Source organism: Salimicrobium flavidum (assembly GCF_900156645.1).
Classification (GTDB): domain Bacteria; phylum Bacillota; class Bacilli; order Bacillales; family Halobacillaceae; genus Salimicrobium; species Salimicrobium flavidum.
This window is the reverse complement of sequence record NZ_FTOC01000002.1, coordinates 344,942-396,905: the sequence shown is the minus strand read 5'-3', so window position 1 is coordinate 396,905 and position 51,964 is coordinate 344,942. Positions and strand designations below refer to the sequence as shown.

The following is a 51,964-nucleotide window of genomic DNA, read 5'->3' as shown; positions in this document are numbered from 1 at the left end:
TTTCAACCATCAAATCAGAAGTTAAACTTACGAATCAGTAAGTCCAAGTGTTTTCGCCTTCTTTCAGGCTTCCTCACTTAACAGGTCGCACACCCCTTTTCTTTCAAGGAGATGAAGGTGGTTCTCCCGAGAATGACATGGTCGAGCAGTTCGATGCCTAAGACCCTTCCGGCTTTGGCTAACCGTTCCGTTACCTTGATGTCTTCCTTGCTTGGGTCCGGATCGCCACTCGGGTGGTTATGAGCGACGACGATGGAAGCAGCATTCGAGAGAATGGCTGGCTTCATCACTTCTCTTGGATGTACGATGCTGGAATTCAGGCAACCGACGTGGACGGTGTTGATGGAGATCGGTTGGTTCTTCGTGTCTAAGGCTGCCACGACAAAATGTTCCCGATCGGCTTCCTCCAAGTGTTCCTTGAACAATTCGTACCCATCTTCCGGAGAACGAACGTAGCGATTGGCGTAAAGAAAACTCGCTTCCTTCACGATCTTCACATTCACTACCTGGACTCGTTTCGCAGGATTCTTCTTCTGGTTCTTTTCCTGTGTGATTGCTGTTTCTGTTACGTTACTATTATTCATGATAATCCCTCCCATTAAAATAAGCCCTGACACCTCGGAAGGCATCAGAGCTTTATATGATTCATCATGAATATAATATATATTTAACCTTTCATTCATTACGGTAGGATTAAAAAGAGACAGAATCAGCCGATGTTCGACTAATTCTATCTCGATTAATTTCAGGCTAATTCTTTATTATTCCCATAAGAATACCCTCTCTAAAGCTAGAGAGGGTATCTTTGTACCAAGTTCAGATAGTCATTTCAGTATTGAATAACTGAATTCTATCTACTGAGTTTTAATTCAAATTATGAACCTAGAATATTTCCATCATCATCATAAGTGACTGTCGGAGATACTGTATAGTCTCCTACAGCACGACTGGAGTCAGTATTGAAAGTGTTATTATCAAAGAGATAATCCACAATGCTATCATCAGCATCTTCAATGCTAACACCTGTACCTAAATCAATTCCTGCAGAAGAGGTTGTGAACGTATTATTTTCAATTTGAGTGAACCCAGTACCTTCAGTTTGTGCGATACCATAGCTACCATCAAATGTACTATTCACTACAGTCAATTCACTTGGAGTTCCATATTGCTGACCTTTGATACCATATTCAGCATTTTGGAAAGTAACTCCATCAAATGTAACTTTATCGGAATACCCAATAACTACGTTAGTAACATCAGAACTACCATCGGAATTCCCATCAAGAGTAAGGTTGTTTAGATTAATGTTCTCTACGCCAGCTTCGGTATTTCCACTGTTAGTAGTACCAAGAGTCAAAACACCTGTAAGGACTGAATCGTTACCGTTAATAGTTACTCCATCGTTGCTTACTGTGAAGTCACCAGTAATGTCGTTCTCAAGATTAACAGTATCTACGTTATCGTTAGCAAGAGCAGCTGTTAGCTCAGAGTTGTCAGAAACTGTAGCTTCGCCATCAATAACAACATTTACTAGCTCGTTGACATCAACTTGTGTAGCTTCGAAGTCATCTGCTGTTGTATCATTGTCCGAAGTTGCATCGTCATCTACTGTTACAGACTGAATCACAATAGAAGCTTCGCCTTGGCTCTTAGCTACGATATCGCCACCGTCGAACGTTCCATCATAATCATCCACAACATCAGTGTTGTCAGACTGGAAGGAAATTGCTTCAACGTCAGCAGAGTCTTCTTGGCCTGCATAATAAGTTGTGAACAGCTCTTCGAGTTCATCATCCAAGTAACCATTTCCATTTTCATCAGAAATAGTGCTGTTTGTAATCTCTACGCTAGGTTTAGGTTCAGTATCTACTACAGAGAAAGTATCTTCAAATACATCGAAAGACCCTACTTCAACAGATACAGTATAATCTTTGTCAGCTTCCAAGTCATCAGCATCAATAGCTGTTCCTACGGAAACGTCGTTGTACCCATCAACTGCAGTTCCGTCTTCTTTAGTTACTGTATAAGTTGCATTTGTAATTTCATCGCCAGTTTTTACACCGTTAGCGTCAACTGGATATACAGCTACATCCATTGTAGTATCAGTTGATGCATCATCATCGGAATCTGCATACTTATCAAGTTGAGTTTCGAATCCTTCAACTTCATAACCTTCAGTTTCACCAGCTTCTACGACGTTAACAGTTAGCTCTTGTTCAACATCACCGCTAGTAATTGTAACAGTAGCCGTACCTGCTTCTTCACCGACTACGTTAATAGTACCTTCGCCGTTAGAATAACTTTCAAGGTTAGCTTCTACCAAATCAGTTCCGCTTGTTACTTCTACATCAATGTCGCTCTCAGAAAGCGTAGTGAATTTACCTTCGTACTGATCACGTGCAGTAAAGTTCACAGTTGTAGGTGCAGATACAGAGTCAGATACAGATACTGTGTCTTCGCTTAGGTCAAACTCAGCAAGTTGAGCATCCGCAACAACTTCCAGTTCTACAGTGGTCGTAATTTCACCATCAACTGTAACTTTAACTGGAACTGTTCCTTCATCAATTGGAGTGATTTGGCCAGTGTTTCTGTCAACAAGTGCTGTAGATTTATCTAGAGATTCAAATTTGACGTCACCACTGTAATCATTTCCGAACTGATTTAGTGTATCTACGTTCAAGAATTGATTATCTTCACCCAATTGAACTACTGTATCTTGCATGTAGTTATCAGCATCGAAGTCAAGAGAGCTTTCGCCTACAGAGTAATCAGTGATTTGAGCTGCTTCTGGTGCTTCCGCAGTCAAAGTAATACGCTCAGAACGTACTTCGTTTCCATCTTCATCTGTAGCAGTAACATAGACAAAACCAGTTGTAGCAGAACTCAAGTCCACTGTGGAGTTAGTGTCGTTGTCGAATGTAGTTTCAAACTGTACATTTGTAACTTCAGTGATATCCTGACCATTCTCATCGAGAACTGTATAGTCAAGGTTAGTAAGGTCATACATGCCACCTGCAGCTACAGTCTGAGAAGTGTCAGCTTCGATTTCAGCTACATCACCAAGTACATAGTCAAGGGAAGTTTCCCAAGTTGTTTCACCATCAGTGATAGCGATATCGTAAGTCGTATCTGTTTCAAGTGCTTCATAGAAGGAAATTGTAGCAGTGTCTCCATCAAGAGAAACAGATTTTACATATTGCTTTGTACCGTCTTCTGTCATTACAGAAAAGCTGGACTTATCAAGGCCTTCAACTTCTTGGTTGAATGTTACTTCGACCGTAGAAGGGTTAATCGCACAAAAGCAACATCTAAATGTCAGGAACCGCAAAGCTTGAAAACCCTTGTGGGACAAGGGATTCGCAAAATCAACCCCACGAGCAATTGTTGTTCAATAGAAAATCAAATGGAAAAGTTGCAATAAGTAGGCCCTCGATAAAAAGACAGTAGAAAGACAAAAAATAAATAGGTTTCCAATAGATTTTGTTTGGAATCCATAGATAGGCAGAAAAGTCCCAATCGCCACACTTGCCCGAACCTGTTGGACCATTCCTCACTTCATGCCCCTCAACTAATTTAAACAAACGCCCCAGACGCCCCACTCAAAACGCACACAAATACAAGTGGAATTTTCTGAAAGTGAAAAGTAAAAACGTTTCCCAATGAAAGTTAGCTAGGTACCAATTAATTAATCAAGTTGCTACAAGACATCCCATTCTTTGCCCTTGAGTAAATCTGCAATTTCCATTGCTCTCATATCTTCTTCATAACCGTTCACTTCTAAAAGATCAATGTAGCGAACACCAGGCAAACCACCATGAGATGTTTTTTTGTATTCCGTCTGATGGTATTCTTCTACAATAAAGAACCTTCTATCTTCTTCAGCAGGGTATCCATGTTTAGTCTTAGATTCCTTAGTAATGTCTTTTATCTGGTTCTTGATTTCCTGGGTAGACTTCCCTTTAACATCTTTATAATAAATAAAGTCATCATTACTTTCATCATATTGTAAATCAACAATACCAGAAACTTCTCCAATTGCTCGAATTGCTTTATCTTGATACAAACCTATGTATTTAGCGTTTTGATAACCTCGATTCTTAGGGTGAAAATAAAGTTTGTATTTCATGTTCTCAGCAAATGTCTTGCCGGTCAATACAACACGCACTCTATTTTCATTGTTATCAATAAGACCTGTTTCATTACAAAAGTTCTCGTAGTCTTCAATCAATGTGGTCATTTCCAAATCATATTCTTGGAGAACGTCCTTAAAGGCATAACATATTTCTTTAAAAGTAGTAGAAGCAAACTTTATATTCGTTCCGTTCTTATTATTGTAGTCATTCAATTCGTTAATGATTTGGTTATAATAATCATTTGTAATAGGCTCCTTATTAATCCAAAGAAAGACTTGATTGTCTTCATTTTCAAATGAATTCCAATGACCTATAACCTGATCGATATGTTCTTGACCATACAATTTGGTTTCAATAACAACTTTAAAACTATCCTGACTGATCATCCCATCTGCGACACGACCGCTTCTTGATTTTTCCTGTTGACTGAACTTCACTGTGGTATTCAACTGCTTCTTATCATCGTCCAAAACGGAATTGATAAAAAGAGTAAACTTCTTAGGATTATTCTGATATAAACGACTAAACAATAGTAGTGTATTGTTGGTTACCATATTTTCTTTTTGAGAGTATCTTGGGAAATAGTGAATTTCACTCATTAAATCTCCACCTTTATGTAAAATTTGAGAAGTAAAAGTAACTGTAACCATGATATCATTTATAGTAAAATATGGTTAAACACTTTAACTCATTATCATTTATTCGAATATCCTTATAAGGAGCCGTGAGCCAATGACAGATCCCAAGATGGAAGCAAAACAGGTCTTACCTTTTTTACTGCAAAAATTTTACATTCCTGATGAATATAAAATGGTTGTAATAGATGGGATTAGAGCTAATACTCAAAATCACATTAATTATTCGGATGAAAGACTTCGAGAAATGGTAGATTCCCCCTCTTCACCACTAGACACTTTTCGCTACCTGTCTAATTCTTCTAAATCTTGCTATTACAATCAATGGAAAGGTCACCTAGCAGAATGGGTAACTTGTTATCTCTATAATTCAATGAAAGTAGACAATAATGTGAAATTCACAATGGTAAATCCAGATCCCACCTCAAAAGCTGATTTGCTTCACATAATTGAAACCGAAAAAGGACTGAAATGTGTGCCTGGACCTGATGTTAAGACCGGTTCAGTTGATTATTTACTGAAACAAATGGAAAAATGCTTTGATAATAATATATCTTTTTATGATTTTAATAATCTTCTTTCAAATCCTGCAAAGCTTACACCTAAGCAACAAGAGCGCCTTAAAGAAATTCAAATGAAACACCCAAGACGAAAAATACTAACTGGTAATTCAGGGCAACTTCTGACTTATCTAAGTGAACTCTTTTTAGAGGAAGTATCAGGACATTCCATTGATACTCCTTTACCTACCAGAGTGGACAAGGCAAAATCTTCATCTGCCTCCTTTTCTTCTAGAGCTTCTGAAACAACGTGGATATACTTTCGGGCAAATGATTCGGAAGCAAAAAACGCCAAAATAAAAACAGTAGGCAAAAATAATAATACCTCTCGAAGTAGATGGGAATACAAAGTAAGATTTCCAAAAAATGGAGTAAAGAAAAAATTAATATCTTCATCTAAGAAACTTGCCATAGGTTCTTCAAAGTTACTTCTAAAAGGAACGATAGAGGTAGCTAGAGTTTTAGTAAATGACAAAATAGATGAATTAACTCAAAAAGGTACTGGCAACTCTGATTCTGATGAAAGTAAATCCACCGGTGTAAAGTTTAAAAACCGAAAACCTCCAATAAAGCATTGGGTTTCTGGATATACGAATAAAAAGGGGAAGGATGTCTCAGGATATCCTAGAGGTGGAAAGAATAAATCCAATCAATAGAGCAAGTTAAATTTTCATATGGAATAGCCTTTATATAAAACTAAGAATAATAGAGAAATTTTAAGATTTTCCTATAATCATCATAGCAATATTACTACTTCAATCACTTAAATAGCATTTTCCATCTCCCATCTACTTACTTATAATGGTATAAACAAAGAAAAGGAGATGATGAGATGCAAAAATCACCAGTACTTGAAGAGTGGAGTCACATCCTTGTCCCATCCAGCCATGGAGAATGGAAAGACAAGAAGCGTCACTACCGGTTGTCTTATGGATTAGTCTCTTGGAGAGGAGCCGATCCTGAAGGGCAACACATTGCCTGTTTTCCAATGGTCCAATTCGGAGAAACAGAAGACTACAAAGAAGCCATACAAAAGGGGGAAATCGTAACTACCTACCCTTGCCATGTCCTCCTCGAAGATCGGGAAAACGTAAAAGCAGCGGAAGATATACTCATCAAAAAAATGAAAGAATAACTTATAATTACACTAAAAAAGGAAGACCGTTAAGACCTTTACCCCTTACAAAAAAACAAATACTTTCTAAAATGTCTAGAATTCTTCCGGGGCGACAGGGACGCTCTTGTCCTTTTGTTGTGTCCCATGGAGTTAGGAGTGGTGTCGGCAGGGACGGACCATCGGGGCGATGTAAAAAAAAGCAGTCCCCATTAGAGTAGGAACTACTTTTTTACATCATCTTTTCAGCAAGACATCGACTTGATGACTGTATCCGTACTTCTCAAAGAATTCAATGAGGGCCACCTCGAACACCTCACGCTGACTAATGTTGTATTCTTGGCTATATGCGGACACTACTTCCTTCAAGCTTGACATCATTTGAACCGTTTTAGTCGCCGCTGCACCAGGTAAGGTATAACGGGGGAGCTTAGCGGAAGACGGATTGGTAGACAAGAGTTCAACCAATTGATCTTCGTTTTGCTCGAGAAAGTGCAAGAGTGAAGCGTATCGATCCATTGTACTTTGTTCCAAAACAGGGGCATCCACCCCAACATTTTTTGTCCTCTCATCCTCCGAAAATTTGATGTCTTCAGCTGGGTGTTCGACTTTACCAATGCGTTTGATGTAGTTTTCCTGATCCTCACTCCACTCGTATCCTTGCCCCTTCATGTAGTTGGCCATCTCTAAATGATCGGGGAATCGTAACTTTTGGGCTACAGTGCGTACATTGTGTTCTTCATCATTTAGAAGCATTACCACTTTGCCAGCTTTGGTTCGGTCTATTGAAGGTGGCGTGGTGTCCTCGTCTACTTTCAACTTATAGGTCATATCTTGTTTATCCCAAGTAAACCCTTTACGTCGCATGTAAATGTCTAAAGTTTTATAATTTTTATGATTTAACTGCTCTGCTAGTTGGTCTCGGGTTTTACCTTCTGACATGCTGTCGAGAATGAGTCTGACACGTTCATCTTCTAATGGATTCTGTTCTACTACCTCTGTCACCTTTCATCATCCTTTCGTAATGAAATGAAGGACCCTGTGATGAATCACAGGGTATTAATGGCCTCCTCCAACTGATCGTAAGTTGAATGCAAGTATATGGAGGTTGTCTTCACATTAGAATGTCCTAAAATTTTCTGTACGTCCCCTAAGGTGGCTCGTCGACTTAGTCGTGAAGCAAAGCTATGACGGAATGTATGGGCAGTAATCTTACGTTCCCATCCAAGCTTCTCAACGGTCTCCCCAAGGACACGGTTAACGTAGACAGGAGACAAACGCCCTGTCTTCTTTGTCGCAAAGAAGTAGTTAGATTGTGTACGTACACGTGTATGTGATTTGTAGTTTTCAAGCATCGGAGCTAGGTGGTTGTTAATAGGGACAAAACGGTCTTTATTTCCCTTACCGTGTCGCACATGAATCCGTTTATTTTCTAAATCAACATCATGCAAAGTTAGATTTAAACATTCAGAGATTCGTAATCCCGTCATGTTAAGGACCTTGACGACAAACTGAATCAGTTCATGATCGATGTTTTCAATCAAAGTATCCGCTTCCTCATCACTCAAAAAATCACGCTCTTTTTGCTGGACCCTTACTTTTTCAATGGCAGCCGCAGGGCTTCGGGTCAGGTATTCTTTCTTTATACAGAAATTAAAGAACGATCGCATCGTGTGAAGGTGACGGTTACGACTAGATGCTTGGTATCCTTTTTCTTCTTTCAGCATATAAAGGTAAGATTCTAAGTCCTCCGTTGTGATGTCTTCTATAAATACTTGCGTGTTATACCTCTTAGCCAGGTAGTTGCCTATCATCTTAAGGTCCTTCTGATAGCCATCAATGGTTTGTTGACTCCTTTCCATGCTAATCATCCATAACACAAATTTCTCAACTGCTACTTTCCATAACAAGGCATTCACGATGGATCACCCTCCTCATGTTGTTCATTATTTTCAAGGAATTGGTCCACTGCTTCATCTATAGCCTCATGCATTGGCTGTGGACGATTTCTAGCAGGTTGTGCGTCCGTCTCAAGACTTAAAGATTGACGGGGGACACGGAAACAAATGGTTGGTGTGCGTTTATCTTTGTGTTTATGCTTTTCGTCAGCATTATGGACGGTCGTCTTTTTCTGATTTTTACCCTTGTCATGAATAAGGTAGCCTTTGGCCTTCCAGTTCGACAGCACAACTTTCTCGTCTTCAAACCCACACTTCTGCAAGATTTCCCTGAATTTATGTGGCAAGACCGACACCTCTACCTGATTTCCCACGTGCTTCAGTCGCCCCCAACATTCGTAGGAGGAAGCATCAAAATCACCAGGTGTATGCTCTTTTTCAAACTTACTCTTGTGTTCAATGATTTGACCAATCACCAGTTGCATCGCTTTCCCACCAATGTCTCGTAAGTCAGCGGTTTGTGCATTTTGCTCTAGCAATAGGTCAGCAATGCCATCGATGTTTAGCTGTAACCCTAAACCCTCTTTGACAAGGTCGGCTGTTAGTAAGAGGATGCTAAGTTTGTTAGCGATTCGATGTGTAAAACGGTCGGTTCCCTGTGACTCTTCAATACGTTTGTACAGCCACTTTGTCCATTCATGCCATTTGGTCACCAGGGCTTCCTCTTCCAAACCAGCTACATGCTCCGCAAAAAGCGGACCTGCATGGCCATAGTTTAGAGTAATTCCATCACACAAACGATCGGCATTAGGGGCGTCTTTAGTCCAGGTCACTTCTTCAAACTCAAATACTCTCATGAGCTGTCCTACGTTTTGACTAGAATTGCTAACTAAAGATTTCTCTGCTGTAGAAATGATGGTTGTCGCCCAGGTTTCTGGTTTTCTAAGCTTCGCTTCCTTCGTCAATCGGGACTTTTCTATTCCACTAGCCAATTGGTAGGTCATTTGAGTAAAATCCTTCATGCTGTTGACGGAAGCTTCATCCACGACAAAAGGAATGCCGTGATTGTTCTTCACCTTCGATATTAGTGAATTCTTGGTTCCGTTCCACGTATTGATTAAACCTTCAGTCGTTGAAGGTTTACCAAAAGGTGACACCGCTAGTTTAGCTGCTGTTGTTTTCCCTTTAGTACTATCCCCCCATAAATGAAAGACTAGGGAATCAATTTCCCCGTCGATATTGATTAAGCCTACAATCACACTGCTGAAGCCCATGACCAACGCTAACTCCAACGTAGGAGTACCTATCACTTCCTGATTAATGAGGCTGTTCCATTTTTCTAGTGTTCCTGTACTCTTAAGAGGGGGCTCTTCCCCAATGTAGCTAGAAGTAAGAGAACCATCCGTATTGATAGCCTTAAGGTGTTTATAGACAGGTTTTCCTTCGTGAACTGCCCACCCCACATGAGAATGATTGTATTCTAATGGTGCATACTCTTCTTGAACAGATAAATAAGAGATAACTTTCTTTGCCTTGTGGTCGAATACGTCCAACCCAGTGTCCAATAATTTTGGTAGTTCATAGCTGGTTAGTTGTGATCTAGCAATTTCTTCGATCTTCATTTGTCCTCTATACCAGAATTCCAATTTCAATCTAATTTCACCATTCTCCAAGTTTTCTAGGATGGATTGGATTTTTAAGTGCTTAGCGATGACCGACTCTTCTTTGGTTTCTGGATCAATGTAAATGACTTTTTTATTTGTAAGCTTGTAATTGCCGAAGCGTTCTTCTGCTTTCTTTTCATTTTTTGACATTTTGCAGTCTCCTCTTAAATCTATGGTTGTTCAACCATACATGGTAATATGGAGGCTTGGGTAGTGGCAGCTACACCACGCCAAAGTTTCTATCTTTTTGTGAGAGCTGTTGCTGGCAGGCAGCAGCTTTTAATACATTTTTCTGATGACAAAATCCAATTGATAGTCTGTAACATTTAATTTTTCGACTTGCTGTTTTAAATATGGACCGATTAGATTATTAACAGCATCCACAGTTGTTGCAATCGAATCTACACATGGGCCCTCATGAGCAGATATGTCTGCTAGAATGTGTGTGTCATTGACTTCTAGTCTCTCTACTTGACATACCTTATTCATAAGGTGAATTAAATCGGCAAGTTCCGCATGATCGAATGGTTTTCTAATGCTTAATGTCTGGTAAGGGATAAACAAACCCTCGTAGATATCCTCAAAACCACCGTTCATCACGCTGAAATCTTCTTCTTCAAAACTGATGCAAAAATGCGAATTCTCAATTTGCTCATTCAGTCTTCCCACTAGCCCCTGATAACCAAGTTGAGAATAAGCAACATGTAAATCGCATTTTATAATATCTACCACTTCTTGAGATTCTTCTACTAAATCACTCATTAAATAACCAAAACGCTCAATGTTTTCTAATACTTCATATTTCATATCCTGATATTCGCTATAAATTTGCTTTGCGGAAATTCCGTTCCATTCTCCCTGTAGTTCCTTCATTTCCATTACCTCCTCTGATTGAAGCAATTCTTCAAACCCTTGGCGTACCATTTCTTCTTTTTGCTGAAGCAATTCTTTTTTCATTATTTCTTCCTCCCTTAGTGGTGTGACCTTATAATACATGCATAATAATCATAGGTAAAACGCATATATTCACTTATTAATGCATGTATGCAATAATATTGAATAGTATGGGTTGTATTAGAACTATCAAGCTCTTTTTCATAGTGTTTAATCCTCTAGTAGACTGCGTATGCAGTCGAATACTTTCTGCATACGGACAGTCCACAGTATTTCTATGGGAAAAGGCTAAAAATGAGGGTTGTAAAGAGTCGAAAATTGCATCAAATTTTTTAGGAGGCATTATCTATGAGTGAATTACAGGATCGGAGAAAAGCGATTGAGGAGATCATTCAAGAAAGAATTCTCCCAAAAGAACATAAGCAAAGCAACCAAGCAGCCCTCTGCTCTGCCCTTGAAGGACATTATGGCATTTATGTTAATCAGTCCACTATTTCTCGTGACTTAGAGGTTCTCAATGTTAAAAGAGATGAGGAAGGACATTATGTCCTTGGGGATTTAGCATTAATTCAAAGGAAAAAAGAAGAGCTATTGTTAACACTCAAGAAGGCAGATGCCATTAAATGGGATGAAATGAACACCACTATTTTATTGATGAGGAGTCAAGATCCCTCGTATACACCGGTGCTGTGTAAGTTACTTGAAGACTATTGTGACCTCATTAAAAACGGTAAGTATAAATCACAGTCGTACGCAATTAATGGTCCTACCGGCTCAATTTGTTTGCACGTTTCTGAGGAATTGAAGAAAGACCTCAAAAAAGAACTCCATCAGGTTCTTAATCCAAAATAGGAATAGGGTGGGAGAATACTCCCACCTTTGTTGAGTTCTACCTCTTCTCGACTTCAGTAATGATTAATTTAACCACTTCAATTACAATGGTCCAAAACACCTTACATCCCCCTCTCTAGTAATCACTCGGAAACAGAATCATCACATGATCTTCTTGGTCTAAGGTCCATACCGTTCGTTTCAATGGTTTTCCATCGATTTCAACCTTGATGGTTGTTTTTCGATCAGGAACCTCCTGTTTTTGAACCACCCATTGCTCTGAACCTTCTACGTAGAATTCAAACACTTGTAGGTAATCCGATAACTTTTCAAAATGAACATCAAGATAGTGAACGATCCACCCCAGTAATTCAACATTAAGCTCATCGGCCACTCGCTTCGTCATGTACTTTGGCTTGATTGGTTCAAACATCATTTCAATCTCCTTCCGCCTTCATTTCTGATTGATTTAGGAACGATTTCTTCATGGATTCACTTAGAATTCCGAATGGAACGTAGAAAAGCTGTATGTCTTGGTCATTTCGGATGCCTAAGATGAATAAGTCTTCGTACACGTCTTCGTACACGTCTACGTACTCGAAAAAGATGGGATTTAAATGAGTTTTGACTTCTTCTTCTGATTCGACCAATTGAAGGAACTGGTGAAAGGAAAGATGAAAAGACAGGACATCACCTTCTCCCCATGCTTCATGAAACAGAAAAAAGTCCGCCTCCACCTTATCCATCATGGAAGGCGAAAACAGACTCAATGATTTTACATATTCAATGTCATTTAACGACTGAATGCTTCTCAACGTGTTCCCTCCTTTGAACTAAAGGCTATCCAATGCATTTTGTTTTTCTTCACGGGAATGGTGAAAATAGAACTGGGCAGTGGTTTGGAGTAAAGAGTGACCAGCGATATCCCGAATTAACGATAAATCCACCCCTGACCCTGACTTCACTAATTTAGTGAACAGGGTATGTCGAAGCTTATGAGGATGTAGGTGAAATCCTAATTCCTCCCCCACCTTCCTCATCCAATATCCAACAGCTTCCCGGTGCATCTTAGGAGAACGTTGACTTAGAAAAAGGTATTTACTTTCATGATGAGGATTCTGAACACGTTCCTCTTTCATGTACTCTTTCACCACATCAATGACGTCTTGACGTAGTCCAACCTCCCTGTACTTGCCCCCTTTCCCTCTAACCGTAACGACTCGGCTTAAGAAATCCATGTCATCGACGGTCAAGGAACAGAGCTCACTCACACGTAATCCACAATATAATAGAACGTAGGTAATCGCCTTATTCCGTTTACTTACCTTCTTTCCATTTTCGACATATGCAAGCAACTGATTCACCTGATGTTCATCAAGCACTTTCACTTTCTTCTCACTTCCGTGGGCTACTTTCACCTGATCCTTCCTCGGAAACACGACCTGATGTTCCAGATGTTTTGCCTCGATTAGAAAATCATTGAATACTTTCAGACTGTTAATTTTCTTATTGATTGTCGAGATGGCTAGTTGATTATCCATCCACTGACGGTACTGGACCACTCCGTATCGGGTAAGAGGACCTGTTTCCTCTGTCGTAGTTAGGAATTGTTGAAACTTCTCAACATCATTCACGTAAGACTCGATGGTTTTTACTGCTTTTCCATCTTCATGGAGCCACTTGGTAAAATCTTTTAAGAGACCATTCGATTGCTCATTTGGCATCCACCTTCCCCCTTTCGCTTGAACAAACAAAGTCCCCTACACTCTTAATGAGTGTAAGGGACAGGTATTTTACAGGTTGTGCTTTCGGAAGTATTCTTGTAGGGCTAGATTGATGACCGTACTTTTCGATTGACCATGAACATTTTTCAAGTGATTCAACTTCTTATGAAGACCTTTTTCCACGTAGGTGGTGTACCGATCGTGCCGTTCTTCGAATGTGAGTTCCTTTTGGGCTTTCGAAGTCGTACTTTTCTGCGGTTGTTCTTCAGGTTCCTCTCTTTGTACAGTCACGTTTCGGTTGGACGTGTGTTGTCCTTCTTGCTGGTCTTGTGAGCTTTGTTGCTGTTGGATTTTCTTCATCTTTTCTGGACTGACTTTCACTTTTCTTCTTTCCGATTTCTCTTCTGTTTCAATTTTACCTTCTTGTTTGTGATGTTCTGCCTGTTTGTTGCTTTGTTGTGTTTCTCCAATATCTAAGTCGAGATCCTTCTCCGTTTGTTGATGTTTTTGTTCTTCTCTTTTCTTCTTCCAAGCCTCAGCCATTCTTTTTTCATTCTCAGTTTTCGGACCTTTGTTGGTTGATGTACCTGTTTGTTTCACTAGTTTTTTTGCCATGTAAATCTCTCCCGTAAAATAGATTAGGCACACGCACTCGTTTTCGTTTACGTACACGTGTACCTAATGATTTGTTCACAGGATTTTTTTCAAAAAGGGAAATTACATTTTCTCAGGCTTAAATGTCGGGGCATAGATGTAAGCAAGGCGAATCGTTTTCTCAGAAAAAGACCAGGCATGTCGGACATTACAACCATCCAACAATCTGTAATGACCTGTCACGAAGTTTTTCTGTATTTTCCATCCTGCCTTCGCATCTATGGTCAACCACCAGACATCTCCCCCGAGGGTTCGAGTCGGCCAATTAGGTAGAAGCATTCTGTCTCACCTCCTCTTTAAAACGTGTATGTGGCGTTTAAAACGGCAATTGTCCATATAGGTGATGTTTTCCACACCTTATCCACAAATTGCGTTTTCTGCTTGTTTCTGGAGTTTTTCATTACAGTATTTTATAAAATGTAGCGGGTTTTTAAACACAAAAATAAGCTAGTCCTCATGAGAAACCTAGCTTTTGTATTGCCGTTATTTTTTGTCTTTCTTTTTGCCAAGAAACGACGATTCCCTCCCTAAGTAATTATCAACAGTTTTAGGAAACAGATTCAGCCAGTGCCTCTAAATGTTCCAGGTAGTTCAGCACCGTTTCCTGATCGTCCACTCCCATGTTCCGACTGATAACGGAACGTACACGATCGAAATTGACATCGACTTCTTTCTCGATCGCATCTTCCAGTAACATTTCCATGACTTCTTCCTTCATTAATGGTTCCCCTTCGTAGTACCCTGACCCTGCATCTATCTCCATATAGTAGTCCTCACCATTTCCTGTAATACGTACGAATTCTCTCATTGTTTTTGTCCTCCTTCTAGGATCCATGTGTGTAGCACATCTCCATTTTTGAAAATACGAGCGATGTATTTCCTTGTCCCTGCTTCATTCATCGTAATCACGCCTAAGTAATCATTTTCACCTTCTTCATAATAGAACGTTTCAAATAGTAAAGGGTCCGGCAATGCTTCTTCGACTTCCTCCGGGTACACATCCATCCCGATCTCTTCCTTTTCTAACAGAACAGCCTCCAGGGCTATGTCTTTTTCCTGGATGGTCATGTAGCCTTCTCTCCGTAGGACATCCAGGAACCACTTCATCGTATCCATCATCAGATGTACCCCTTTTCTTTCAAGGAGATGAAGGTCGTTCGCCCCAGAATGACATGGTCGAGCAGTTCGATGCCTAAGACCTTACCAGCTTTGGCCAACCGTTCCGTTACCTTGATGTCTTCCCTACTTGGATCCGGGTCGCCGCTCGGGTGGTTATGAGCGACGACGATGGAAGCGGCATTGGAAAGAATAGCTGGCTTCATGACTTCCCTTGGATGGACGATGCTGGAATTCAGGCAACCGACGTGAACGGTGTTGATGGAAATCGGTTGATTCTTCGTGTCTAAGGCTGCCACGACGAAATGTTCCCGATCGGCTTCCTCCAAGTATTCCTTGAACAATTCGTAGCCATCTTCCGGTGAACGAACGTAGCGATTGGCGTAGAGAAAACTCGTTTCCTTCACAATCTTCACGTTCACCACCTGGACCCGTTTGGCAGGATCCCTCTTCTGGTTTCTTTCCTGTGTCATAGCTGTTTCTTTTACATTACTTTTATCCATGATAATCCCTCCCATTAAAATAAGCTCTGACACCTCGGAAGGCATCAGAGCTTTATATGATTCATCATGAATATAATATATGTTTAATATTCCATTCAGTACGGATGAACAAAAAGAGATAGAATCAAGCGATTCCCGAGTAATTGTGCTTCGATAGAGTGAATAATAAAAAACATGTCACTTTGAAATATTTGCGACATTATCCCCGTCTCGTACCACTTGAACGTTTACACTCGAATCCGGGTATTCTTCCTGTAACTGACTTGCATATTTCTCAGCCAATTCCTTCGCCTTTTCATCTTTCACGGATTTCTCTACAATCATTGTTCCTTTAGCGCTACCATCTTCTGTATATACCGATCCATTGATGACACCATCTTCTTCAAGAACCTGACCGGTGATTTCACTGTTCTCATTTTCGTGAGCTTGTCTTTCTTCTTCACTACTCTCACTATTCTCCTCAGAACCCCCACAGGCAACCAAGAAAGATAGAAATGCAAAAAGCAGAACTGTCATTATCTTTTTCATGTTCATATTCCTCCTTATCTATCACATCCATATTATAACAATAACGTACATTACAAAAGGACCGAACGCACTATTATTGTGAACAATCTTTTTGTGAATTTTTGAAGTCGACAGGCCGCTGACTTCTTCACGATTCCAACGTATAACTTTATCATCTTGCATATATTAGTTGATTATTCATCACAAAACAAGACGAATTGTTCATTTCAATGTTACAACGAATTTAGATGCAGAATGGGTCGTGCAACAGTTCAGATATGCAACTCCTTACGGTGAAGTACCAAAATATTTACTACATGATAACGATCTGTTATTTAGATCTAACAGATTCCAACGGTTCCTGAAAACTTCAGGTGTTCAGTCTAAAAGAACAGCTTACAAGTCACCTTGGCAAAATGCGTATGCAGAAAGAGCGATTGGTACACTTAAACGAGAGTGTACCAATCATATTATCCCTTTTAATGAAAACCACATTCATGACTTATTGAAATCATCCTACAATTCTACACTAATACCCAATTTTTTTCAGTCTTCGGCAAAACTTCCGTGAGATTTAATTTTCAAAGTCTAAAACTAAAAATAACTGAATATTATAACATTTATATATTCCATAAGAATACCCTCTCTAAAGGTAGAGAGGGTATCTTTGCACTAATTTCAGATAGTCAATTCAGCTTTGAATAGCTAAATTATATCTTTATTAGTTAATTGTTTCAAAAGTGTTTGTTACGTCTACACCGTTACTGTCTTGAACAGCAGAAGATTTAACTTTCAAAGTTTCACCTTGTACTTGAGCATCAGCTGTAGTTACGTTCAATGTAACATCTTCACCAGCTACAGCAACAGTTCCACCTTCATTACCTACAGAAGAAATTTCAAAATCAGTTGATAGATCATCTGTATCTACTGTAGATGCATCAATATCCTCTGTAAACGTCAATGCAATTTCATCACTACCACCAGTAAATGCGGTAGATGTCACATCGTCAGAATCATCGTCAGCGAGTGTATTTGTACCATTTGAATTAAGGGTTACTTCGAAATCGGAAGTACTGTTACCGTTTTGAATGCCCTCTACCTCTGTCTTAAGAGAAGCGAGAGTATTGTCGCCAGTACCAGGAGTCTCATCGATAGTAATAGTTAATGTGTTAGATGCGTAGGCTGCTTCAATACCATCACCAGCAGTGTCAGCAGATGTTACTTCTACATCTACAGTGTTACCATAAGCACCGTCAAGGTCATCAGCCGTCGTAATAGTGAACTCATTAGTTGTATCTTCATATAGAGTTACATTAGATCCATCCTGGGTCAGGTCAAGCGTAGAAATCTGTGCTGCTACGTTATCCATAGCTTCAGAAGTTCCAGCTTCTTTAGTATTACCAGAATCATCAGAGATTGGTAGCACTTGTTCTACAGAAGGAGTTGCATCTGTGTCCATAGTTACTGTGTTATCAGAATTGGAAACTTCAATAATGACAAACTTACCATCAGTACCACTACCAGCAATAGCAGCAGAAGTGTTTGTATAAACATCATTCACTTCATATCCATCAACGTTATAAGTTAAGTTAGATACAGAAGAGTTAGCAATTGGTTCTGTATATTCAAGAACTACAGCGTCAATTAGGCCATTGCTGTCGTTGTCTAGCGTAGTAACCATTTCATTGTCATCGTTATCCAATTCTAGCTCAGGCTTGATTTCATCTGTAGCAGTTTCTTTAGCGAATGATACGAACTCGCCGTAAGAATTAGCTGTTGTGACGTTCGAACCAGCAGTTCTTACTGCAACTTGCTCACCTGCATCAGTGTTTCCGGAGCTGATTACACCATCATCTGTCAAGAAATCATCTTGAAGAGTCATAGTTACTTCAGAAGTATCCCCAGAGTTATCGATAGATGCACCAATCACTGCACTGCTCAAGTCACTTTCACTTGAAGCAGAGATTAATTCAAAATCATCAGCTTCGAAGTCAGTAACAGTATCATCAAGGGTTACAGTGACTTTGTTATTATCTGTAGCTTCCACCGTGTCTACATCCACAGTTCCTGCTGGATCGATATCTACTTGACCAGAAAGTGCTGAAGTAGTGTTACCTGCAGCATCAGCTACACGGCCAATTTCAAGTTCGTCAGTGCCATCAGTGATGTTAAGATCAGATTGTTCAACTTCGATACGAACTTTTGTATTTTGATCAGTAGCAGTGATGCTAGCAGAGTCTACATCCTCTAGGCTAGTACCATTTACAATGTACTTACTTAGGTCAAGTACAGAGTACTCTCCACTTACAGCCATTTGCTCTTCAAAATCTACTACAAGAACTTCAGTAGCTTGTCCGTCTTGATATAGCGTAGAAGAGAATGTAGAGAACTTTGGTTTAGTTTCATCTTCTACAAAGAAGTCTACCTCTTGCGAATCAAGGGCGTTACCCACTGTATCTTCAACATCTTCAGCTACAAGAGTGTGGTCACCATATACGTTATCGTCAAGAGAAAGTACTAGAGTATCAAGCATATCGTTACCGTCTTCGTCGTCTTTATACTCAACGTTGTCTACGATGTCTAGTTCTTCACCTTCTTCGTCAAGAATCATGTAAGAACCAGTGTCTTTATCAACATCTTCATCATACGTTACAGTTAGTTCATTTTGTGCAGAAGCTTCAACATCTTGAATGGAAGGAGCAGTTTCGTCAACTTCTACTTCAGCAGCTACACGTAGCTGTTGGTCGTTTTGGTTCCCCCATAGGTCAGTAATAGCTTCATCTTTAACATAAATGTAAGCTGTACCGTTTGGTAGTTCATCACCAGGCGCGAAAGTTAGTTCAACTTTGTTGCCATCTACAACAGTGGCACCAGTAGCTACTTCATTAGTATTAGTATGATAGAAATCCGCCGCATTTACTCCGGATTCGATTTCTTCACTGAATACAAGTGTAGCTTTGTTAGGAGAAACATCTTCTACACCTACAATTTCAGGTGCTTCTGTATCTTCTACTACTTCTACTTCAAGGTCAGTACCAATCAGGCTATAACCAGCATAGTCTTCGAGATCGTTGCTTACACTGATTGTTTGAGTGCCTTCTTCTAGATCAGTATAAAATTCAACGTTAGCTTCTGTGTTGTTGTTCATGAAGTTAACGTCTTTTACGAACTGCTCACCATCATTAAGTTGGAAAGCATCTTCAAGATCAGCGTCTTCAGTGCCATCTCCGTCAGTGTCAGTGTTGATTGGCTCGGAGAACATTACTTTAATAGTTTTGCTTCCTACTACATCAGCACCTGTAACTTCTGGAATTGTCGTATCGAAGAATTCTACTGTACCTTCGAAATCTTCAGCTCCACCGAATGCATCTTGATCAACAGTTACACTGTACTCATCTTGGTTGTCCGCAGCGTCAGTAAGTGTAAGGGTAGCAGTGCTGCCATTTACAGTTACGTTGTCAACGCTAACGTCGTTATCATCAGAATCCATTACAGTGTAATTGTCTGTATCTTGAACATCTTCAGTAGTAAGCTCTTCAGTGTTGAATTCTACTTCTACCTGTTTAAGGTTAATCGCACTTACGTTTTCAACTGTAACATCGCCGCTCGGGAAGTCTTCGAAGTCAGCTACGTCGTCGTCAGACACAAGGTTGTCAGCATCGTCGTCCAGCATATCAAGAAGTTCTTGTACGCCTGTATCAGGGTTGTCAAGAGAAGCTTGAGCTAGTGCAGTGTAAGATACATATACACCGTCACCTACGCCAATACCTACAAGACTGCTGTCCTGGATTGCATCGTAAAGCTCACCTTCACCGTCAAGAGTTGCTGTTGCATACTCTTTATAAGTGGCAGTGTAAGTCTGACCATCTACTTCAAAAGCGATAGATTCGATCTGTTCTGCTGCGTCCGCTGTTGTTGGTGCTACACCTGCTACAGCTGGTACCGCTAGTGCAGAAGCCATCGCCGCTGAGGATAATACTTTGAGATTCTTGTTCATAAATTCTTTTCCTCCTCTTAAAATATAATTAATAAATATCTATTACTTCAGGTATTTCACCGAAAACAACCGGCTCGTATCCACTAATGTCTTCTTCAGGAAGAGGATTCTCCCCGAGTTCAGCCATTATTTCATCTACGGATTTATTATCGAGAACACCAGAAGCATAACCTTCGTAGCTGATATAAACACCATCAGCTATTCCGAGGGCTTTGATACCACGATTGTTTACGAAATCGTAAACTTCACCTTGGCCGTCAAGCATAGCGCTGGACAAATCTGTATAGTCCACGATGCCGCCGCCACTTCCATTATCATAAACAACTTCTGAAAGCTGGTAGTCGCCAGCAGCTTCTACATCAGAAACTGCTGGAGCTACGAAAGCCAATGTTGCTACCGGGACAAGTGCTGCCAACATTTTTGTACTATTTTTCATACATCCAAGCCCCTTGTATTCAAATTATTAGCGTACTACTACTGTAGCACCTTCAAGTTCAGCCATTTCATAACCAGTAACCTGTAGGTCCACGAATGTACCACGGTCAGCGTTATAAGGAAGAACTACTTCATCATCACCAATTTGAAGAACTACTTCAGAATCTTCATCAACGTTGTCGTTGTCCAGAAGATCAAGTTCTACAGCATAGGCGCCAGGGATAACCTGTTGAACGTTTCCGTCCACGTCAGTTACTGTTCCCAGTTCCATCTCATCGGAAGAATCATCGTCATTATTTTCGTCGTCGTTATCCATGCCAAGAGGCTCGCCATCGACATAGACAACTGCGTCTTTAAGTTCATCAAGATCGTATCCTGTAATCTGAAGCTCCACGAAAGTTCCGCGCTCTTCATCATATGGAAGATCGATGAATTCGTCGCCGACTTTGATTTGAACGTCTGCATCAGTAGCTACGTCATAACCGGAAAGGTCAAGTTCCACAGCGTTAGCGCCAGGGATGACTTCCTGAGCCTGACCTACGTCAGATACAGTAACTTCTGTGTCAGCTTCATAGTTCATCGCATTGTAAAGCATTGCTGCGAAGTCCATACGCTTGATATCGTCACTCACACCGAAGGACCCGTCAGGGAAACCTTGCGCGATGCCTGCTGCTGCTGCAGCGTCAACGTATTCAGTCAAGCTTGTGTTTTCGCGGTCAGTGAAATCAGACTCTTCAACGTCCATCGGGAGGTCATATGCTTCTACAAGCACTTTAGCCATCTGATCACGTTTAAGTTCGTCGTACGTACCGAAGGATCCGTCTGTGTTACCTTCGAAGATACCTGCGTCATACACAGCGTCTACTTGTTCCTGATAAGCATCAGGCACGTCTTCGAAACCGTGATCATAGTCACCATCAGATTCAAGATCAAGGGCGCGGTCCAGCATAAGAACTGCCTGGATACGGGTCAGTGTGCCATAAGGCTTGTACGTTCCGTCCACGTGTCCTTCTACGATCTCTGCCTGGTAAAGGTGATTGATTGCTTCGTAATGCGTGATATCCTCATGAATATCAGGGAATGAGTCGGCAGCTGTGTGATCGTCTGCTGATACAGCACCAGGTGCCATTGCACTAGCTACGACTGCAGCACCGGCTGCTGTAGCAAGTACGTTACGATAAGACTTGTGTTGATTAGCCATGTAAAAATTTCCTCCTTTTATGTACTTGAGAGTACATTTTATATAAAGATCACCCTGAGCTGAGTCAGGAGTCTTTCACCATGTACAACGACGACAGAATCTGCTTGAACAAGCATTATTTTCCGCCATCTTCTCACATTAATCATTCTATCAAATATTACAATTTTTTCAACTGCTATTTTCAAAGAATGACAATGTGTATCCACTTGATTACAATTGTAACAAAGAGTAGTCGTGATTAAATGTATCTTTGTGTTCATTTTAATCGACGAACTAATCTGAATGTAACATCTCCATAGGGAAACGACAACTGATACATTGAGGTTTCCCTATAGCATCGACATAATTCCTTTATCCTAAAGCAATTTTTCGTAAACGTTTTTATACGATTTTGCCACATTTTCGGCTGAAAAAGACTCACTTGCGTGAGTGTAAATATTGTAACCTTTTTGTTTTAATAAGCCCTGATTTTTACAGTCGAGGGCCTCCTGGAACGCTTTCACGAGCGCTCCGGAGTCTTCGCTCGGTACGACCCAGCCGTATGAATCTTCCGGAACCAGCTCCCGGACCCCTCCGACATCTGTCGTGATGACCGGACGTTTCTCTTTCGCCGCTTCGAGTAGCGCGAGCGGGAAACTTTCACTGACAGATGTGAGCAGTCCCGCATCCGAGATCTGATAGATTTCATCGACGTCACTGCGCTGGCCGAGGAAGTGGATATTCTTCATCCCCTTCGCCTTCTCTCTTATTTCCGATTCATAAGGGCCGCTGCCGACGACGAGCAGATGGATATCGGGGTGGGATTTAAGCGCTTCGAATGCGTACGCATGCCCTTTCACCGGGTGGAGACGTGCCACCATGGCAAGCACCAGGTCGTGTTCGGTGAGACCGAGATCGGATCTCGTCAATGTTCGTGTTTTTCCAGTCGGTTCGAAATCAATTCCGTTGTAGATGGTCGTGATGTCGATAGAGTGGATGCCGATATCAATGAGCTGCTGCTTGAATCGTTCCGATACGGCAAAGAAGTGGTCCATTTTTTTGTAGGCCCACAGGTTGAGTTTCGTGAAGATTTTCCCTTTCACCCCGCCGCCCATGAAGTCGAGCGTCGGGTCGGAGTGCATCGTGGTGACGAGAGGTTTGTTGAACTTGTTCTTGACCGTGGCCGCGAACAGGTTGGCACGTGGGCCGTGGCTGTGGACGATGTCCACGTTTTCTTTCCTGATGAGGTCGACGAGCCGGGAGCCCGCCTTGATGTCATAACGGTTCTTCTGTTCGAGCAGGCGGACGTCGACGCCCCGCCGCTTGGCGGCGTCGTACAGATCCCCTTTCTGCATACAGATGAGGATCATTTCTTCCGACGGGAACTGTTCGAGGAGCGAGAGGACGTGGTTCTTGGACCCGCCGCTCTCCGCCCCGGAGATGACCTGAGCTATTTTCATGAGCGTCCCTTCCTTTTCTTGAGGATAAGCCAGGCGAACTTCGGCAGTGCGAGCTGGCGTTTGAACCGTTTCGGGTCGGACAGGAGGCGATACAGCCACTCGAGGTTCATGTCCCGCCATATTTTCGGAGCCCAGTGCACGGCTCCGGCCCAGACGTCGAGACTTCCTCCGACGCCCTGGAAAACTTTCACGGGGAGTCTGTCTTTGTTGCGGCGGATCCATAGTTCCTGTTTCGGGCTCCCGAGAGCGACGAACAGCATGTCCGCGTTCGATTCCTGGATGTGGCGGACCACCTTCTCCTCATCATCTTCGTAGCCGTTTTCATAGCCGGCGATGGTGATGTTCGGGTGGTTCTTCTTGATCCGCGCCATCGCTTCGGTGATGATCTCCTCTTTGGCTCCATACAGAAAGATGCGGAGACGTTTCTGTTCGGCGAGGTGCAGCAGATACCCCATCATTTCGATGCCGGTGACGCGGTCGGTGATTGCGCCGCCAGTCATTCTCGACGCTAGGACGATACCGATGCCGTCCGGAATCTGGAAGGTGGACCCGTTAATGAGATCGCGGAGCTCTTCGTCTTCACGGGCTTTCATCACCTTCTCCGGATTGACGGCGATAACCGTCGACTGTTCACCCGCTTCGATGTTCTTTTCGATCTGTTTGATGACCTGTTTATAAGTGAGGGGCGCGACGTCGACGCCCAGGAAGTTCTCTTTATGCATTATTCGATCGGCTCCAATCCGCTCAGGTTCCCGATCGGATGGATGAGTGTTTTGCCATCGGAAGCCGGGAGACAGTTACGCGTATCGAGGACGACCGGTGTATTCATGTGCTTGGCGAAGACGGACGTGTCCATCTCCTTGTACTCGTTGTGATCGGCAAGGACGAGAGCGACGTCGGCCTGCTCGAGTGCTTCCTCCAGGGAACTGAGACGCAGAGGTACCTGCTGTTCTTTGACGTGCGGGTCGTGACAAGCGACGTCGTAGTATTTCTTATTGTTGGTCAGCTTGAAGACGATATCGATGGCCGGGCTCTCCCGTACGTCATCGACATTCCCTTTGTAGGTCAGGCCGAGGACGGCGACTTTCGGGTTGGAGATATTCTTCGTCAGTTTGTCCACCTGTGAGACGACGAAATCAGGCATCGAATTGTTGATCTCCCGTGCCGTCTGCATAAGTGGGGAGATGTCTTTCGCCTTTTCGATAATAAAGTACGGATCGACCGCGATGCAGTGACCGCCGACGCCCGGTCCCGGCTGGTGGATGTTCACCCGCGGGTGCATGTTGGCGAGATGGATGACGTCGTGGGCGTTGACGTTCAGCTTCGCGGATACTTTGGCCAGTTCGTTGGCGAGTGCGATATTGACGTCCCGGTATGTGTTTTCCATCAGCTTGGACATTTCTGCAGTGAGGGCGGTCGTTTCGAATATGTCGCCACTCACGACGCGGCGATAGACGTCCGCCGCTTTCGTCGCCGCTTCTTCGGTGTAGCCACCGACGATGCGGGTATTCTCTTTCAGTTCGGTCATGATTTTACCCGGGATGACGCGTTCCGGGCAGTGCGATAAGTATAGGTCGTTGTTGTCCAGGTCCCAGCCTTCGTTCGTGAGAATCGGTGCGACGTTATCATAGATCGTACGCGGCGGGATGGTGGACTCGACGATGATCGTGTCCCCTTTCTTGATGTAAGGCAGGATGTTTCTTGTCGCCTTTTCCACGTAAGTTACGTTCGCTGTCTGGTCGTCATAGACAGGGGTCGGGACGGCGATGATGAATACGTCCGCCTGTTTCGGCGTCGTGCCTGCTGTCAGATGGCCGGATGCGACGGATTCTTTGATGACTTCGGCGAGTCCGGGTTCTTCGATGTGGATGTTTCCTTTATTCAGTGTGTCGACTACGTTTTCGTCGATATCGACACCGTGGACGTTCGCACCTGCCTGGGCGAAGATCCCGGATGTCGGTAGTCCGATGTAGCCGAGTCCGATTACGCAAATATTATCCATAAATTTATTCCTCCGAAAACTTTTTTTCACGCTTTCAGTTTATCATAATCAGCGTGGTTGGTGGTATTTTTAAGTGGTTCTCATTAATGTTATTACATTTTTTGTAGACGATACTTTTTTCTCTCTTTTCGTGCGTCCCGGTTCGGGGCTAACGCTTTCCGAGTGTGCTTCTGGCTATTGTCCCGGAAGGGACATCAGACTCAAGGCGGACGCTTTCCGCGGACGAATGACAGAGCGGCTTCGAGCTGTCGCTCTGCAGGGTCTCTTCATCCGTTCTTCCGCCGGAGTCGCCGCCTTTCGCTTTTGGATCCGATAAAGGCGATGGTTGACTGCAGGAACGGAAGGTGGAGACGCCTGCGGGATGAGCACGAGCCCCGAGACCGCGGCAAGCTTCCACCTTAAAGAAATGAAAAACAGCAAAACAAAACAAAAGAGCTTAGCTTTTTGTATTCTTCCCGGGCAGTGGTGTACGGCCGGGGAAGATAAAAGCATTTAAATGTCTTTATGCGTCGTTCACGGATTCCTAGCCTGGATGAGCACGGGATACATTCCCTTTATAAGGTGCTCACGCTTCGAGGCAGATCACGAACGTCGCAATACTCAAAGAAATGAGGTGCTCGGGCTGGAACACGGGAGCTGAACATGGAATAACTCTCTGAATGGGGAGAGAACCTCTCTTTCCGGCCAAGGTTTTCGTATTCTTCCCGGGGCGTGGTGTCCGACCGGGGAAGATGAAAGCATTCGAATGCCTTTATGCGACGTTCACGGATTCTGAGCCTGGCCGAGCACGGGATACAATTCCGTTATAAGGCGCTCACGCCTCGAAGCGAGTCGCGAACGCCGCAATACTTAGAGAAATGAGGTGCTCGGGCCGGAACACTTCATATGAATGCCGCACAAAAATTCTGCACGACTCTTTTCCTTATTAATATGCTTAAGGAACGGTGGGACTCTTTCCCTTTTTCTTCTGTAATGCTATGATGGAAAACAGATGACAGAAAGGATAGATGTCTTTATGAAAATCGTTGTATCAGGTTTTTACGGGCTCGGAAATACGGGGGACGAGGCGATTCTCGATTCGGTGATCGACAATCTGCGCTCGGAACTCGACGATCCGGATATCACCGTCTTCTCCCTTTCCCCGGCCGAAACGGGGAAGAAACATAATGTACATAGTATTTACCGCGGCTGGCGACACCAGTTCAAAGCGAAAGTGAAAGCGCTGAAAGAAGCCGATCTCGTCGTGAGCGGTGGTGGCGGGCTGCTTCAGGATACGTATCCGACACGGATCATTTTCGGTCCACTCCCCTACTACCTGCTGATCGTTTTCCTGGCTAAGCTGGTCGGTACGAAAGTGATGTTCTTCTCCCAGGGGATCGGTCCGGTGACGACACCGTACGGCAAGGCGCTCATGAAAGTATTCGGCAATATGGCCGATTACGTGACTGTCCGAGATCAATATTCCCTCGACTACCTGCGTGACCTCGGTGTGACGCGTCCGGAGGCTGAGGTGACGGCGGATATCGTGTATGCGTATCAGATGAAGGAAGACGATACCGCTTATGAATCACTGCCGCTTACAGGGGCTGAAAAAATCGTCGGTGTGAGTGTACGTCCCTGGTTCGAGGCGGAGGAGTATAAGAAAGAAATGGCTTCTCTCCTCGATGACATGGTACAATCACACGGGGTCACTCCTGTGTTTCTTCCTATGGAAGGGCACGCGGACAAACAGGTTTCAGAAGATGTCCAGAACTATATGACTCACGGAGAGGCTGCACACATACTGCCGGAGACGCTTACGCCGAACCAGTATCTGCAGTTCATGAAGCACTGTGAGATCGTCGTCGGAATGCGGCTTCATTCCCTCATTTTCGCATCGCTCCACGGGGTCCCTTTTGCAGCTGTCAGCTATGACAAAAAAGTGGAAGCCCTGGCGAAGCGGTTCGATCTGTGGGATTACGCAGTATCTCTCGATGATTTCACGAAGGATGCTCTCCTCCCGTCGGTCACTACCTTATATAAAAAACGCTCCACGCTTACTCCACACGTAGAAACGGTGCGGGATGAGCTGAAGAGCGAAGCGTTACGGAACGTGCATGTACTACAAGAGCGGTTCAGGAGGAAATAAGAAATGCGTATTATGATGACGACCATTTTCGACAACCCGCATACAGGCGGGCTGTCTACGCACGTCTCAACTTTGAAGACGGGGCTGGAGGAGCTGGGACACGAGGTCGATGTCGTTTCCTTCTCCGACCTCCCCCGCTGGAAACAGCAGCTTGCCCGTGGGGTGAGCTTTTTACTGAATACCCTTTCGAAGGGGAAGGGGATCTTCATCGGTCACATCCTGCGTCAGCATATGCTGTCCAAGCTGATCAAACGTCAGTCGGAGGATGTGCACTATGACATCATCAACGCCCAGGACGTCTATTCGTCCCTCGCCGCTTTCGAAAGTGGCGTCCCCGTCGTCTCTACGGTGCACGGATATTTTACATTCGAAGCGATCAGCCGCGGGTCTCTCGTGAAGGGGTCGTGGGAAGCGAATAAGATCCAAAAATTAGAGCGTTACGTCTATCGCCGCACCAGACGAGTGATCACCGTCGATCAGCGTATCCGCGATTACGTGCGTGACCTCGCCGGTGTCGAAGGCGAACGGATCTATAACTTCATCAATATCGATCAATTCTGCCCACGTCCCGACAAAAGGGAAGCGGTGCGTAAGAATCTCGGATTTGATGAAGATGACATTCTTTTATTCGTGCCGAGACGGATGACGAAAAAGAACGGCGTCATTTATCCGGTAAAGGCTTTGCCGCATATTCACGAATCTTACGAAAATGTCCACCTGCTCTATGCAGGTAGTGGCGAAGAAGAGAAAGCGATCCGTCAATTCGCGAAACAGGGCGGAGTCGAGAATCATGTCCACTTTCTCGGAGATCTCCCGCATGCGGAGATGAACGATTACTATACGGCGAGTGATGTCGCTTTGATTCCGAGTATCCACTCAGACGGTGTGGAAGAAGCGACGTCCATTTCCGCGCTTGAGGGGATGGGCTCGGGTACGCCGGTCGTCGCCTCTTCGATCGGTGGATTGAAAGAAATGATGACCGACCGCGAGACCGGGTTCCTAGTCCAGGAGCAGTCGACGGAAGCGATCCGCGATGCCGTGATCGAAGCGATCGAACATCCGGAATTGAGGGAGAAGGTTACGACGCAGGCACGACGTATGGTCGAGGATTACTACTCCCACCGTGCCGATGCCAATAAGTTTCTTCTTATTTATGAATCTGTTCTGGAAGGGTCCCACGAATAAGGGGCCCGCTTTGTTTTTAAGCGAAGAACGAGAAAACTCTTTCGTTGTTGATTTCCGTCTCTCCAGGTGGAGGCTTGCCGCGGGCATGACGTCAACTACCCGAATCTCCCTATGGTCGATTCGGCTGATTTTCCGTTCATGCTTTTTCCGCCGGCGTCCCCACCTTCCGTTCCTGTCTTCAACAACAGACATTACCAGGGCGAAATGAAAGTAGATTCTTCAGAAATATAAACGGTCGGTGGACGCATTCCGAAAGATTCATGCTAGCCTCGTGGAAGTCGACACCTTCCGCTTTTCAATGGCTCTGTCAAAGCTACAGTTACAGAGCAAAAGTTACCAACGACAAATACTAAAATTAAGACAGAGACTATAAATGACTGGTTTTTTTCAAGTGAAGAGACGCACTAAGTTCTCAGGAGAGTGAACGTTATGGGAAGATTAAAATGGGCAGCGATATGGATCACGCTGCTTTCGATTCTTTTGAAACTGATTGGATTCCTACGGGAAAGCGCGCTGGCATGGAAGTTCGGTGCCAGTGAAATCACGAACGGGTTCTTTCTCGCCTTCACCTTCGTGACACTCACGGTTACGATGGTAGCCAACGGTTTCAACACCGTCTTTCTTCCGGAGTACCTGAAACGGCGCCGGCAGAAAGAAGGACGGGAACAGGAGGCCGAGAAAGATGCCTCAGGGATCCTGACCTACTCCCTCCTGTTCTTCACCGTCGTCTCCCTCGCGCTCACCTTCCTTGCCCCTTATTTCGTTCCGCTCGTCTATCCGGGCGTCGAGGGAATCGAGAAGACGACGACTATAGAAATCACACAGGTATTTTTCCTGTTTATGTCCTTTGTGGCACTCAGTAACATGCTGGAGTCCTATCTCCAGTCGCTGCGGATCTTCGTACCGACCCAGATCGCCAAAATCAGCGGTACGCTGTTTTCCGCTCTGTTCATTTTCTGGTTCGGCGATGTATGGGGCATCGCCTCCGTCGCGTACGGGTTCGTATTCGGTACCCTGATCGGTGCCGGCATCCAGCTATTCTATCTGTACCGGGGCGGTTTCCACTTCCGGCCGACGCTGAATATGGATTTCCAGTTCCTGCGGATGTTTCTCTGGATGCTGTTGCCGGCCCTGTTGCACGCGTCCGTCGGTCACCTCAACTTCTTTGTCGACAAGGCTTTTGCCACCGGGATCGAAGGACCGGCCGTTACGTATCTGAACAACGCTTCGCTACTCACGAGTATTCCGAGCACGATCTTTTCGACGACACTGGTCGCAATCATTTTCACGCTTTTGTCGGAGCAGTCGGATGACTTGCCGAAGTTCCGGAGTACCCTGTTCAGCGGATACCAGCTCGGGGTACTGATTCTGCTACCGATCGCTGTCGGGCTGTTCATGGTCGGACAACCGGCGATCGCCTTCGTCTATGAACGCGGGCAGTTCATGCCTCAGGATACGGCGGCTGTATATGTCGCTCTCAAGTATTACGTGCCGACCGTGCTTTTGCAGGGGCTGTTGTTCATCTCGATGCGCGCGATGTACGCACGGAGCCGCGGAGCACAGATTCTGAAGGTGAGTGTGACGACGATCGGGCTGAACATTCTGCTCAACTACCTGCTGATCGATCCGCTCGGTTATGCGGGGCTGGCGCTTTCGACATCGCTCGTGTCGCTATATTTCTTTACGACTCTGACGCTCGTGCTGTACAAAGAGCACGGCAAAGAAGAGCTTATGAAAATCGCGACCATTTTCACACGTGGTCTGCCTCCGGTCATCCTCATGGGGGTCGTCATCTGGCTGTTGCGGACGTTTACGCCGGTGCCCGACCTTTACTCGCTGTGGGACGTGATGATTTCCGGAGTAACGGGACTCGTTACGTACGTGGCAGCGGTGTACCTTTTTTACCGGAGCGCCTTCGACAATCTGATGCATGTACTGAAGAACAGGTCTCCCGGAGGGGAAGAAAACTGATTTTCTCCCGCCGGGGGCTTTTATTTTAGCTCTGTTGGCTTGTGTTGGTGAATATCTCGAGGTGGAAGCTTGCCGCGGGCATGGCCTCCACTTCCTGAACCTTCCCTTAGGAAGTTTCAGGTGATTTCCGGCTCATGCTCATCCCGCAGGCGTCTCCACCTCTCGTTTTTTTAACAACAACAGTCTTTAACAGAGTCTTTATTTTAGAAAGGAGAACAACTCCATGATCAACGACATACTGCGCATGATTCCTCTGTTCCTTTTTTCCCTTATCCTTTTCATCCTTGGCTATATCGTCACCGCCTATCTGTTTTTCACGGGGTGGGACGGGCTCGTCGATTGGGCTCAGGTCCATACCCTTCCTCTGGGCTTAAGTATCATCGTCCTTTCTCTCCTGCTATGGGGAGCGGCGGTCTGGTTTCTGGATAAAAAAGAGATGCTTTATCCCCTGTACAGATCGAAGACGTACCGCATTGTAACGGCGGTAGTCATCTCCTTGATCGTCGGGACGATTTCGGCTTTTCTGTTCCTGTTTTTCCATCTGGATACAGAAGCCGGTCCGACCGTAGAGTGGGGGCAGGAATATCCATTACGGTTCATGCTGACAGCAGTTCTTTTATTCGTCGGCACCCTGTTCCTCGTGCTTCTCACCGGGGAAGCGTACATCGGGGGCGCGCTCGCCTTCGTGCTGTTCTTCCTGATGGCGATCGCCAACTATTATAAAAAGCTGTACCGGAACGAGCCACTCTTCCCGAATGATTTCGTCCAGATCGGACAGCTCCAGGAAGTGCTTCCGTTCATCACCGATAATCTCCCGATCGGGATGATTGTGCTGGCATCGATCGGTATCATCGCTCTTCTTTTCTTATGGTATAAGAGTCCGAAGATCAAAATGCCGATATGGTTCCGGATTGTGCTGATCATTCCGGTCGCTTATCTTCTCTATGCTTCCCTTTTCTACGAAGATAAGTTCACGGAAGGGTACTACGAAAAGTATGCAAGCTTCATACCATGGAACCAGCAGAACAACTACTATGCCAACGGCCCTCTTCTCGGAATGATTTCGAACATCAAACTTGATGTCGTCGAGGAACCGGAGCCTTACAACGAGGCTGTGATGGAAGAAGCGGTGGAGAACGCTCAGGAGCAGATTGCCGCGTCGCAGCAAGAGGCCGCTTCCGGCGAGAAACCGAACGTCATCTTTTACGTGAATGAAACGTTCTGGGACCCGACGAAATTGGATCTGGAATTCTCGGAGGACCCGATGAAACATACCAGACAATTGATGAAAGAGAACCCTTCCGGTCAGATTCTCAGTCCGGCCTTCGGAGGAGAGACGGCGAACGTGGAGTTCGAACTGCTGACCGGCTATTCGATGAGCTTCATGAACGCCGGCGGGAATCCGTTCAACCATCTGCTCGCCAACAAGCCGTATTATTCTTCGGCCTCTTTTTTCAATGACCAGGGATACTACAGTGAAGCGATGCACCCGAACAGCGGGAGCCTGTACCGTCGTAGTCAGGTATATCCGAACCTCGGATTCGATACGTCGACATTCCTCGAGGATATGACCTATACGGAGAAAGATAACCGGTCTTTCGTCTCGGATGAATCCGTCACGAAGGAACTGATGGATGTCATCGAGGAAGAGGAAGACCCGGCGTTCATCCATGCGGTGACGATCGCCAATCATCTTCCCTACAATGATCTGAAGTATGAAAACGTAAGTTCCATCGAAGTCTCCGGCAAAGAGCTGAAGCCCGAGACGAAAACGAGATTCGAGGTTTTCTCCGAAGGGATCAAACGCTCAGATGAGACGCTGCGGCAGATGAACGAAACGATCCAGGAGATGGAAGAGCCGACGGTGCTCGTCTTCTTCGGGGACCACCTGCCGGCCATCGGTTACAATCTCGAAGGGTATAAAGAAGCCGATTTCGGAGATGAGGAGACGCAGAAGACCGATCCCAAGTTCTATCAGACGCCGCTATTGTTTTTGTCCAATTTCGACATGGATATGGAACAGGACCTGGGTACGGTGAGTCCTTTCTACATTACGCCGATGATTGCGGAGGCGCTGAATTATGAGACGCCGATGTTCTATGACTATCTTCTGCGGATGAAAGAGGATCTGCCTGCGTTCAGGGACAGGATCTATATGCAGGAGGAAGGCCCGACGCTAAGTGACGAGGAGAACTTCCCTGCCGAGGTCGATGATCTGATGCGGATGTATCACTTGTTCGAGTATGACAATCTTGCCGGTGAGGAATATTCGGAGGATGCTTTGTATTCTCCGTGATGTATATGGATGTGAGCGATGCTCAGGCTGGTGTGTCCGGCTTGGGTGTCGCTTTTTTGTTTGGATTTAGGACTCTTCAGGTGGGTTTTGAGGTGTTCGAGTTGGGGATCTGGCGTGAGCGCCTCATTTCTTTTTGTATTGCGGTGCTCACAGGGTGGCGCACTGCCTGAGTTCCGGATAATTATATTTTATCCCGGGCTCAGGCGAGATTCAAAGAGCTGAGCACCGCATAAAGGCATTAAAATGCTCCTGGAGGCGTTAGCAGGGGCAGGTGGGAAGGTGGGTTTTGACGTACTCGGGGCTGTAGATTCGGGGTGAGCTCCTCATTTCTTTTCATATTGCGGTGCTCACAGGGTGGTGCGCTGGCCGAGTTCCGGATAACTATATTTTATGCCGGGCTCAGGCGAGATTCAGAGAACTGAGCACCGCATAAATGCATTCAATGCTCTTGGCCTCCTCCGTCTTTAGACGAAGAAGGCGTATGCTGGATCAGGTGAGTTATAAGGTGCTCAAGCGTTAGAGATTCGGTGTGAGCGCCTCATTTCTTTTTGTATTGCGGTGCTCACGAGCCGCAACACTACTCGAGTTCCGTATAACCATATTTTATGCCGGGCTCAGGCGAGATTCAGAGAACTGAGCACCGCATAAATGCATTCAAATGATCCTGGCCTCCTCCGTCTTTGAACGAAGGAGGCCGTAAGCTGGATCAGGTGGGTTTTGAGGTGCTCAAGCGTTGTAGATTCGGTGTGAGCTCCTCATTTCTTTTCGTATTGCGGTGCTCACGAGCCGCAACACTACTCGAGTTCCGTATAACCATATTTTATCCCGGGCTCACACGAAGTTCAGGAAACCAAGCACCGCATAAAGCATTCAAATAATTTCTCCCAATAAAAAAACGTCTCTCCTTATGGAAGAAGAGACGCTTTTCACTACTTTTGAAGAAGCTGCATCAGCTGGTTGATAACATCCTGCGAGCTCGCCAACTCAGACGTTTCGGCCTTCTGGATGACATTCTCCATTATTTCTTTTAAGTAATCCGACTGTTGCATAATACCCACCTTTTCGTTACACGTCTTTTGTCTTTTTGTTCGAATGGTCGCCTGTAGGACTCCTTCTACAAATTTCCTGCGGGCGCCTTGCTTCGTCTACTAGTATATTCGAAAACTTTTTGATTTTTCGGGCGTTTTTCAATAACTTTCCACATTATATCATAAACCACTGCATCATACATATTTTTCCCGGAAATCTGTCTTTTCCCAACTCCTCTTTTCAATTTCCCATTTTGCCCTTGGTTAAACTATTCTTTATATAGAACATATTATTCTTCATAAAGTCATATGTCAAACTTTATATCAAAATTATGGTAAAAAAATAAGTGTATCCCATGCGGATACACTTACTCATCAGTTTTATTCAGTTTCCATCTATTGAACTCCAAATAGTCACGGAACTGTTCCTTCGAGACACCTGAGCTCATAGCTTCTTTCACTAAGTTGATCCATTCATCATCAATCGGTTCGTTTATATCCTGTTGCTCACCATGCAGGAGATAATTGATCGAGACGTCGAGTTCGTTAGAGATTTTCTCTAAGAATAGGATGGATGGGTTCTGCTGAATATTCCGCTCAATCGAGCTTAAATACGACTTGGCGACGTTTGCTCTTTCTGCCAACTCGGAGAGCGAAAAGCCACGGTCTTTTCTGATATGTTGTATACGATCTCCAATCATTTCTCTCACCTTCTTTCCTAACAAAGTATAGCATATACATGCGCAATGTTCTATATAAAGTACCGTTTTCATGAAAATAGATTGTGAACTTCCCAAAAAATACTACTTTTTTCCTAAAAATAAGCAGTGTTAAGTTGTTCTATATCATAAACGATGACACTTACTCCCATTCCTTTCTATGTAAAAAATAAAACCTGATTCTGCCTCGGTATTTCCATTTCCGTAAAACGAACGATAAGAATAGGCGGATTCAAGGCTAGACCATCGAGACTGCTCTCCGTGTATAAAAGAAGAAAAACACGGTGGTTTCTGCGGGAAGAGGGTCTCTTGATCACGTTGGCCTTGAGACCGTGTCCACCGAAAGTGACGTGTTTTTCTATGATGATGCTCCACCTTTGTCCCGGACTTCCCTTTCTTTACTGCTGGTAGCGTAATTGGAAGAAATTCAGCGTTGCTGATTCATCTACTTCATCGATCTGTACTAGACCGTTATCCAAGTCGGTCAGCTGGTGATCGCCGGCGCCGTTGAAGGATACGAAATAGTCGCCAGCGTCATATTTGTAGGTGACGCCGGGAAACAGCTCGTTGTAGAACACCTCATCCGGCTCAACGAGTGCCGCTTCTACATCCGCGAGGGTCGTTTCCGTCCCGTCCTCACCCGGGAACCAGGCGATACTGTCGACGGTTTCATCAGCGTCATTCGTCCCCTGGATGCCGAGATAGTTATCGCCGTACCGTTCGCGCGGGCCTTCGATATACACCTGTTCGTCAGGATTTCCGTACTCAAGCTTCACCGTCCGGAAAAGTTCCCCGACCCGGAGACGCGTGTCGTGGAGGACACCAACCTCCTCTAATTCCTGAACCACCCGGTCTCCCCCTTTAAGGAAATCGACCGGTCGATAATCACGGAGCTGGGTAAGGGGCTGATATTCGGTGTCCTGGAGGTTCATAGCGTTGAACAGCATCGCAGCGAAGTCCTGACGCTTGATGTCATCTCCTACGCCGAAGTCATGGTTCGGGTATCCGATCGCCACTCCGAAATGATACGCGGTGTCCAGGTATTCCTTCAGTGACGTTTCGTTACGGTCCCCGAAATACACCGTCGGCACTTCTTCCACCTGGAAGCCCTTACGCTTCGACGAGGACCTTCGCCATCTGTTCCCTCGTCAGTTGGTCATACGTACGTACCGAATTCATCCAAACTATACCCTTCAAAGATCCCTTCCTCATACAGCATGTCGACGACTTCGTTATACGCTTCAGGTACATCGTCAAAATCGTGACTGACTTCGCCGTCGAACTCGAGATTCAGCGCCCGCTCCAGCATGAGCACCGCTTCGATTCTGGTGAGTGAGGCGTTCGGACGGAAGGTTCCGTCGTCAAATCCATTGATGATCCCCTCTTTATACAACGTATCGATCGCCAGGTAATGCCTCATGTCTTCCGATATGTCCGGGAATGCTTCCGCATCTGCCTGAACGCTCATCGCCGCCATCCCAGCAAGTGCACCAGTGAGAAATACAGTCCTCTTCTTCAAGGAAAATCCCCTCCTTATTACGTAGTATGTTCCCCCTTCTATACCCTTTCTAAAGCGGATATACAAATATTAATATCAAGGATTAAAAAAAGCCTCCCACCCGTTGTGGAAGGCTTCTCATTCCTTTATCTCTCCGGCTGATAACGCACTTGGAAAAAGTCGAGCTGTGCGGTTTCGTCGATGTCATCGACCTGGGTCAGACCATCCTCCCCTTCTGAGAGCTGATGATCGCCGTCTCCGTTGAAGGAAACGAAATAGTCCCCTTCGTTGTAGCGGTAGGAGACACCGTCGAATAATTCGTTATAATACACCTCATCCGGCTCCCCGAGCGCTGCCTGTACGTCAGCAAGGGTCGCGTCTGAGGAGTCTTCGGAGTCCGCGAACCAGGCGATGCTGTTTACGAGTTCATCCGCCTCATCATCATTCATGCCCTGGATGCCGAGATAGATATCTCCGTAACGTTCCCGCGGTCCTTCGATATAGACCTGCTCATCCGGATCGCCGTATTCGAGAGTCACCGTCGGGAAGTATTGCCCGAGCATCAGACGTGTATCGTAAAGCGCTCCACCCGCTTCGACTTCATCGAGGGCTTCCTGGCCGCCTTTCAGAAAGTCTTCCGGTCGATAATAACTGAGCTGCGTCTCTGCTTCATAGTCCGTATCTTCCACATTCATCGCATTGTACAGCATCGCCGAGAAATCCTGACGCTTGATCTCATCCCCTATACCGAAGTTATGGTTCGGATACCCCTCGGCCACTCCAAAGTGATAGACGGCATCGAGGTATTCTTTGAGTGACGTTTCGCTGCGGTCATCGAAATGGACCGTAGGTACTCCGTCTACCTGCAGTCCGTAGGCTTCGACGAGGACTTTCGCCATCTGTTCCCTCGTCAGCTCATCACGCGTACCGAATTCATCCGAACTATACCCTTCGAAAATCCCTTCTTCATATACCATATCTACGACTTCGTTGTACGCTTCCGGCACGTCGTCGAAATCATGACTGACCTCCCCGTCGAACTCTAGGTTCAGCGCCCGCTCGAGCATGAGCGCCGCTTCGATCCTCGTGAGCGATGCATCCGGCCGGAAGGTTCCGTCATCAAATCCGTTGACTACACCCTGCTGGTACAAAACGTTGATAGCCTGATAGTGCCCCATGTTTTCCGAAATATCAGGGAATGCTTCCGATGCGTTGTGATCATCCGCCTGCACACTCATCACCGACGTGGCGGCAAGTGCGCCGGTAAGTAATGCAGTTCGTTTTTTCATGAAAATTCCCTCCTTAATAAAAAAGTTTCCCATGATAAAACGCTTTCTAAACATGAATATACATATAAATATTTTTCTTTTCGAAAAAAAGCCTCCCACCCGATGTGGAAGGCTTTCCTTTACTGATTATTCCCGGTCATGACGAAGATCGAATACATCGACTTTCGCGGACTCATCGACCTCTTCGATGATGACTTCGCCACTGTCCTTCGTAGTCACCTGATGATCACCCTCTGCGGTGAAGGCTACAAAATAATCTCCGGCCTCATATTGATACGTGACACCGCCGAACAGATTATTGTTATAGATGTCATCCGGTTCCCCGAGTGCTGCTACGACCTCAGCGAGCGTCGAATCTGAAGTTTCCTCAGGCTCTGCAAACCAGGCGACACTGTCGACGAGCTCATCCGCCTCGTCATCGTTGGTGCCCTGAAGACCGAGGTAGATATTCCCGTATCTTTGAAGCGGCCCTTCGATGTTCACCTGTTCGTCAGGGTTTCCATATTCAAGGGTCACCGTCGGGAAGTATTGACCGAGCATCAGGCGCGTATCGTAAAGCGCTCCACCTGCTGCAACTTCATCGAGCGCTTCCTGACCACCTTTGAGGAAGTCGGCCGGCTGATAATATCTCAGCTGAGTCTGGGCCTGATATTCCGTGTCTTCGATGTTCATCGCGTTATACAGCATCGCGGAGAAATCCTGACGCTTGATTTCATCCCCTACACCGAAGTTATGGTTCGGATACCCGTTTGCCACACCGAAGTGATAAGCGGCATCGAGATATTCCTTGAGTGACGTTTCCGCGCGGTCATCAAAGTGGACGGTCGGTACTCCCTCTACTTCAAGACCATATGCTTCGACGAGGACCTTCGCCATCTGGTCCCTCGTCAGTTCATCGCGCGTCCCGAATTCGTCCGGGCCGTACCCTTCGAAAATCCCTTCTTCATACACCATATCGACGACTTCATTGTACGCTTCAGGTACATCGTCAAAATGGTGACTGACTTCGCCATCGAACTCGAGGTTCAGCGCGCTCTCAAGCATGAGCGCCGCTTCGATTCTCGTCAGTGAATCATTGGGACGGAAGGTGCCGTCATCAAACCCGCTCACGATGCCATTCTGATACAAAGCATCGATTGCCTGATAATGTCTCATGTCCTCCGATATGTCCGGAAATGCTTCCGACGCATTGTGATCATCCGCCTGCACACTCATGGCTGAAGTGGCGGCGAGTGCGCCTGTAAGTAGTAACGTTCTTTTTTTCATAAATAATTCCTCCTTACTAGGAACAAGTTCCCTGGGCAAAACTTTTTTAAAACGTTGAATTGTGATTCATTCTACACGTTTTCGGAAAAAGCCGCTGATTTTCACCGAAAGGTCGTCGAAATAGGTATAGACGACCGGGATGAGCACAAGGGTGAAAAAGCTGGAGACGGTAAGGCCGAAAATGATCGTCACCGCCAGCGGCTGCTGGGCTTCCGCTCCCTGGCCGATACCGAGGGCGAGCGGGACCATCCCGAGGACGGTGGTGACCGTCGTCATCAGAATCGGGCGAAGACGGTTCGGTCCCGCTTCTAAAATCGCGTCATACCTGCTGTAGGATCGCCGCCTCAGAATATTGATGTAGTCGACGAGGACGATGGCGTTGTTGACGACGATCCCGGCGAGCATGATCACCCCGACGAAAGCAGGCAGGCTGAGCGGCAGGCCGGTGATGAACAGGCCTCCGGCCACACCGACGACGGTCGCCGGCAAGCTGAACATGATGATGAACGGGAACAGGAAGTTCTCGAACTGTACGGCCATGACCGCATAGACGAGGAAGAGCGAAAACATCAGCGCGACGGACAAATCGCCGAACGCTTCTTCCATGTCCTGGGCCTGCCCGCCGACTTCATACGTGTAGCCTTCCGGGAAATTGAGCTGTTCGAGTTCTTCTTCCACATCAGCGGTGACACTGCCGAGGTCGCGTTCTCCGATGTCCGCGGTGACGTTGACCTGCGGCTGCTGATTTTCCCGGAGCAGGGTGACCGGTCCTTCGATCTGTTCAATCTCCGCAATCGAGGAAAGCGGAATCAATTCGCCGGTCGCACTCCGGATCGGCGCGCTCTCGAGATCGGCTACGCTTGAATTTTCATCGACCGGTGTGACGAGACGTACTTCAATCTCCTCCCCGTCTTCTCGATATCTCGTCGCCGTCTGGCCCTGGAACATAAGCTGCACGTCAGAGATCACCTGCTGTTCGGTGAGGCCGTAAGCACTCGCTTTGGACGGGTCGACATCGATATCGAGCTGCGGCTCGGAGTCTTCGGTGGAAGAGGAAGGAGCGACGATACCTTCGATGTCCTCGATCATGAAGACGACCTGATCGGCGAGTTCATTGAGCACTTCATTCTCCTGGCCGTTCAGCTGCACCTGGATCGGAGAACCGGTACCGAGCCCCGCCGACATTTCTGTCACTTCCACTTCGGCACCCACTACCGACTGGAGCTCAGCGTCGATGTCTTCCATCACTTCCCGGGTCGAGCGTTCCCTTTCCCCGGGGTCTATGAGCTGGATCGTGTAGCTGGCCCGGTCCGAGCTTCCTCCGGCAAGTCCCATTTCCCCGCTTCCGATCGACAGGTAGTGGACGTCGATGACATCTCCGAACCCTTCGAGTCGCTCGCTGATCGCCGAAGTCACTTTTTCCGTTTCCTGAAGGGCGGTGCCTCGTTCCAGGCTGACGTCGATTTCGATCTGTCCCTGGTCGGAGTCCGGAATGAACGAGGTCCCGATCAACGGGATGAGAGCGATACTCCCCGCAACGGCGAGGATGGTAGCGAAAACGGTCGTCTTACGGAATTTCAGCACCTTGCGGAGAACCCGCTGATAGCCGCGGTTCACTTTTCCAAGGAGATTATCGAACCAGTACCGCTTCCCGTCCTGCATCGCTTTGGTGAGAAGTTTCGACGACAGCATCGGAATGAGCGTGACCGAAACGGCAAGGGAGGCGATGAGGGCGAAGGAGATCGTGAGCGCGAGCGGCGTAAACAGCTCGGACGCGATCCCCTCCACCAGCATGATCGGCAAAAATACGACGAGGGTCGTGGTCGCCGAAGCGATGACGGCGGGTGCGAGCTCTGTCGCTCCCGTTTTCGAAGCTTCCTTCATCGAGTAGCCGAGCTGACGGTAGCGGACGATATTTTCGAGAATGACGATCGAACTGTCGACCATCATACCGATACCGAGCGCGAGCCCCCCCATCGTCAGGACGTTCAGCGTTTCACCGGTGAAATACATGAGGGTGAACGTCGAAATGATCGCGATCGGAATCGAAATCCCGATGACGAGCGTCGCGCGGATACTTTTCAGAAACAGAAGAAGTACGGCGATTGCGAACAGTCCACCGATGAGAATATTCATGATGACGCTGTTGATCGATACTTTGATGAATTCGGACGTATCGAGCACCGTCTCCATCTGTACATCGTCCGGCAGATCGGGCGCGACTTCTTCCATCGCGGCCCGGATGTTATCCGCCGTCTCCACCGTATTGGCGTCGGTCTTTTTGAGGGCGGACAGGACGACGGCCGTCTCATCGTTCACTTCGGAAACGGTGCCGGTATCCTCGATCCTTTTTTCCACGGTGGCGATCTGATCGAGCTTGAGCCGGTCGCCCGCCTCCGTCGTAATCACCGTATCCTTTATATCATCGACCGATTCGAATTCGCCGTTGACGCGGATGCGTATGTCTTTATCCCCTTTATCTACGGAACCGGCGGTCGCGGCCTGGTTCGAGGCGTTCAGCGTCTGGACGATCGACTGGGCATCGAGGCCGAGGCCCGCCAGTTCGGCCCGGTCGATTTCAATCTGCACCTCTTCCGTGCGGCCGCCTTCGATGGAAATGGAAGCTACCCCGCCCTGTCGCTCCAGGTAGGGGACGAGCTGGTCTTCAGCGATCTGCTGAAGTTCCTGCGGCGTATCGCCGGAGAGACCGATCGTCATGATCGGCAGCGCCTGCGGATCGAAGCGTAGCACATTCGGCTCTCCGGCATTTTCCGGGAGTACGCCTGAGACCTGGGACACCGCTTCCCTCACCTCAAGCAAAGCACTGTCGAGGTCGACCCCGGTCGAGAACTGCATGAAAATGAGTGAAGCGCCCTGTTGGGACTGGGACTGGAGCACTTCGAGTCCTTCGAGGGAGCTGACCGCTCCTTCCACTGGCCGGCTGACGAGCTGTTCCACATCCTGCGGTGCCGCTTCCTCATACGTCGTCGATACGACAGCGACCGGGAGATCGATATCCGGATACAGATCGATCGTCAGGTTGCGGAGCGAGACGAAACCGAGGGCGATAATCGCCGCAACGATCATGATGACACCGACGGGACGGTTGATGGACGTCTGGATGAGCTTCATTTATCCGTCCTCCCCGATGACGGTGATAGCGGCTCCGTCCGTGAGTGTGATCTGACCCGAGGTGACGATATTCTCCCCCGCGCTCAGATCTCCGGTGACAGCCGATTCGTCACTCTGGGAAGCTTCGATGGTGACCGGGGTCTCTACAGCTGTATCGTCCTCCACCTTGTAGACGTACGTCTTTCCCGCATTTTCGACCAGCGCCTCTGTCGGGACGATCATCGTGTTTTCGACGACCGTCTCCGGCAGCAGCATCGTGGCCGTCATCCCCGGTTTGATGACGTCGGAAGGATTATCGATTTCCGCTTCGACCCGGTACAAGCCCGTATCCCCGGGCACGGTGGACACATAGGTGAGGGTGGAGTTGTTCGGGTTCTTGAGTGCATCCATCGCCACCGGATACGTCTCTCCTTCCTCGAACAAAGGAAGCTGGTCTTCGGTAATCGAAGCAGTGATCAGAGCGGGATCGATGGAAACGATCGTTGCAAACGGCTGCTGATTCGTCACCATATCCCCGACGTTCCCTTGAAGGGAGGTCACGATTCCAGCGCGGGGGGAGGTGATCGTCGCCGCGGCCGCCTGACTCTCTGCCTGTTCCAGCTGGATTTCCGCCTGCTCGACCTGAAGGCGGGCCTGTTCGACACTCGCCTCTGCCTGATCGAGCTGCTGTTCAGCCTGGGACACTTGAGCTTCGAGCTCCTGCTCGGTTGGACTCAAAAACCCGTCTCCGGGTTCGTCCAGCTGCTCGCGGGCGTTCGCCAGAGCCGTTTCGGCATCATCACGCGCGCCGATAGCCTGATCGAGCTGTTGACGCGCCTGGGCCAGAGCATTTTCCTGGAGCTCGACCTGGCTGTCTCCCTGCTGCGGCTCGACTTCTGCAAGTGCATCTCCCCTCTCGACCCGGTCGCCTTCCTCGACGCCAATGAACGTGATTTCTCCCGGTGTCTCCGGCACGACTGCTGAAGTAGCGGCGGGTTCGGATTTTGCGATGATTTCCCGCTCGACGGTGAACGTCCCCTCTCTCACCTGGGCCGTTTCGACCGGTGTCACCCGTTCCGGTGCCTCTTCCTCCGGTTCATTGGAACAGGCGGCGAGCAGTACTAGCAGCAATGATAATATGAGTCCTTTTTTCATAACGGTGTGCTCCTTCACTTAAATGCTGAATTTTTTCAGAAAAAAAGCTGCCGCTTGCTAACGACAGCTCTGTTTTCTTTATAGCGTGGAGCCCAGCTGTGAAACAATGAGGTCCACTTTCTTCTCATCCGGAAGCTGATACTCTCCGAAACGCGCATCGAAATGTTCGAATACCGGCTGCATCTCCTCAAGACCGATGAGCGCCTGATACGTCTCATACATATGACGATACTGATCGATATAACGCTTCATTTTCTTGTAGAATCCGGAAAGGTGATAGGTGGAGGAGAAATCGAACGCTTTCGAAACCGCCGAATCATAGTGAGGGAAGGCCGGGTTGATCGCGTGCAGCATCGCTGTCGTAAGCGGGAACTGCAGCGTGTAGGCTCCCTTATGGTTCGGCACTTCGTAAAGTCGTTTCGTAATACGATAAATGTTCGGACGTATCTCCTCTCTTGCTTCTTCCATAGTCTGAAAATACGTATCTTTGAATTCCTGCGTCAGGCTCGGATTTTCAAGACGGAAAAAATGACGGAATACGAACTGGTACAGCCCATCTTCCGGCACGTATGTATTGTGATACATGCGGTTGGTGTACAGGTATACTTCCAATTTTTCTTCCGGAATACGATTGATCAGCTGTTCGTAATCGTCCAGTATCATTGATGTTAATTCTTCTGAATTTCGATATTTCATAGTTTCCTCACCCCGACTTAATATTTCGACCATCCTACTATTCCCCATTTTACAGAAGGTTATGTGTTTTTCCAATCTATTTAGAAAATTTACTCGTATCCGATAGTAAAGAAGAGGAGGGATTTCATGGATATTGCGGCAATGGCTACAGTAGCGAGCCAGGTGCAAGTCAAGCAGGATGCCGGCATCAAACTCATGGACAAAGCCATGGGTGATGCGGAACAGCAGGGCAACCAGACGGTTGAAATGCTGGAATCTTCCAAGGTGCAACACCCTGACCTCGGCAATTCCGTCGATGTGAAAGCATAGGACGGGTAAAGAGCTCCGCTTTTTTAAGCGGGGCTTTTTCTGTTTTGTGGTCTTTAGTTCAGTGAGGGGATTGCTTTTGAGGTGCTCACGGAGCTGGATGTGTCCTGAGCGCCTTATTTCTTTTCGTATTGCGGCGTTCAGAAGGCTGTCTCGAGCGTGAGCTCCTGATAACTTTAGTTTATCCCGAACTCGGACAGGTGCTCCCTCCGCGAACGCCGCATTCATGTATTCAGAAGGGGTTCTTGCTTTATCCGGTGCTCCGTACTCCGATTTTGGCCTGAGCACCTTTTTTCTTTTCGTATTGCGGCGTTCAGAAGGCTACCTCGGGCGTGAGCACCTGATAACTTCCTATTATCCCGAACTCGACCAGGCTTTCTCTCCGCGAACGCCGCATAATACATTCATATGCCCTGGCCTCCCCGCAAAAACGGGGAGGCGTTTGTTAGTTCAGTGCGCTTTCCTTCTGGACCTGACTCCGAAGCTTTATACCGTGCTCACGGAAAGAAATGTGGTCCGAGCACCTCATTTCTTTCCGTATTGCGGCGTTCAGAAGGCTACCTCGGATCTGAGCACCTGATAACTTCCTATTATCCCGTACTCGACCAGGCTTTCTCTCCGCGAACGCCGCATAATGCATTCATATGCCCTGGCCTCCCCGCAAAAACGGGGAGGCGTTTGTTAGTTCAGTGCGCTTTCCTTCTGGACCTGACTCCGAAGCTTTATACCGTGCTCACGGAACTGAATGTGGTCCGAGCACTTCATTTCTTTTCGTATTGCGGCGTTCAGAAGGCTACCTCGGATCTGAGCACCTGATAACTTCCTATTATCCCGAACTCGACCAGGCTTTCTCTCCGCAAACGCCGCATAGGGAAATCAATTTTTCACTTAGGAGAGCACACCTTTCAAAGGAAAATTAAGCAAATTATTCGGTAAAAGGGTATAATGATGTAGATAATAGAGAAAGGATGATGTGTATTGATCAAAAAAGACCGCCAACCCCCATCACTCCTCCGAATTTTGGAAAGTCTGGAACGAAGAAAAACACTCACTGAAGAAGAGATGAACCTCAAAAACCGTCTTGCTAAAGGATGGAGAGGGGAAAAGTTGTTTGATGAAATGCTGGAAGTGCTCCCGGATCACATTCTGATACTTAATGATCTGCTACTCACGTATGGTGGCACCACTTTTCAAATCGACACTCTCGTGATCGATAGCGAAACGATTCACTTATATGAAATCAAGTATTATGAAGGAAACTATTTGTATGAAAATGAAGATTTTCATCTCGCTTCTGGAAAAGTGATACTCAACCCCCTCCATCAACTGGCCAGAACAAGGACACTACTAGCACAACTACTCGAAGACCGCGGGTTCCCCCTCCCCATCCAGGCGCACATCATTTTCCCCAACCCTCACTTCTTTCTATACCAGGCACCCAAGATCAAAGAATTCATCTTTCTCTCCCAATGGGAAAAACACATCAATAAGCTGATGGAAAACCTCTCCCCTGTTGCTGATCAAACCTATAAACTGGCCGATTTATTATGCTCTCTCCATAAGACCGACTACTCCTCTCCTGAAGTTCCGACCTTTCACTACAATCAACTTAAAAAAGAGCTATTCTGCCCTTATTGTTCCGGTATTGTGCAACCGGAATTCAGAACGTTCCATTGCATCAAATGTGGAGGCCGTTCCAGTTCTGAAGCATTTATCCTCCATGCTGTTGAAGAATTCCATCTGCTTTTTCCGGAAAAACGTGTCACCACTTCACAAATCCATGACTGGTGCCAGGGAAAGGTTTCAAAGGATCGTATTCTGCGAGTGTTGTCTAAGCGCTTTGAAATAGTAGGAACGAAAAGAGGCACACATTATATTAAAAATTAAGCAGTGTTAGGCGCTCAGGGTTTTATCTGAGCGCCTTATTTCTTTTCGTATTGCGGCGTTCGAGTGGTCAACTTGGGTGTGAGCACCTGATAACTTTTTGTTATCCCGTACTCGGACAGATGCTCCCTCTGCTAACGCTGCATAATGCATTCATATGCTTTGGCCTCCTCGCAAAAACGGGGAGGCGTTTGTTAGTTCAGAGAGCTTTCCTAGGATCTTACTCCGAAGATTTTTACCGTGTTCAGAACTCCAATTGTGGCCTGAGCACCTCATTTCTTTTTGTATTGCGGCGTTCAGAAGGCTACCTCGGGCGTGAGCACCTGATAACTTCCTATTATCCCGAACTCGGACACGCTCTCCTTCTGCGAACGCCGCATAATGCATTCATATGCTTTGGCCTCCTCGCAAAAACGGGGAGGCGTTTGTTAGTTCAGAGAGCTTTCCTAGGATCTTACTCCGAAGATTTTTACCGTGTTCAGAACTCCAATTGTGGCCTGAGCACCTCATTTCTTTTTGTATTGCGGCGTTCAGAAGGCTACCTCGGGCGTGAGCACCTGATAACTTCCTATTATCCCGAACTCGGACACGCTCTCCTTCTGCGAACGCCGCATAATGCATTCATATGCCCTGGCCTCCCCGCAAAAACGGGGAGGCGTTTGTTGGTTCAGAGAGCTTTCCTGGATCTTACTACGAAGATTTTTACCGTGTTCAAAACTCAGATTGTGTCCTGAGCACCTCATTTCTTTTTGTATTGCGGCGTTCAAAAGGCTTTATCGGGCGTGAGCACCTGATAACTTCCTATTATCCCGAACTCGGACACGCTCTCCTTCTGCGAACGCCGCATAATGCATCCATATGCTTTGGCCTCCCCGCAAAAACGGGGAGGCGTTTGTTGGTTCAGAAAGGTTTCCTGGATCTTACTCCGAAGATTTTTACCGTGTTCAGAACTCCAATTGTGGCCTGAGCACCTCTTTTCTTTTCGTATTGCGGCGTTCAGAAGGCTACCTCGGGCGTGAGCACCTGATAACTTCCTATTATCCCGAACTCGGACACGCTCTCCTCCTGCGAACGCCGCATAATGCATTCATATGCCCTGGCCTCCCCGCAAAAACGGGGAGGCGTTTGTTAGTTCAGAGAGCTTTCCTGGATCTTACTCCGAAGATTTTTACCGTGTTCAGAACTCCAATTGTGTCCTGAGCACCTCATTTCTTTTTGTATTGCGGCGTTCAGAAGGCTACCTCGGGCGTGAGCACCTGATAACTTCCTATTATCCCGAACTCGGACAGATGCTCCCTCTGCGAACGCCGCATAATGCATTCAATGATCTTCCGAGCACAACAAAAAAAGCGACCTTCTCATAAAAATGAGAAAATCGCTTCTCTGAGTCCAGTTATTTAAGCGCGAACATGATTTCCGCTTCGCATGCAGTCTCTCCATCGACCGATGCGACCGCTTTTCCTTTACCCATCGGGCCTTTGAGGCGGACGATTTCCACCTCGAGCTTCAGCCGATCTCCAGGAACGACCTGGCGCTTGAAACGACATTTATCGATACCTGTGAAGAAGGCGAGTTTGCCCTGATTCTCTTCTTTTTTCAGCATAGCGACGGCGCCGGTCTGTGCCAGGGCTTCGGTGATCAGCACGCCGGGCATCACCGGGTAATCCGGGAAGTGACCTTGGAAATACGGTTCGTTGATGGTCACGTTTTTGTAAGCGACAGCACGCTCCCCTTCCACAAGTTCCTCGACTTCATCGATCAGAAGGAACGGATAGCGGTGGGGGATGATTTCTTTGATTTGATTGATATCAAGCATATGTACACTCTCCTTTTTGTCCATTATAAATTGCATTGTGCCGGAAGCAAAATGGGTTTACTTTTCTTAATAAAGAGGGAATACCTGTAAGAGAAGGAGGTGGAAACCTATGTTGTGGACGATAATCATTATACTACTCATTCTATGGCTCATCGGTTTCGTTATCGACCTTGGTGCTATCATTCATTTACTCGTCATTGCAGCCATCGTTCTGATAGTGATCCGTCTCATTCAGATGGTCATAGGAAAAAGGTAGAGCAGAGTGATGTCACTCTGCTCCTGCCCCAGTCATGATATCGATGATATGTTCCCAAATCGACCAGTCGAACACTCCGAATGGATTCCCTCCACCAAGCACTCCATAACCGATCATCAACCCGATAGCGAGCGCCAAGATGCTCAAAAACAGGACAATGATAATACGCAGCCAGATCGGCAGCGCTCTGCGGCGGTGCTTATCTTTACGTGTATTCACTTCTTCGGACTGGGATACTTTCTTCTTTTTCGGTTTATTTTTAGAATCCGTTGCCATTCTTAAATCTCCTTATGTTCAGGACCGTAACTGATTGACGAGTCCCATCATTTCATCCGATGTTGAGAGCGACCTGGCGTTGAACTGATAGGCGCGCTGCATAGTCATCATTTCGGTCATCTGCTGCCCTATATCGACGTTCGATGCCTCGAGCGTCCCGCTTTGCATGGAGCGGTCTTCCTCCGCTACGAACGCAAGAATCTCGTCTGCATCAAAACCGAGTTCTTCTGTGTCAGGCAGACGGAACCGATTGCCTCCGACCGCTTCGAGCATACGCGGACGGACGGCTTCGATCACATCAAGCTGAGCTTCTACTTCCTGTTCCCCATCCCGGGTCACGAGAAAAGAGCCGTCTTCCCGGATGTCCACCCCTTCGAAGTTCTCTTCAATCAGAATCTCTTCCCCGTCGTTTCCGAGCACCGGATGTCCCTCGCTCGTTGTCAGCAGCAGCTGGTTATCTTCCACCGGAGAAAAGTAAAAATTGCCCGCCCGCGTGTACTGCGTTTCCGGACCGTTCTGCGTCGATACCTGCACCTGGAACATATGACGGTCCTCAAGGAGCGCGACGTCCAGCTCACGACCGGTCGTCTGCAGGTCTCCCTGGCTCAGGTCGAGATTCGTGTGACCGATACGCGCTCCGGAGCCGAGCCGGATGCCGTCTGGTGTCTGGCGACCGATTGCCGCTTCGTCATCCTTGAGGTTATCGATATTCTGGATGAGCAGCGACGTGAAGTCGGCCTGTCGCGTTTTGTACCCGGTGGTATTCGTGTTGGAAAGGTTGTTTCCGATCAGGTTCAGCTTCTGCTGGACCTGGCCCATCGTAACGGCGGACTGCATCATTGAACGATTCACCATAATCTCACCCTTTCTTTACGGTTATGGGTCTATCATTTCCTCACTTGCAGCGAGGGAACTTTTTTTATTATTTCATAGCACTTCTTCTTATTATACAGCTTACGCCGGTGATTCTAAATGGTCGTTTCGCTTTACTTTACTAGGGAGTGGCATCCAGAACTATACGGAAACGTTCATCCGAAGCCAGGCCCGTCCACTTATGATAAAGCTTCTAAGCAGGAGAACTTCACTTTTCTTATCTAGCTACACCATCCAGAAGCCCCTGGCCTAAGCAGTGATTTCTTTTTCGGAAACGATCATCCGAAAAGAGAACCCCCTGCTTAGGCCAAAGCTTCTAAACGGGATGGCTCCGCTTTTATTATTGCAGTCTGCCTATTTCCGTTACAGCCGTCTGCATATTCTGGTCATAGGCCCGCATGACACGCTGGTTCAGTTCAAAGGAGCGGTAGTTGTTCATCATTTCGGTCATAGTGGCCTGAGCATCGACATTCGACCGCTCAAGCATCCCCTGCTGCATTTGGAAGTTCACTCCATCCACATCCCGAGCGTCTTCGGCAACAGCGTCCTCACCCGGTGCGAACAGGTCATCTCCCTGTTTGATGAATTCGGAAGCATCCGGGGTGTACGTCACACCGAGAAGTTGTTCTTCTTCTCCGATTTCAATCGTTCCGTCTTCCCGGACATTGAACTCCATGCCGCCGGTCTGAATCGGGTCTCCCTCTTCGTTCAGAACGTAATACCCGTTATTGGAGGTCAGGAAGCCTTCCCCGTCGACGGTGAAATTACCGTTTCTCGTATAACGTTCCTCTCCGTCCTGATTCTGCACATTGAAGAACGTGAATCCCTGTTCATCCGGTACGTCTCCCTGCACAAGGGCCACATCCGTCGTGTTGCCTGTATCCCTGACATCCCCCTGTTCGAAGGAAGGTATCGTCTCCTGCAGGTACATCCCTGTACTCATCGATCCGATCTGGCGGTCCATCGGTATATTCAGACCCCGGCGTGTCGGAATCGACTTCGAGCCCATTTCCTGGATGAGCATTTCCGGGAAAGCCCGTTTGACGCCCTGGTCCTGTTTGTACCCAGGTGTATTCGCATTGGAAATGTTGTTCGAGAGTGTTTCCTGGTAACGCTGATTGGCGACCATCGCTGATGCAGACGTGTAAAATCCTCGCAGCACGTGCTACCCCTCCATTTTTAACTGATTTTGTTCTTTTTATTGATTCTGTCGATATTCTCGAGCATGATGCCGGTTCCTTTGGCTACGCAGTCCATCGGGTCCTCCGAGACGAAAACGGGTACTTTCAGTTCCTCGGCGAGAAGCTGATCGACACCGTGAAGCATCGCTCCTCCGCCGGTAAGGATCACACCACGGTCGATGATGTCCGCGGAGAGTTCCGGCGGGGTCTGTTCCAATACGTATTTGGCGGCCTGGATGATCACCTGTACAGATTCCTTCACCGCACCCTCGATTTCTTCGGAATTGACCGCAATTGTCCGAGGTAACCCTGACACCATATCACGGCCCCGGATCTCGATTTCTTCTTCCCGTCCCTGTGGAGCTACGGTAGCGACATTCATTTTGATGTCTTCCGCCGTGCGTTCTCCGATCAACAGTTTGTATTCTTTTTTGATATAGCTGAGAATGTCGGAATCGAAACGGTTTCCGGCCATTTTGATCGACTGGGCGGTCACGATGTCCCCCATCGACAGGACCGCGACATCCGTCGTTCCGCCTCCGATATCGACGACCATATTACCGCTCGGCTGGAAAATATCCATACCGGAACCGATCGCAGCCACTTTCGGTTCTTCTTCGAGGTACACTTTTTTGCCGCCGGACTTCTCCGCCGCTTCCCGAATCGCTTTCTGTTCCACTTTCGTGATGTTCGTCGGGCAGCAGATTAGCATGCGGGGCTTCGACATGAAGCCTTTCGCGTTGATTTTTTCGATGAAGTGCTTGAGCATCGTTTCTGTAATGTCAAAATCCGCAATGACACCGTCTCTCAAGGGGCGGACCGCTTCGATATTGCCCGGCGTACGTCCGACCATACGGCGGGCTTCCTCCCCGACTTCCAGTACCTTCCCTGAATTCCTGTCCATCGCTACAACAGAAGGTTCGTTGAGAACGATCCCTTTTCCTTTTACGTGTATAAGTACGTTGGCTGTGCCTAAGTCAATCCCTATGTCTCTTGCAAACATGATTAAAAGATCCTCCCTAAATTTGAATCGAACAGAATTATTTTCCACCATTATTCGGGTCGGCTCTGTACGCTCTGCAGGGTCCAGCCACCCACACATCAACAGCATACATTCACAGAGCCAATCAATCGTTAAACATAAATTCCTTGGTTTTCATTAAAATGAACGCATCTAATTCATTATTTTATCACATGATGGAGAAATTCGTCTCATTTTTCAGGAAAAAACCCGTCTCTTCTTCTCCTAGAAGGCTAGGCTTTTTCTCCTTCCTATTCTTTATCATCGTAGTTCTTTCGATTTCCCGGGGGCGGGTGCGAGCCCAAAGAAAAAAGCACCGCCCGGGTGGCGATGCTCTCTTCGTATAATAATTTATGATGTTGATAAGGACTCCCGCGTCTGTTCCTGTTCTTCTTTGACACGCTCAATATCAGCGCCAAGGTCGGCGAGTTTCTCCGTGAATTTCACATACCCGCGATCGATGTGGCGAAGTTCTGTGACGCGAGTGTACCCTTCGGCTACAAGACCAGCCAGTACAAGTGCTGCTCCGGCACGAAGGTCTGTCGCTTCCACTTCAGCTCCCTGAAGATTAGAAGGACCCTCGACGACGACACTCCGATTATCGATACGAAGGTTCGCGTTCATACGGCGGAATTCCTCCACGTGCATGAAGCGATTTTCAAAGACGGTTTCCGTAATGACGCTCGTCCCTTCCGCCCGAAG

Annotated in this window: 48 protein-coding genes (1 of these 48 only partly in view); 11 read left to right on the top strand and 37 right to left on the bottom strand. The window is 46.7% G+C overall.

Going from position 1 to position 51,964, the window contains the following annotated elements; all coding sequences use genetic code 11:
* Positions 1-77: 77 nt before the first annotated feature.
* From BW944_RS05160 to BW944_RS05150, 3 genes are all read right to left on the bottom strand, one after another.
* Positions 78-584, bottom strand: coding sequence for a JAB domain-containing protein (locus BW944_RS05160; RefSeq protein WP_076557397.1), 507 nt, complete (start codon positions 582-584; stop codon positions 78-80).
* 290 nt (positions 585-874) lie between these two features.
* Positions 875-3,328, bottom strand: coding sequence for a pectate lyase-like adhesive domain-containing protein (locus BW944_RS05155; RefSeq protein WP_143525652.1), 2,454 nt, complete (start codon positions 3,326-3,328; stop codon positions 875-877).
* A gap of 369 nt (positions 3,329-3,697) precedes the next feature.
* Entirely contained in the window at positions 3,698-4,732 is a 1,035-nt protein-coding gene (locus tag BW944_RS05150; protein WP_076557393.1) for a hypothetical protein, read from the bottom strand.
* Between the two features lie 133 nt (positions 4,733-4,865).
* On the opposite strand from BW944_RS05150, the gene BW944_RS05145 reads away from it, so the two are divergent.
* A complete protein-coding gene (locus tag BW944_RS05145) occupies positions 4,866-5,984 on the top strand; it encodes a hypothetical protein (RefSeq protein ID WP_076557391.1) in 1,119 nt (372 codons plus the stop codon).
* Positions 5,985-6,160: 176 nt separating this feature from the next.
* Positions 6,161-6,463, top strand: coding sequence for a hypothetical protein (locus BW944_RS05140; protein ID WP_076557389.1), 303 nt, complete (start codon positions 6,161-6,163; stop codon positions 6,461-6,463).
* 216 nt (positions 6,464-6,679) lie between these two features.
* On the opposite strand, the gene BW944_RS05135 is transcribed toward BW944_RS05140, so the two are convergent.
* The 4 genes from BW944_RS05135 to BW944_RS05120 form a co-directional block, all read right to left on the bottom strand.
* Positions 6,680-7,447: a hypothetical protein gene (locus BW944_RS05135; RefSeq protein ID WP_076557387.1), complete on the bottom strand. Its 768-nt coding sequence runs from the start codon at positions 7,445-7,447 to the stop codon at positions 6,680-6,682.
* Positions 7,448-7,491: 44 nt separating this feature from the next.
* Positions 7,492-8,361, bottom strand: coding sequence for a tyrosine-type recombinase/integrase (locus BW944_RS05130; RefSeq protein ID WP_268794087.1), 870 nt, complete (start codon positions 8,359-8,361; stop codon positions 7,492-7,494).
* The gene (locus tag BW944_RS05125) at positions 8,358-10,154 is read right to left on the bottom strand and encodes a DUF927 domain-containing protein (protein WP_076557385.1); all 1,797 of its coding nucleotides are present in this window, start codon (positions 10,152-10,154) and stop codon (positions 8,358-8,360) included. Before BW944_RS05125 ends, BW944_RS05130 begins: the two co-directional genes overlap by 4 nt.
* 129 nt (positions 10,155-10,283) lie before the next feature.
* Positions 10,284-10,961 carry a hypothetical protein gene (locus BW944_RS05120; RefSeq protein ID WP_076557383.1) on the bottom strand — a complete coding sequence of 226 codons (678 nt, stop codon included), beginning with the start codon at positions 10,959-10,961 and terminating at the stop codon, positions 10,284-10,286.
* A 285-nt stretch (positions 10,962-11,246) separates the two neighbouring features.
* Here BW944_RS05120 and BW944_RS05115 point away from each other — a divergent pair, with 285 nt between their 5' ends.
* Positions 11,247-11,750, top strand: coding sequence for an arginine repressor (locus tag BW944_RS05115; protein ID WP_076557381.1), 504 nt, complete (start codon positions 11,247-11,249; stop codon positions 11,748-11,750).
* 115 nt (positions 11,751-11,865) lie between these two features.
* Here the strand turns inward: BW944_RS05115 and BW944_RS05110 are convergent, their stop codons facing one another.
* The 9 genes from BW944_RS05110 to BW944_RS05070 all read right to left on the bottom strand — a co-directional run bounded on the left by BW944_RS05110 (position 11,866) and on the right by BW944_RS05070 (position 16,254).
* On the bottom strand, positions 11,866-12,162 hold the full coding sequence (locus BW944_RS05110) for a DUF960 domain-containing protein (RefSeq protein WP_159438147.1): 297 nt from the start codon (positions 12,160-12,162) through the stop codon (positions 11,866-11,868).
* A 4-nt stretch (positions 12,163-12,166) separates the two neighbouring features.
* Positions 12,167-12,544: a hypothetical protein gene (locus BW944_RS05105; protein WP_076557377.1), complete on the bottom strand. Its 378-nt coding sequence runs from the start codon at positions 12,542-12,544 to the stop codon at positions 12,167-12,169.
* Between the two features lie 18 nt (positions 12,545-12,562).
* Entirely contained in the window at positions 12,563-13,453 is an 891-nt protein-coding gene (locus BW944_RS05100; RefSeq protein WP_076557376.1) for a tyrosine-type recombinase/integrase, read from the bottom strand.
* 69 nt (positions 13,454-13,522) lie between these two features.
* Positions 13,523-14,068: a hypothetical protein gene (locus BW944_RS05095; protein ID WP_076557374.1), complete on the bottom strand. Its 546-nt coding sequence runs from the start codon at positions 14,066-14,068 to the stop codon at positions 13,523-13,525.
* Between the two features lie 102 nt (positions 14,069-14,170).
* Positions 14,171-14,386 (bottom strand): hypothetical protein, encoded by a 216-nt coding sequence (locus tag BW944_RS05090; protein ID WP_076557372.1) that lies wholly within the window; start codon positions 14,384-14,386, stop codon positions 14,171-14,173.
* A gap of 268 nt (positions 14,387-14,654) precedes the next feature.
* Positions 14,655-14,915 carry a hypothetical protein gene (locus tag BW944_RS05085; protein WP_076557370.1) on the bottom strand — a complete coding sequence of 87 codons (261 nt, stop codon included), beginning with the start codon at positions 14,913-14,915 and terminating at the stop codon, positions 14,655-14,657.
* Positions 14,912-15,226 carry a hypothetical protein gene (locus BW944_RS05080; RefSeq protein WP_076557367.1) on the bottom strand — a complete coding sequence of 105 codons (315 nt, stop codon included), beginning with the start codon at positions 15,224-15,226 and terminating at the stop codon, positions 14,912-14,914. Before BW944_RS05080 ends, BW944_RS05085 begins: the two co-directional genes overlap by 4 nt.
* Entirely contained in the window at positions 15,226-15,726 is a 501-nt protein-coding gene (locus BW944_RS05075) for a JAB domain-containing protein (RefSeq protein WP_076557366.1), read from the bottom strand. Before BW944_RS05075 ends, BW944_RS05080 begins: the two co-directional genes overlap by 1 nt.
* Positions 15,727-15,903: 177 nt before the next feature.
* Positions 15,904-16,254 carry a hypothetical protein gene (locus BW944_RS05070; protein WP_143525650.1) on the bottom strand — a complete coding sequence of 117 codons (351 nt, stop codon included), beginning with the start codon at positions 16,252-16,254 and terminating at the stop codon, positions 15,904-15,906.
* Positions 16,255-16,495: 241 nt separating this feature from the next.
* On the opposite strand from BW944_RS05070, the gene BW944_RS05065 reads away from it, so the two are divergent.
* Entirely contained in the window at positions 16,496-16,804 is a 309-nt protein-coding gene (locus tag BW944_RS05065; RefSeq protein WP_234983114.1) for an integrase core domain-containing protein, read from the top strand.
* 150 nt (positions 16,805-16,954) lie between these two features.
* Here the strand turns inward: BW944_RS05065 and BW944_RS05060 are convergent, their stop codons facing one another.
* The 7 genes from BW944_RS05060 to BW944_RS14835 all read right to left on the bottom strand — a co-directional run bounded on the left by BW944_RS05060 (position 16,955) and on the right by BW944_RS14835 (position 25,737).
* Positions 16,955-20,230, bottom strand: coding sequence for an Ig-like domain-containing protein (locus tag BW944_RS05060; protein ID WP_076557360.1), 3,276 nt, complete (start codon positions 20,228-20,230; stop codon positions 16,955-16,957).
* Between the two features lie 28 nt (positions 20,231-20,258).
* The gene (locus BW944_RS05055) at positions 20,259-20,666 is read right to left on the bottom strand and encodes a hypothetical protein (protein WP_076557358.1); all 408 of its coding nucleotides are present in this window, start codon (positions 20,664-20,666) and stop codon (positions 20,259-20,261) included.
* A gap of 27 nt (positions 20,667-20,693) precedes the next feature.
* Positions 20,694-21,866: an S-layer homology domain-containing protein gene (locus tag BW944_RS05050; RefSeq protein WP_076557356.1), complete on the bottom strand. Its 1,173-nt coding sequence runs from the start codon at positions 21,864-21,866 to the stop codon at positions 20,694-20,696.
* Positions 21,867-22,222: 356 nt separating this feature from the next.
* Positions 22,223-23,305 (bottom strand): glycosyltransferase family 4 protein, encoded by a 1,083-nt coding sequence (locus BW944_RS05045; RefSeq protein ID WP_076557355.1) that lies wholly within the window; start codon positions 23,303-23,305, stop codon positions 22,223-22,225.
* The gene (locus tag BW944_RS05040) at positions 23,302-24,027 is read right to left on the bottom strand and encodes a WecB/TagA/CpsF family glycosyltransferase (RefSeq protein ID WP_076557353.1); all 726 of its coding nucleotides are present in this window, start codon (positions 24,025-24,027) and stop codon (positions 23,302-23,304) included. Before BW944_RS05040 ends, BW944_RS05045 begins: the two co-directional genes overlap by 4 nt.
* Positions 24,027-25,307, bottom strand: a complete 1,281-nt coding sequence (locus BW944_RS05035; protein ID WP_076557351.1) for a nucleotide sugar dehydrogenase — start codon at positions 25,305-25,307, stop codon at positions 24,027-24,029. Before BW944_RS05035 ends, BW944_RS05040 begins: the two co-directional genes overlap by 1 nt.
* A 148-nt stretch (positions 25,308-25,455) precedes the next feature.
* Entirely contained in the window at positions 25,456-25,737 is a 282-nt protein-coding gene (locus tag BW944_RS14835; protein ID WP_143525649.1) for a hypothetical protein, read from the bottom strand.
* Positions 25,738-26,322: 585 nt separating this feature from the next.
* On the opposite strand from BW944_RS14835, the gene csaB reads away from it, so the two are divergent.
* The 4 genes from csaB (at position 26,323) to BW944_RS05015 (ending at position 32,887) form a co-directional block, all read left to right on the top strand.
* Positions 26,323-27,435 carry a polysaccharide pyruvyl transferase CsaB gene (gene csaB / locus BW944_RS05030; protein ID WP_076557349.1) on the top strand — a complete coding sequence of 371 codons (1,113 nt, stop codon included), beginning with the start codon at positions 26,323-26,325 and terminating at the stop codon, positions 27,433-27,435.
* 3 nt (positions 27,436-27,438) lie between these two features.
* Positions 27,439-28,620, top strand: coding sequence for a glycosyltransferase family 4 protein (locus tag BW944_RS05025; protein ID WP_076557347.1), 1,182 nt, complete (start codon positions 27,439-27,441; stop codon positions 28,618-28,620).
* A gap of 429 nt (positions 28,621-29,049) precedes the next feature.
* On the top strand, positions 29,050-30,591 hold the full coding sequence (murJ, locus tag BW944_RS05020; RefSeq protein ID WP_076557345.1) for a murein biosynthesis integral membrane protein MurJ: 1,542 nt from the start codon (positions 29,050-29,052) through the stop codon (positions 30,589-30,591).
* A gap of 223 nt (positions 30,592-30,814) precedes the next feature.
* Positions 30,815-32,887, top strand: coding sequence for an LTA synthase family protein (locus BW944_RS05015; protein WP_076557344.1), 2,073 nt, complete (start codon positions 30,815-30,817; stop codon positions 32,885-32,887).
* 1,396 nt (positions 32,888-34,283) lie between these two features.
* On the opposite strand, the gene BW944_RS05010 is transcribed toward BW944_RS05015, so the two are convergent.
* The 8 genes from BW944_RS05010 to BW944_RS04975 all read right to left on the bottom strand — a co-directional run bounded on the left by BW944_RS05010 (position 34,284) and on the right by BW944_RS04975 (position 43,649).
* A complete protein-coding gene (locus BW944_RS05010; RefSeq protein WP_076557342.1) occupies positions 34,284-34,616 on the bottom strand; it encodes a helix-turn-helix domain-containing protein in 333 nt (110 codons plus the stop codon).
* A 416-nt stretch (positions 34,617-35,032) separates the two neighbouring features.
* On the bottom strand, positions 35,033-35,725 hold the full coding sequence (locus BW944_RS05005; RefSeq protein WP_076557340.1) for a hypothetical protein: 693 nt from the start codon (positions 35,723-35,725) through the stop codon (positions 35,033-35,035).
* A 65-nt stretch (positions 35,726-35,790) separates the two neighbouring features.
* Entirely contained in the window at positions 35,791-36,153 is a 363-nt protein-coding gene (locus BW944_RS05000) for an S-layer homology domain-containing protein (RefSeq protein ID WP_076557337.1), read from the bottom strand.
* Between the two features lie 125 nt (positions 36,154-36,278).
* Positions 36,279-37,421 (bottom strand): S-layer homology domain-containing protein, encoded by a 1,143-nt coding sequence (locus BW944_RS04995; RefSeq protein ID WP_076557336.1) that lies wholly within the window; start codon positions 37,419-37,421, stop codon positions 36,279-36,281.
* 126 nt (positions 37,422-37,547) lie between these two features.
* The gene (locus BW944_RS04990) at positions 37,548-38,687 is read right to left on the bottom strand and encodes an S-layer homology domain-containing protein (RefSeq protein ID WP_076557334.1); all 1,140 of its coding nucleotides are present in this window, start codon (positions 38,685-38,687) and stop codon (positions 37,548-37,550) included.
* Between the two features lie 66 nt (positions 38,688-38,753).
* A complete protein-coding gene (locus tag BW944_RS04985; RefSeq protein WP_076557332.1) occupies positions 38,754-41,819 on the bottom strand; it encodes an efflux RND transporter permease subunit in 3,066 nt (1,021 codons plus the stop codon).
* On the bottom strand, positions 41,820-42,953 hold the full coding sequence (locus tag BW944_RS04980) for an efflux RND transporter periplasmic adaptor subunit (RefSeq protein WP_076557331.1): 1,134 nt from the start codon (positions 42,951-42,953) through the stop codon (positions 41,820-41,822).
* A 78-nt stretch (positions 42,954-43,031) separates the two neighbouring features.
* A complete protein-coding gene (locus tag BW944_RS04975) occupies positions 43,032-43,649 on the bottom strand; it encodes a hypothetical protein (RefSeq protein ID WP_076557435.1) in 618 nt (205 codons plus the stop codon).
* Positions 43,650-43,775: 126 nt separating this feature from the next.
* On the opposite strand from BW944_RS04975, the gene BW944_RS04970 reads away from it, so the two are divergent.
* Positions 43,776-43,958 carry a YjfB family protein gene (locus BW944_RS04970; protein ID WP_076557330.1) on the top strand — a complete coding sequence of 61 codons (183 nt, stop codon included), beginning with the start codon at positions 43,776-43,778 and terminating at the stop codon, positions 43,956-43,958.
* A gap of 975 nt (positions 43,959-44,933) precedes the next feature.
* Positions 44,934-45,842 (top strand): nuclease-related domain-containing protein, encoded by a 909-nt coding sequence (locus BW944_RS04955; RefSeq protein WP_076557327.1) that lies wholly within the window; start codon positions 44,934-44,936, stop codon positions 45,840-45,842.
* A 1,390-nt stretch (positions 45,843-47,232) separates the two neighbouring features.
* Here the strand turns inward: BW944_RS04955 and fabZ are convergent.
* On the bottom strand, positions 47,233-47,655 hold the full coding sequence (gene fabZ / locus BW944_RS04935) for a 3-hydroxyacyl-ACP dehydratase FabZ (RefSeq protein ID WP_076557322.1): 423 nt from the start codon (positions 47,653-47,655) through the stop codon (positions 47,233-47,235).
* A 109-nt stretch (positions 47,656-47,764) separates the two neighbouring features.
* Here fabZ and BW944_RS14830 point away from each other — a divergent pair, with 109 nt between their 5' ends.
* A complete protein-coding gene (locus tag BW944_RS14830; protein ID WP_143525647.1) occupies positions 47,765-47,911 on the top strand; it encodes a lmo0937 family membrane protein in 147 nt (48 codons plus the stop codon).
* Between the two features lie 12 nt (positions 47,912-47,923).
* Here BW944_RS14830 and BW944_RS04930 read toward each other — a convergent pair whose 3' ends face one another.
* The 5 genes from BW944_RS04930 to murA form a co-directional block, all read right to left on the bottom strand.
* Entirely contained in the window at positions 47,924-48,187 is a 264-nt protein-coding gene (locus tag BW944_RS04930; protein WP_076557316.1) for a DNA-directed RNA polymerase subunit beta, read from the bottom strand.
* An 18-nt stretch (positions 48,188-48,205) separates the two neighbouring features.
* Positions 48,206-49,042: a flagellar hook-basal body protein gene (locus tag BW944_RS04925; RefSeq protein WP_200806494.1), complete on the bottom strand. Its 837-nt coding sequence runs from the start codon at positions 49,040-49,042 to the stop codon at positions 48,206-48,208.
* A 358-nt stretch (positions 49,043-49,400) separates the two neighbouring features.
* A complete protein-coding gene (locus BW944_RS04920; protein ID WP_076557314.1) occupies positions 49,401-50,222 on the bottom strand; it encodes a flagellar hook-basal body protein in 822 nt (273 codons plus the stop codon).
* A gap of 17 nt (positions 50,223-50,239) precedes the next feature.
* Positions 50,240-51,244 carry a rod shape-determining protein gene (mreB, locus tag BW944_RS04915; RefSeq protein WP_076557312.1) on the bottom strand — a complete coding sequence of 335 codons (1,005 nt, stop codon included), beginning with the start codon at positions 51,242-51,244 and terminating at the stop codon, positions 50,240-50,242.
* Between the two features lie 369 nt (positions 51,245-51,613).
* A protein-coding gene (gene murA / locus BW944_RS04910) for a UDP-N-acetylglucosamine 1-carboxyvinyltransferase (protein ID WP_076557432.1) crosses the window boundary here: on the bottom strand, positions 51,614-51,964 show its 3' portion. It continues 945 nt past the right edge of the window; only the last 351 of its 1,296 coding nucleotides appear in the window; the start codon falls outside the window, past its right edge; it ends in the stop codon at positions 51,614-51,616.

Coding starts and splice junctions, on each gene's coding strand:
- BW944_RS05160 (WP_076557397.1), bottom strand. CDS start 584: ATGAATAATAGTAACGTAACAGAAACAGCAATCACACAGGAAAAGAAC.
- BW944_RS05150 (WP_076557393.1), bottom strand. CDS start 4,732: ATGAGTGAAATTCACTATTTCCCAAGATACTCTCAAAAAGAAAATATG.
- BW944_RS05145 (WP_076557391.1), top strand. CDS start 4,866: ATGACAGATCCCAAGATGGAAGCAAAACAGGTCTTACCTTTTTTACTG.
- BW944_RS05140 (WP_076557389.1), top strand. CDS start 6,161: ATGCAAAAATCACCAGTACTTGAAGAGTGGAGTCACATCCTTGTCCCA.
- BW944_RS05125 (WP_076557385.1), bottom strand. CDS start 10,154: ATGTCAAAAAATGAAAAGAAAGCAGAAGAACGCTTCGGCAATTACAAG.
- BW944_RS05120 (WP_076557383.1), bottom strand. CDS start 10,961: ATGAAAAAAGAATTGCTTCAGCAAAAAGAAGAAATGGTACGCCAAGGG.
- BW944_RS05115 (WP_076557381.1), top strand. CDS start 11,247: ATGAGTGAATTACAGGATCGGAGAAAAGCGATTGAGGAGATCATTCAA.
- BW944_RS05110 (WP_159438147.1), bottom strand. CDS start 12,162: ATGTTTGAACCAATCAAGCCAAAGTACATGACGAAGCGAGTGGCCGAT.
- BW944_RS05100 (WP_076557376.1), bottom strand. CDS start 13,453: ATGCCAAATGAGCAATCGAATGGTCTCTTAAAAGATTTTACCAAGTGG.
- BW944_RS05095 (WP_076557374.1), bottom strand. CDS start 14,068: ATGGCAAAAAAACTAGTGAAACAAACAGGTACATCAACCAACAAAGGT.
- BW944_RS05090 (WP_076557372.1), bottom strand. CDS start 14,386: ATGCTTCTACCTAATTGGCCGACTCGAACCCTCGGGGGAGATGTCTGG.
- BW944_RS05085 (WP_076557370.1), bottom strand. CDS start 14,915: ATGAGAGAATTCGTACGTATTACAGGAAATGGTGAGGACTACTATATG.
- BW944_RS05080 (WP_076557367.1), bottom strand. CDS start 15,226: ATGATGGATACGATGAAGTGGTTCCTGGATGTCCTACGGAGAGAAGGC.
- BW944_RS05075 (WP_076557366.1), bottom strand. CDS start 15,726: ATGGATAAAAGTAATGTAAAAGAAACAGCTATGACACAGGAAAGAAAC.
- BW944_RS05070 (WP_143525650.1), bottom strand. CDS start 16,254: ATGAAAAAGATAATGACAGTTCTGCTTTTTGCATTTCTATCTTTCTTG.
- BW944_RS05060 (WP_076557360.1), bottom strand. CDS start 20,230: ATGAACAAGAATCTCAAAGTATTATCCTCAGCGGCGATGGCTTCTGCA.
- BW944_RS05055 (WP_076557358.1), bottom strand. CDS start 20,666: ATGAAAAATAGTACAAAAATGTTGGCAGCACTTGTCCCGGTAGCAACA.
- BW944_RS05050 (WP_076557356.1), bottom strand. CDS start 21,866: ATGGCTAATCAACACAAGTCTTATCGTAACGTACTTGCTACAGCAGCC.
- BW944_RS05045 (WP_076557355.1), bottom strand. CDS start 23,305: ATGAAAATAGCTCAGGTCATCTCCGGGGCGGAGAGCGGCGGGTCCAAG.
- BW944_RS05040 (WP_076557353.1), bottom strand. CDS start 24,027: ATGCATAAAGAGAACTTCCTGGGCGTCGACGTCGCGCCCCTCACTTAT.
- BW944_RS05035 (WP_076557351.1), bottom strand. CDS start 25,307: ATGGATAATATTTGCGTAATCGGACTCGGCTACATCGGACTACCGACA.
- csaB (WP_076557349.1), top strand. CDS start 26,323: ATGAAAATCGTTGTATCAGGTTTTTACGGGCTCGGAAATACGGGGGAC.
- BW944_RS05025 (WP_076557347.1), top strand. CDS start 27,439: ATGCGTATTATGATGACGACCATTTTCGACAACCCGCATACAGGCGGG.
- murJ (WP_076557345.1), top strand. CDS start 29,050: ATGGGAAGATTAAAATGGGCAGCGATATGGATCACGCTGCTTTCGATT.
- BW944_RS05015 (WP_076557344.1), top strand. CDS start 30,815: ATGATCAACGACATACTGCGCATGATTCCTCTGTTCCTTTTTTCCCTT.
- BW944_RS05010 (WP_076557342.1), bottom strand. CDS start 34,616: ATGATTGGAGATCGTATACAACATATCAGAAAAGACCGTGGCTTTTCG.
- BW944_RS04995 (WP_076557336.1), bottom strand. CDS start 37,421: ATGAAAAAACGAACTGCATTACTTACCGGCGCACTTGCCGCCACGTCG.
- BW944_RS04990 (WP_076557334.1), bottom strand. CDS start 38,687: ATGAAAAAAAGAACGTTACTACTTACAGGCGCACTCGCCGCCACTTCA.
- BW944_RS04985 (WP_076557332.1), bottom strand. CDS start 41,819: ATGAAGCTCATCCAGACGTCCATCAACCGTCCCGTCGGTGTCATCATG.
- BW944_RS04980 (WP_076557331.1), bottom strand. CDS start 42,953: ATGAAAAAAGGACTCATATTATCATTGCTGCTAGTACTGCTCGCCGCC.
- BW944_RS04975 (WP_076557435.1), bottom strand. CDS start 43,649: ATGAAATATCGAAATTCAGAAGAATTAACATCAATGATACTGGACGAT.
- BW944_RS04970 (WP_076557330.1), top strand. CDS start 43,776: ATGGATATTGCGGCAATGGCTACAGTAGCGAGCCAGGTGCAAGTCAAG.
- fabZ (WP_076557322.1), bottom strand. CDS start 47,655: ATGCTTGATATCAATCAAATCAAAGAAATCATCCCCCACCGCTATCCG.
- BW944_RS14830 (WP_143525647.1), top strand. CDS start 47,765: ATGTTGTGGACGATAATCATTATACTACTCATTCTATGGCTCATCGGT.
- BW944_RS04930 (WP_076557316.1), bottom strand. CDS start 48,187: ATGGCAACGGATTCTAAAAATAAACCGAAAAAGAAGAAAGTATCCCAG.
- BW944_RS04925 (WP_200806494.1), bottom strand. CDS start 49,042: ATGGTGAATCGTTCAATGATGCAGTCCGCCGTTACGATGGGCCAGGTC.
- mreB (WP_076557312.1), bottom strand. CDS start 51,244: ATGTTTGCAAGAGACATAGGGATTGACTTAGGCACAGCCAACGTACTT.